Raw genomic sequence first — 55926 nt, forward strand, 5'->3', positions numbered from 1 at the left:
GCACGGTTTTGCGGTTGCGCGCAGGGACGCGCGGGATCTGGCCAAGCACGGTATAGCCGGTAAACTCCTCAACCTCGTCGGCGGTGCGGAAGGTTTGACGCAAAGCCTCGCGGCGCACGACTTGCATGGCCGAAATCAGGCCCATCAAGAGCGCAGAAAAGACAACGATCAGCACGCCGCGGGGGCGGGCAGGGCCCGGGGGCACCTCTGCCGGGGACAGGATGGTGCTGTCGGCCTGCTGGATGCCTTGCTGAACGCTGGTTTCCTTGAGCCGCGACAGGAAATATTCGTAGATAAGGCTGGAGGCGGTGGCCTCCCTTTGAAGCTGCTCAAGTGTGACCAGATCAAGGGACTGGCGGCTGATTTTCTCGGCCAGATCAACCTCTAGCTGGCGCAGGGTTTCAAGCTGCGCGCGGTCGCGGACATTGCTGCGGCCGGACCGTTTGATGCCGGTTTCGCGGGCGAAGATACGCTCGCGCACTTCCTTGAGTTGCTGGGACAGAAGCTCAAGCGTTTCGGGATTGATCAACTCCATCTCGGCGGCGAAGGTCTTGGCATCGGTCTCGGCCGTTTCCAGTTCGATCTTCAGCTCGGCCACACGGTCGCTGAGCCAGGCTGTCGCCTGTTCAGTCGCGGTGAACTTCAGGTCAATCTGACGCCGAATATAGAGCTTTGACAAGGTGTTAGAGATCAGGGCCGCCTTTTCGGGCGTGCTGGCCTCTGTCGTGAGTTCAAAGACCATACTGTCGGGAATATTGCGCACGGTCAGCGCATCGGACAGCGTATCAAGCGTCGCGGTGCGGCTTTGGCGCACAGGCTCTGCCGGGGGGATGCCAAGCAGCGCCTTGGCCATGGCGAGCCCCTGATCCATCACACCGGGAGGGCGCAATGCAGGGTTAAACTCGATATCGCGATCAAGGTGTAATGTGTCGACCACATCAGCAAGCAAGGCGCGAGACGACAGCACCTCAACCTCGGTATTCACGGCGGTGTTGTCAGTGGGCAGGCCGGGCAGAACGCTGCCCAGATCACCAAGTTTGTCGACCTGCGGTTCCATGACCACCACGGCGGTGGCGCGATAAAGCGGCTGGGCCAGCGTCTGCAGCCAGATCAGCGCCAGAACCGCGCCGAGAAAGGCCGCGGTGCACAGGCGAAACTTGGCCCGCCACAACGCCCGGAGCAGGATGCCCAGATCAAGCACGTCATCCTCGGTCTGCCCGGGTTTGGCAGGCACGGCAAGGCCGGGTGGCAGCGCGGTCATGAAGCGTCCTTTCTTCAAATGCGTTTCATTTTTCTGACGCTACGCCCGAAGTGTGGAGGCTTCCTTAACCGCTATCGCGTTTCATGGGTTCAGCAGCTTGTGAGGGCGAAATGAAACATGAAAACTTTACCGATTGGCCGGATGCGCGCATTGGGCGCCGGCTGGCATTCCATCGCTATGTGACCCGTGGAAAACGGGTGCTGGACATCGCCGGCGTGCTGGCCTTGGCGCCGGTCGCGGTGCCGCTGGTGGCGGTGCTATGGGGGGCTGTGCGGCTGGATGGCGGGCCAGGGTTTTTCGGGCATGACCGGGTTGGGCGGGATGCGACGCAGTTTCGGTGTTGGAAGCTGCGCACGATGTGCATTGACGCGCCTGCGCGGTTGCGCGCGCATTTGAAAAGCGACCCTGCAGCGGCGCGCGAATGGGCGCAGAATTACAAGCTGAAGGATGACCCGCGGGTGACGCGGCTGGGGCGCGTTTTGCGCAAAACCTCGCTGGATGAGGTGCCGCAGCTTTGGAATGTGTTGCGCGGCGAGATGAGCCTTGTCGGCCCGCGCCCGGTGCCAGAGGCCGAGCTAGAGGAATATCGCGGGTTCGAATGGGCGTATCTGATGTGCCGCCCCGGAATTACCGGGATGTGGCAAGTTTCGGGCCGCAACGATGTAAGCTATCGAGAGCGGGTGAAAATGGATGTGGGCTACGTTCTGAACGCCCGGTTAAGCACCGATCTGGCCGTTCTTTGGAAGACCATCGGGGCGGTGTTGAAGCGGACGGGCTGCTAGACGCGTCCGCTTGTGTTGCGCGGGGGGGAGGTCAGTAGACCTTCCCGCTTTGCAGGGCTTTTTCGCCTAAGCCTTGAAGCGCAGCTTTGGGTGCAGCAATGCCGTGAGCCCCGGCAGGATGCCATGCCGATGGGCAAGTGCCGCTGCACAAACACCCGAAAAAACAAGTTGGCAGAGCGCGGTTGTCACGGCCAGCTCGTGGAGCGATTGGCTCGCGGCATAAAGCTGCGCAAGCGCTGTTGTCGGGATCGCGATCCAGATGAGCACGGCGCGGGGACGCTCCATATCGGTCATGGTCATCAGCATGCCGGTCGCGCCAAAAAGGGCAGGGGCGGCCTGGCCGAGGGTCAGCCAGATCAGCACGCTGGCCGCAGCTGCGAAGTGAGCGCCAAAAAGCGGAAGGGCAAGCGGGCCAAGCACGACAAGGCCGGTGGCGGCCCCCCCACCGATCAGGAAAAAACCCAAATTGGTGCGCGCGGCCAGACCGCCGAAGCCGATACGCTGGTGATAGGCGCGCGACAGGGCAGGTGCCAATGCGCTGCGCAGCGCATCGAAAAGCAGGGCGAGCAGCCCTGCCAGACGGCGCGCCACAAGATAAAGCGCGGCTTGCGTGGGGCTGGCCATGAGGGTCAGCACGATGACGTCAAGATGGCCGAGCAGCATCCAGCCCGCTTGGGCCGTGGTCAAAGCGCGCAAACTGGTGCGGTCCGGTCGGCAGGGCAGGGGAGGGGCGCTGAGCGGCCATGCGAGCGGCAAGCACAGCAACACACCTGCAGCATAAATACAGAGTGCGATAGCCAAGGTTAATGGCGCGAATTGTGCGTAAAGCGCGCAGCTAGCAAGTGGGAGCGCGGCGCGCAGCAGACCTTGGCTAAGCAGCGCGGGCACCAACGCGCCTTGGGCGCGGCGGGCAGACGCGAGCAGCCCGAGCAAGGCCAGCAGCAACGGTAGTGCGATGCTCAGGCACAGGGTGATCGGGCTTTGGGGGAGGGTCGCGATTTGGGTGGTTCCAAAGACCGCGCCCAGCAGAAGCGCCAAGGCAAAGCCGCGCAGGGCCAGAGCGGTGAAAGCGCGGGCCATCAGCGATGTCAGCGCGCCTGCCTGGGCGGTGGCCCAGAGGCGGGATCCTTCGCGGAGCAGGAGCTGCGCCCAGCCTGCCGTCAGCAGCCCCGCGAGCAGCCCGGACAGGGCCAGGATGGTCAGCATCGTGCCGAGTTGATCGGACGGCAAAAGGCGCGCGAGCAGCCAAGTATAGGCCAGCCAGGCCAGGGCACCCGCGCCCCGCAATGCGGTGGCGGTCAGGATCAGGCGGGACATGGGGCGTGCCTTTCGGACCGCGTCTGGCGCGGGGCCAGCGCTGCGGCCACCGCGATCCAGAGCCAGTTGGTGTAGATGCCGCGATATCCTGTGACCAGAAGCGCGGTGAGCAGACTGCCGATGCCGAGCGTGAGCAAGGCGGCTGTTGCGGGGCTGAGCCGGGCCGCGTGTCGCGTGCGACGGCTGAACATCGCCCGGACCATGACGGCCATTTGCAAGAGCGCGGGCCAGCCTTCCTCGAATATTCGGCCGATGATTTGGGAGTTTACGCCGGTCGGTAGGGTCCCGAAATTGAGCCCGAGCGCGCGGGCCATCTGGTGGGCGCGCAGGCGAACCTCGTGGTTCTCGCCGATGCCCACGCCGAACAGCTCCCCGCTCCAGAGGGGAGAGAGGCCACCGAGCATGGACGCGAGCCGCATCGCGGCAGAGCGGTCAGCGGCATTTGTGGCAAGCCTGTCAGCATAGAACACCGATACGAAGAACGTGAGCACGATTGCGATTACAGCGCTGCTGGCCATCACGATCAGCAAGCTGCGCAAGCTGAGCGTTTGGGTCGTCTGCAAAGCCACACCGACCAAGAGTGGGGCCAGCACGATCACGCTGGTCGAGCGGGTAAAAAGAAGGCACCCAGCGAAAAGAAAGAGGGCCGCCCAAAGCGCTGCGCGGCGGCGTGTTCCGGGATGCAAAAGCAAAGCGAGCAGGACACCGATGGTCATGGTGATATGGGTCGCAAAGGTCGAAACCTCGGGGAAAAGGGCGAAGCCACGCCCGTAATGAGGCGGCAGGCTGAAGGCGATATTGGTCCGAAAATCAAGCGCTTGAGCACCGATGACGATCTGCGCGAGAAACAGCAGGGCAGAGGCCGTGGCGGCCATCAGGAACCCGCGCAGGAACGCCTCGCGGGCAGTGATGTCTGCCAGCGCGATGGCGCTGAGGGCTGTGAAAGGCAGCGCGCAGGCGACTGTCCATAACGCGACAAGGGGCTGGCCGCCGACCATGCTCCACGAGGTGAGAACGCAGGCGGCGAGCCCAAGCGGGGCTGCCAGCCGAAGGCCGGTCATGCGGCGACAGTAAAGCGTTAGAAGCGGCCAACCTGCCAGTGCGATCAGGTCGAGCGGTTGGAGCGGCAGCGGCAGGCCCGGCACCGCAAAAGCAGGCGTCCAGAGGGCGCAGGCGGCGCAGAGCGCCCAGAGCGAGAGGGGGGAGGCGCGCATTCTAGAGAGACCTCAAAAAGGGGGTGAGGGCGCGGTTGGCCTGGGCATCGAAAGACAGCGCGCGCGAGAGGGCGTCGGAGTTTTGAAGATCGGCCGTGGCCTTGGGTTCGGCATCCATGAGCAAAGCCGCGGCACGGTCGGTGGCTTGGGCGATCGTGCGAAAGCGCAAGGTGCGGTCGGGGACCAGTTCGCGGACACCGCCGCCCTCATAGACAAGGGGCGTCAGGCCCGCCGTGATCATCTCGGCGACTGCGATGCCGAAATGCTCATGCCGGTAGAAATGTAAGCCGATGCGGGCCGTCGCGAGGGCCTCGCGCAGCTGCGCGTCGGAGGCGTTGGCCAGAAAGCGCAGGTAGGGCTTGTGCTGGTGCTGCCGGATCAGGCGACGGGCATATCGGCTGTCTGCGCGGCCCAGGATCGTGAGCGTCGCTGGGAGGTCGCGGGCGCGCAGAGCCTCGGTCACGGCGATGGCGTCCTCGATCCGTTTATTGGGAACGATCCGGCCGATGCTCAGCAAGGCGTGCGGGTCACGCTTGCGCCGCGCATTTGTATGGGCGTGGACCTTTGGATAGAGCGTATCGGGGTGCGCAATGCCGTGGGCGCGCGCGGCGATTCGGGCGGTCCAGCGTGAATTGGCGAGCGTGTGCGTCTGCGCGGGATTGTCTACGGGGCGCGCCAAAGCGCGACAGGTAAGCGCGTAGAGTTGGCGCGGCCAGAACGGGGCGCGCGCGCCCAGAAGGCGGAGCAGTTTGGGGTGGGCGCTGAACAGCGCTGGCGCATGCAGGATGCGCAAGGTCGGACGGCCTGTATCGGGGCCTTCGCCATAGCTGAGGATCACAGCGTCGAAGGCTTGTGCCAGACGCGGCAGAACGCGGCAGACAAGCGCGTATTTGAAAAGGCTCAAGCGGCGCAGAATTGTCAGCGTGCCAAGGCGGAGGAGTGTTGGCTGGTGATGCTGGTTACCGCTTTGCAGACCGTTGATATCCAGCACGCCCACGCGGTGACCCGCGGCGCGCAGACGCGCGATCAGGGCTTGTGCATACGCCTCAGCCCCGCCGCGAGCGGAGAGATCGGCATGGGCGACGAGGATGTTCATTGGAGCGCCTCGCGGAGGGCTGCAACCTCGGACGCGGGAACCTTGGGGAGGGACGCGCCAAACCAAAGGGGCTTGAGATGGTGCTTGACGCTGCGGGGCAAGGCCGCGCGGAGGGCGGTCTTTAGGCCGCAGCGATGCAAGGCGGCGTTAAGCGCGGGGAGGCGTGGCGCGGCGCTGGCATTGCGCGCGGTCTGGGTGAGATCGAAACCGGTTGGGTCGATGTCGAGCCAGCGTGCGATATGGGTCAGCGCCTTTTGCGGCGCGGCGATCATGTCTTCGAACCGCAGCAAACATATCCGGTTTTCGTGAAATGTTTGCTGGTAGCGGGCGACGGCCTCTGCCTGCCGGGACGGGCGCAGCAGATAGCGGCCGGCGAGAGGGAGGGTTTCTTCCTGCTCGGCCCGTAATTCAGACGCGAGAGAGGCACGAGTTCGGCCCGTTCGGCGGGCGAGATGGTAATGCGACAGCGCGCGTTGCAATGGGTCGCGGGTCAGTATGATCAGCTTGGCGTCAGGGCAGGCCGTGCGGATCAGCGCCGGGGCCTGAGGGCACGCGAGATAGCTGGTGGAGGCGTCGAGCCTGTAGCGCTGGGTCAGCGGTGCAAAGAGGGCCGCGTAATGGGCCGGCTCGCGAAAGACGGCGAATTGCATCGCGATCGGTTGGCCGCGCGCGATGAAACGGGCGGGATCGACATCGTTGAGATGACTTCGCGCGACATAGTCCGGGTCAAACTCATGGGCTGAAAAATGGTTCGGTTCTTTGATCTTGGGAAGGCCAATGTCGGCATGGCTGGCGAGCCATTGCGACAGCTGGGTTGAGCCCGCACGCGGAGCGGCGATAAGAAAGAGGTTTGGCTTCATGAGCGGCGCACCTGAGGGCTGCGTTTGAACATTGCACCCAGCACCCCAAGGCCGAAGCCGATATGAGACAGCATCGCAAGCCACGCGACACGCAAGGACGAGCGTCCGCAGCGGGCCGATAGAAGCAGGATCAGCAACAGGTAGCCGAGCGCGGGCAGGGCCGCTGCGGGGTGCAGGATCAGCGCGCTGGGGAGCGACAGGAGTAGCAACAGCGTGGCGATCACGGGCAGGTTCTGGCGCAGGCCGAAACTGCGATGGTGCTTGCGCGCGGTTTGCAGACGCCAGCGGCCGTTGCGCTGCATTTGCCGAAATAGCGCACGGGGGGAGCGGCGGGGGAAGTAGCGGATCGCTGCTTTCCGCTCCATCCAGATGCGGCCCCCAGCGGCGATCAGACGTTCGTCATATTCGACGTCCTCGTTGGCGATGAAAGCGGGGTCATAGCCGCCCAATGCCAGAAAACGGTCGAGCCGGAAGGCGGCGTGATGGCCGTGGCGGACCCAGCCAGAGCGGGCGCGCTTGCGGTGCAATGCACCGCCATGGCCCAGCCAGCCGCGCTGCAGATCAGCCGCTGCGCGCTGCCACGGGTCGCTGACCCGCCGGGTCGCGATCATCGGAACCGTGACGCTATCGGCTTCGCGCGCGATCATCGTATCGACAAGAGTTTCCACGAAATTGGCGGGATACAGTTCATGGGCGTCGACGCGGATCAGGATGTCATAGCCGCGCGCCTGCGCGTCCTGTGCAGCCATGTTGACGCCGCTGGCTTGGGTGACACCGGGGTTGTGGAGCAATCGCACCCGTGGCGTGATCCGCGCCATATCGGCCACGATCTGACAACTTCGGTCGGTGGAACCGCCATCGACCACCCAGATCTCGCGCGCCAGAGACTGCGTGAGCAGGCTTTCCAGCAAATCGGGCAGGTAGGCTTCTTCATTCAGACACGGAATGACAAGCAGCGTCGCATAGCGGTTCATGATGACCCCACATCGGTTAAACAGGCCGTGTAAGGCCCCCGTGGTCCAGCATGGCGCGGTGGGGTTTATGGGGCGTTAAGCGAACTGCCTCGCCAAGCCCATTAATAGTTTCAACTGTAGCTAAATCGTCTGAAATCCCAGGCATAACGATCCGCCACCAATGCGCGTGTTTGCGGGCTGTACCAACGGCTCCAATCGGTTTTGGCGCGGGCGTTTACATGGCCCAATTCAGGGCGCAGAGGCAGGTTCAGGTCGGCCAGAAGCGGTGGCAATTCTTCGGCCAGATGCTCCAACCGGAGGATATCGGTTGCGAGGCGCGCCCCTGTTGCATCAGTGGTCCAGGCCTGCGCGGACCAGGTGCCGTAGCGCCGCCAGCGCTGGTGGATGCGCCCACCCCCGCCTGGCCCGTCAGGTTGTGTCTCAACCAGCCAGCGGCTGAAATTCATCTGCCCTAGCCCCATGCGCCGCCGGAGCCGCCAGAGGCCATCGACATCGGCAATCATCCGGTAGAGCGAGACCAGCCGCGGATAGGGATTGCGCACGCAGGTGATCCGTCGATATGCCTCAAACGGCCAGCGCTTGTCGGCAAAGCTGATCTGCGCCTCAGCCGGGCTCATATGCGCATAAAACGGGTTCTGCGTCGTGCGATTGCGCCACGGACCGATGGGTTCTTCATTAAGCGGCGCAAGCAGCGCGCGCAGGGATTCAGAGCCTGTTTTCGGGTTGGAAAAGAAGATGAATCGGTGCGTGTGCGAGATAATCATGCCGCCAGATTAGGCAGCATGGGTTAAGCAAGGCTTACTGCTTGTTATAGCGAATTTGCCGCCCCTTGCCGCTGTCGCGGATGGTGACCAATTCGTCCCCATTCACCATGATCGCGATGCAGTTGGAGGGCAGGTCTTCGCCGCCCAGCTTGCGGTCATAGCAGACAACGCCACGCTTCCAGCGCCAGGTGCCGGTCAGATCCTCACCGCGGGCGGCGCCGGTCAGGGTGCCGTCGCGGTTCAGGGCAAACCAGGCTTTTGTCTGAGGCTCCACATAGCGATTATCGAGCACCTGCGCGCGCAGGTCTTTTTGTGATTTGATCTGGGTCCAGTCGGCCTGGGCGGGCAGGGCGGCCAACATGAGGGCCGCGGTCGCAAGGGCAATGCGCATCGGTAAAATCCTTCTTCGGTCAATACGGGTCAGCTTAACCGAGGGTGGGCGCACCGCCAAATCCGGTCAGAAGATGAAATGATCTTCGGTCAGATCGGCGACTTGCAGGATGGTCGTGTCATCCTCGATCCGGAAGCGGTCAGCGCCGTATTCGATCAGCACGCCATAGCCTTTTTGAGTGAACTCCAAACGGCTGGTGTCATAAAGGAACGGAAACGCGCTGAGGTCGAGCTGGTCTTCGGCAATGTCGAAATCGGTGACGGTGTCCATGCGGTTGTCGGGCGTGAAGACGAAGATATCTGCGCCAGCGCCGCCGGTCATGATGTCCACGCCAGCGCCGTCGATGAGGCGGTCATTGCCAGCGCCACCGCTGAGTGTGTCATCCCCGTCGCGGCCCACCAGTAGATCATCCAGCGCGCCACCGGTCAGGGTGTTGTCGAGATCGTTGCCATTCACCGACGCGCCGAGCGCGCCCAGATCAATGGTGAACTCGGTAATGCCGGTGTCGCTTCCGGCGGCGAACACCTGAATATCGTTGCCCTCCGCCCGGGCGGAAATGGTCGAGACGTTTTGCAAGGTCGTGTCGTTTTCATCGGCGATGCTGGTGAGGTGATGCAGACGCCCGTCGGAGGAAAGCTCGAACAGGGACAGCCCGTCATCGGCGCCACCGGCCAGCACGAAGGCGCGATCGTTCACGGTGACGGTTTCAATGGCGCTGATGCCGCCAAAGCGGGTGTCGAGGCTGTCGATCTGGGTGTCGGTCTCAAAGAGGCCGCCGAACGTATTTACCTTGAGCGCAGAGAGCGTGTTGGAGCCCGCGCCGCCAGCGAGCACGAAGAGGTTGCCATCCACCAGCACGGTGTCCAGCGTGGAGGGGGCATTGATCGCAAAGCCATCGGCGGCACCAAGGTTGTCGCGTTCCTTGATGTTGCCAAAACGGCCCATCCAGTAGGAGGAGATACCGTCGCCTGTGCCGTCTGCGGTGAAGAAATACGTCTTCCCGTCCAGATTGCCTTGGGCCATCGCGGTGATGTCTTCGAGGTAGTTATCGGCCGTATCAGCCGTGTGTTTCTTGAAGGCCAGCGACAGGTCATCGCGCACTTCAAAATGCCGGTAGCCCGACTGGTTGTGCTGGGCGGCGACAAGGAAGCTTTTGCCATCGACCTGCAGCAGGAGTGTGTGGTCGAAATTGCCGATATTGCTAGGGGAGGCGCCAAGGTATTTGGTGCCGTTGAAGCTGCCATCACTGTCGAGATAATGCACGGCCATGCGGTTGTCATAGCGCCCCGATGGAAACAGGGCGGCTTGCCCGTCAACTGTGCCAAGCGTGATTTGGGTCAGGCCAAGCGTGCCGTATGCGCCGCTGTAGTCGAGGCTGTCCACATGAGTCGTGGCCCCGGTGATGTTGAAGACATTCATGCCGCCAGTCGCCTCGGACGCGGAGTAGAGAAATGTGTTGCCGTTAATCTCGATCATATCGAGATCGCGCAGGCTTTGCAGATGCGGCAGCGCGGATGTGCTGCCGGTGCCAAGCGTCGTGATATGCGTAAACTGAGCCACCCCTGACCCCCCTCTTTCTACGCCCCCACGCAAGGACGAGAGTGAGGTGTTGGGGTTAACCTCTGGTTAGGGAATTGCGATGATTTTAGGGTGATTTGGGGGCAGAAGCGTGATCCTGTTCAGGCCGTTTCGGTATCGGGTGCAAACTCGAACAGGTCGCCCGGTTGGCAGTCAAGTGCGGCGCAAATGGCGTTCAGCGTGTTGAAGCGGACACCGCGCACCTTGCCGGATTTCAGCAAGGACAGGTTCTGTTCGGCGATCCCGATGTGTGCGGCCAGATCGCGGGATGTCATCTTGCGGCGGGCAAGCATCACATCAAGGCGGACGATGATGGCCATGTCAGACGACCTCTTGTGTGTCGCGCCACAGCTCTGCGCCCAAGGCAAAGGCCCGCGCCATGAAGCTGGCGAGCAGAGCGGCCAGCGCCATCAGAATATGCGATGTCCCGACCCCGAGCGAGATCGCCCGCTCGCCTTCGGGAAAGCCCCAGGTGACCACGAGCGACACAAGCATTTGCGAGATCAGGCCCCAGCCCAGCATCGCCCACAGCCAATAAGACAGCCGCCCGGCAACGCTCCCGGCTGGTTCAGGTGCGCCTTGGGCGAGGTTTTCGAACATGCGCCGTGCCATCATCAACAAGACGATCCAGACCCCAAGATGCACGGCTGCGATGCACACAAGGACCGCGATTTGCCACCCCGACAGGATGTTCACCTGAAACCCGCTGACAGTGGCAAGGGCCTCGCCCAGAGAGGCGGGCGTGATCAGCGCGCCGATCGCGAGGGCCAGTGCCGCGCCCCAAAGCAGCGCAACCGCGCCAGTCATGATCCGACCCATCCGCTGGGCCGAGTGGGTGAGATCGCTTACATCAACCATCATTTTTCCTTCGCGTGTGTTCGAGCTTCATAAGTTTAATGTTTTACGTTAATTCTTTCATGCGAATCATATCACAAGAAGAGAGCATGTGTATAGAACCTTAACCTTTCCCTTGAGTGTGGGCGTCATGGGCGCGCTGATACTGTCGGCCTGTGCTTCGCTCAATCCTGCTGGCATGATTGCTGCCAGCTCCCTTGATCCGGTGAACACGCCCCCGTCGCAAATTCAGGTCGCGGTGGGTGTTCCCGATACGGTGAGCCTTGCGGATGGCGACGCGGTATTTCGTATCGCATTTGGGTATGCGCAGGCGCGCGTGGTTGATGAAAGCGTGCCGTTGCAGCTGCGCCCGTCTGCGGACGGTCAGCCCGCGCCCAATGCCGGAGACGAGGTTATCTATCTTGCGCAATTCTCGGACGAGGACGCAGCACGGGTTGCCGCAGCACAAGCCAAGATCAGGGCGCTGAAAGAGCAAGGCAGCGACGGGACAGGATCGCTTTCCGTTTCGATCACTGGCGGGTGTCTGCTGGAACCTGAGCTTGAGACGCTGCCGTTGAGCACATGGCTGCGCACCAATCCCGATGGCGCATTTGTACAGCTGACCGAACGGGTCGACGTTTTCGAGGTGCTTAACGCCAGCGAGGCGACTGCATTGCGGTCGCAACTCGGACGGTGTGAGTAGTGCCGCTACTTATATTGCGCGCGCCGGTCCCCGAAATCGCGCACGCGCTTGCGCCAGGCCCGGTAACTTCCAGGCTTGAGCGTGTCGCGCATCAGGGCCTTGACTTGCTTTTCTCCCAGCCCGTATTCGCGTTCGATATCGGCAAAGCTGATGTGATCCGAGAGGGCCATCTCGATAATCTCGCTTTTATGGGCATCTGGAAGGGACACAAGGTTAGCTCCGGTAAAGATGGACGCTGGCGACGGCAATCTCGGCTTGCATTTCGCGCCCGATGGCAAGGATGCCGATGCGGCGCAGGCGGGCGGGATCAAACTGGGCGTCGGTCTTATGAGGGGTCACGTCCGCGAATGGCAGGCGCACGGTTTGCCACGTGTCCGGCGCGATGAAATCGGTGCGAAAGGACTGCCACGGACGGGAGAGTGCATCGGTGCGCAGGCGGAAATCATACGTCGCGTCGTTACCGCAAATCTCAAGCGCGAAGCCATCCCAGGTGCTGGCGTCATAGAGGCTGCCAACGGGGTTGAGATCGGTGGCAATCTGGACGAAGCCGCCGTTGTTATCCAGCGAAACCTCTCCGCGCAGGACGGTGGCTTGACGGCCTTGATAGCTCTCGACAGACAGCCCACCGGTCGAGACGCCGCCCATGACGGTGTCGGCGACATATTCCCAATCGGGGGTGAGGCGGTGCGTGTCCATCCTTTTGTATATAGCGGTGAAACGCGCGGGGCCTAGCCCGACATCAGCAAGGTGACGTGATAAAACACGGGGGCTGCGAAAATCACGCTGTCGAGCTGGTCCAGAAAGCCGCCCTGGCCGGGGATCAGGTGGGACCAATCCTTGACCCCCTTGTCGCGCTTGATGGCGGCAAAAACGAGGTTGCCGAACATGCCCGTGACGGATGCAAGTGCTGCCATTGCGGCGGCGGCCCCGATGCCGAAGGGCGTAATCCAGCTGAGGATCGCGCCAGTGGCGGCGGCACAGGCGATGCCCGTAACCATCCCTTCAAGCGTCTTGGGCGAAAGGGTGGGCGCGATCTGGCGACGGCCAAATCGGCGACCTGCGAAATACTCCATCAGGTCGCCGATCTGCACGACCATCACGAAGAAGACGATCAGCAGCACGGTCTGGCCGCTGTCGCCTTCGGGCTTGGTGTTGAGGAGGGCCGGGACGTGACTGATGCAGTAGACACAGATCATGAGCGCCCATTGCGTTTCCGCCACGCGGGCCAGGAAGCGGTTGTGATCGCCCCGGAGTGCGCTGACGATGGGCAGAAGCAGGAAGGCGTAGACAGGGATGAAGACGGTAAAAAGGCCTGTGAGATCGAAGCCGACAAAGACATATTGCAACGGCAGGATGACGAAAAAGGCGAGCGCCAGCGACAGGTGATCGGCCTGCCTTTTGTCGGTGAAGGTGAGGAATTCACGCAAGGCGGCGAAGCTGGCAAACGCGAAGAGCAGCATCAGCGCGATAGGACCAAGGAGCGCTGTGATCGTGAAGAGGATCACCATGATCCACCACGACATCAGGCGGGTCAGGAAGGTTTGCACAACCGGATTGCTGCGCCCCGGTGCGACGCGCCCGCGCAAGGCTTCGCCGACGACTGTCAGAGCGCTGAGCACCGCAACGACGCCGCCAAAAAGGTAGAGGATGTTGGTGGTGGTCTCCATCAGAGGTCCCTCTCCGGGGCGAGGGCGACCAGCGCGTCGGCGGCACGCTTGAGGAAGGCATCCTTGTCTTCGTCTTCGCCGACATGGATCGGCGCGCCGAAGGTGACTGTGCAGATCAGGGGGAGGGGGATCACCTCGCCCTTGGGCATGATCGTGGTGAGATTGGCGACCCATGTGGGCACCAGATCGACGTCAGGGTGGGACTGGCCCATGTTGTAAAGCCCCGCGCGGAAGGGCAGCAGGGGATCGTCGGTCATGTTGCGATTGCCCTCGGGGAAGATGATGAGGCTGGAGCCTTCATCAAGCGCTTCGCGAATAGCGGCCATCGGGTCATCGGTGCGCGCTTCGGGGCGACGGTCCACCAGAACGCAGTTGAAGACCTCGGGCCCCACGAAAGCGCGCAGCTTGTTCTTGAGCCAGTAATCGGCAGCGGCGACGGGGCGGGTTTTCGCGCGCATATGGTGCGGCAGCACCGTCCAGATCATCGGCATATCGGCGTTGGAGACATGGTTGGCGAAGTAAACGCGCTGCTTGTCGACAGGTTCAATCCCGCGCCATTCGGCGCGCACGGCGGTGATGAAACGGGCGATGAAGGCAAGCGCATGGCCGGTGAAGCGGGCGGCGATCCAGCGATAGAGGGGTGTCTGACGCGTCATGGTGGGACGTTGGCTGACGTTGGGGCAAAAGGGAAGGGGTTTGCCAGCCTTGCGAGGGAGTTAGGCCTCTCCCTCGACCGACACCAGCGCGCGTTGGAGGAGGTGCCCGTCATGCGGCCATCACACTCATCAATTTTTACAAACAGTGTCTCCGCCCGTTGGGGCGGACGACAGGACGGGCTGTTCGGGGTCAGTGATCGCTCCGAACGACCAATTAGGAGACCGCCGACACACCCTCGCCCAAAGATCACAGATGACCCAAGACCTGCAAAATGCGTGCCGTCGCGACCTTAACCTCCCGCGACGGCACGACGTGACCATCAAAGAGAAAGACATATCAATGAAGAAACTTGCGATCCTGGCCGTTCTCGGCCTTTGTGCGTGCGAAACGCCTGCGGAGATGTCCGCGCGCACACAACTCGACGCGGCCTGCTTGGAGGGAAACCTTGACGCGTGCAAGGCTGTCCAGGAGCGGGTCTCGGCAGAGAACCAATCGATGGCGACAACGCTTTCCGGACTTTGAGCACGAGGGCGGATCCGACAGGATCCCAGCTGATTGCATGAATATTTGGGCAGCTTTCACGCAAAGCCTCCGAGCTGCCCAAGCCCAAACGGCTCTCGCAGATGCGGATCACGCTCATGCGCAGGGGTGTCAATTGTGACCCGAGACCTGGCGCCCGGGATTGAACAACCGCTGCGCGCGGGGCACATCCGTTTCGAAGACAAAAAAGGTTGGATGGCTGCCGAATGACATTGGACATTTCCATCAGCATCGTCACGGCAGGCATCTGTCTGTTCTGCGCGCATCTTCTGCTGCTCAAGCGCACAGACACTGGGGTCTATCTGCCGCTGGCTTTGATGTTCCTGTTTCAGAGCGTCTCCATGGGCGTCACCGCGCTGGCAGAGACGTTTGATCCCGACAGTGTCGGCCTCCTGTTCCGGCTCAGCGTTCTTGTTGCGGCCCTCGACATCACCCTTCCGTTTCTTCTTTGGGTCTATGTGCGGGCGCTGACAACAGAAGGCCAACCGGACGCGATCCCGAAATTGCGGTATCACGTGATCCCGATTGTTCTGGTGACTCTGGCATTCTGGTCGCTGTTGTTTCTGCCGGACGGTTTTGCGGAGACGGAATTCGACGATGATGACCAGCGTATCGTGGGATTTGTCGCCATTGCGCTGGCGGCTCTGCTTGCGGATTTCGCCTTCAAGGCGATGATCGCAACTTACATTCTGCTGATCGCCCGCCGCCTGATGGCTTATCGGACCCGGCTCAAGGACGTGTTTGCCAGCACGGAGAACCGAGAGCTGACATGGATATGGGTGATCCTGATTTGTATGACGTTCTATCTTTTCGTGAACATTGCCTTCACCCTATCTGTCTTGTCGGGTCTTTTTGCAGAAAACGCCTATGCGACCTGGTTGCCGACACTGCACAGCATGGCTTTGTTGGGCTTGTTCTGGGCCCTTGGTATTTGGGGATTGCGACAGCGGCCAGGCTTGATCCGCCAGCCGGTGATCATGCCGCCCGAGCCAGATCAGCCGCAGCCGCGAAAATACGAGAAATCCGCGCTTGATGATGATCGCCTGCAACGCATCGCCCGCAAGGTCGAGGCCGCGATGGCGGAGGACCTTCTTTACCGAGATCCGAACCTGTCACTTTGGGATTTGGCAAAGCATATCGGCGTCACGTCTCATTACATTTCCCAAGCTCTGAACACGCATATGAGCAAGAGTTTCTTTGATCTTGTGAATGGCTGGCGGATCAAGGAGGCGATCGAACAGCTGAACACAACTGATGAGACGATCCTTGTGATTGCCTATGATGTCGGCTTCAACTCCCGCTCGGCGTTTTACAAAGCGTTCAAACGCGAGACTGGGAAAACCCCTTCCGATCTTAGAAAGTAGTGGTCGGCGATGCCCACAGCCTAAGCCCCGTAATACTCTCGATACCAGTCCACGAACCGCCTGACCCCTTCGCGGATATCCATTTCCGGCTTATATCCCGTCAGTTCTTCCAGCAGGGTTGTGTCGGCCCAGGTGGCTTGGACGTCGCCGGGTTGCATCTCCATGTAGATCTTCTCGGCGGGTTTGCCGACGGCGGCTTCGATCGCTTCGATGAAGTCCATCAGCTTCACCGGATCGGCGTTGCCGATGTTGACCGCGCGCCACGGGGCGACGGGGCTGAGGCTGTCGTATTCCGGGATCTCGTCGGCAGACGCAGGGCGTTCTGGGACGGCGTCGACCAGCAGGCGGATGCCGTTCACGAGGTCATCAATATAGGTGAAGTCGCGCATCATGTCGCCGTGGTTGAAGACCTTGATCGGGCGGCCTTCGAAGACGGCTGAGGTGAAGAGATACGGCGCCATGTCGGGGCGGCCCCACGGTCCGTAGACGGTGAAAAAGCGAAACATGGTGATCGGCAGGTCGTAGAGATGGGCGTAGGAATGGGCCATCGCCTCGTTCGCCTTCTTGGTGGCGGCGTAGAAGCTCATCTGGGTATCAACCTTGTGGGTCTCGCCATAGGGCATTTCGGTGTTCGCGCCGTAAACGGACGAGGTGGAGGCGAGCAGCATATGGCGGGGCGGGAAGGCGCGGGCGGCTTCAAGCAGTTCGAACGTGCCGACGAGGTTGGCCTCCACATAAGCGCGCGGGTTTTCGATGGAGTAGCGCACACCGGCTTGGGCGGCGAGATGCACGACAATCTCGGGGCGGTGCTTGTCGAAAAGCTCCATCAGCAGACCGAGGTCTTCGAGCTTGCCGTGAATGGGGGTGAAGCCCTCGGTTTGGTTCAGGTTCGCCTCGCGCCGCTCTTTCAGCTTGGGGTCGTAGTAATCGTTCAGACTGTCGAGCCCGATTACGTTCCAGCCTTCATCCAGAAGGCGGCGGGCGACTGACGATCCGATAAACCCGGCGGAGCCGGTGACAAGAGCGGTGGGCATGGGGCGTGTCCTTTGCTTTGGCCTTTGGATGCCGCCTGCCGCAAGAGCTGTCCAGATCGAATTGCGTGCAATGCTCGGTTTTGACACAGAAATCAGCTGTGGTGATGCGCGCATGAGCGTCGTGCACCGCGTGCCTAGTGCATTGACACCAGAGTAGCGCCCGCCACGCGCTCAAATCACTGTGACCCCGCAGGGACCTCTGCAAGAATCGTTGATTTGCGGTATCTTGGCTGCCAACATAGCTTCCAGAGCACTGGCTTGGGGAAGACAGGTTCGACGCCATCGGCGACACTCCGGTTTCTTTCCACGGCATATGTGCCGGGTTTTATATTTGAGTTTTCAGGCCTTCAGATTTTTTCTGATCACAGGGCCACATTTTTTTGCAGAGCGTTTCGTTTTTCATCGGAATGCGGTCAATTCATTTTCCAAAGGCTCGAAAGGGGTCTTGTCATCGTACGTTTTCTGGGAATTTCACTGCTCGCCTTGATCGTCGCCACCGGGGGTTTTGCCTTCGGGATGTATTCAACGATCAAGAAAAACGCCGTCTTCGAAGGGATCGTGTCATTTGTGCGGGATGCGCGTGACACGATACGCCCTGCCGCGGCCGACGAGATCGTCATGCTTGATTTCGCGGATCGGTCGCTTCTGGACACCAATCGGCTGCCCTTCCGCAAGAAAGAGATCCGGGTCTCGATAGAAGAAGGGCAACAGCAGCAGCTTGTGGCGGTCGTCAAGACAAGTGACACCGAAGCGCTGGTCGTGTCACAAAAAGGGTTGCTTTTCACGCTGTCGCCGCGTGCGTGCGACAGCACGGATTGTATGGTGCCGGCGGGGCGGTTGATGCGGGAGGACGGCTCGGCCTTGAACGATATCTATGACGTGCTGATGGTGCCGACGGCGCAGGGTCAGGCGTTCTACGTCTCGTTCGGGCAAGAGCGGCCATCGGACAATACCAAGGCATTCTATCTGGCGCGGGTGAGCTTGCAGGCCGATCGCGCGCCTGAGGCGCGTTACAGCGTCGATGATGTCGTCTTTGAAAGCACGTCCTTCACGTTGGATAACGGACATGCCCATGTTTCTGCAGGGGGTGGGCTGGCCTATGACCCTGATGGCAACCGTATTCTGATGACCATCGGTGATTTCGGGTTGAACGGGTATGCCAATCGCTTTGTCGGGGATCTGCCCCCGGCGCAGGACCCGCAAAGCGATCTGGGCAAAGTTCATGCGATCGATCTGGCGACCGGCGAGAGTACGGTTGTCAGTACGGGGCATCGCAACCCGCAAGGTTTGGTGCGCACGCAGGCTGGCGATCTGATCTCGACCGAGCATGGGCCGAAGGGCGGTGACGAGGTCAACATCATCCGCACCGGCAAAAACTATGGCTGGCCCTATGTGACGCTTGGCACGCTTTACGAGCGCTACGTTTTTCCGCAGGCACCGTTGGATGATGGCACGCCCCATGGCGGGTACGAAGCGCCGATGACGGCCTTTGTGCCCTCAATCGGGATCAGCGCGCTGACAGAGGCACAAGACCTGCATCCCGCTTGGGATGGTGACCTGCTGATCGGGTCGCTCAAAGCGCAGTCGCTGTTTCGGCTGCGCCCGCTGGGGGCGGGGCATTACATCGAGGAAATCCATATCGGTGATCGCATTCGCGATATCGAGATCGTCGACGGCGTGCTGTTGATGTCGTCGGATGCGGGCAAGCTGCTGATGCTTGAGCCGTTCGAGGATGTGCAAAGCGTAGGCACCGGGATCGGGTTGATCGCCAACAAGAACGCGCTGTCGCAATGTGCGCAGTGCCACAGTATCGGCAGTCCGCGATCTAACGAATTTGCGCCGCATCTGGTGAACGTCTATTCGCGGCAAGTGGCCTCCCTGACCGATTATGACGGCTATTCCGACGCGTTGAAGGCACGCCATGACGAGGTCTGGAACGAGGAAAGCCTGCGGGCGTTTCTGTCGGATCCGCAAGGCTATGCGCCGGGCAGCGGCATGCCGTCGGTCGCACTGTCAGATGCGGAGCTGGACGAGATTATCGAGCTGTTGCCGTTGGTACGCTGACAGTCGCGTGGACGGCTTAGCCGCGATGGGTCAGCAGGGATTGCCACGAATTGGTGGAGCCCAGCTGGCAATAGATTGCCCCAAGCGCCCCGGCCTTGCGCAGGGCTAGAAACCCCTCATCCGGCATGTCGTTCAACTTGGCCTCGTCAATGCCCATAAAGCCCGAAATGTTATGCGTCTCGCCACCGGGGAGCGTGATCTTGGAGGTCTGCTCGGTCATCAGGTCATGTTCGTTGATCAGCGCGACCATGGCTTTGGTCGTGTTGAACATCGTCTGGTATTCCTCGCAGAAGGTGATCGCGTTCCGTGTCAGCTCGGTCGGTTCGTCCTCCGCGAAAAGCGGGTTCGCGCCTTCGGTTTGTGTCGTGGTGACCGATGTGGCCTCGGTGTCGATGCATAGGGTCAGACGTTCGTCGCCTTCGTTCCCGGCCAGAACGAAGGGGTAGCGGCGCACATAGGCGGGGATGTAATGCCCTTCGGCCCAGCGGCCGTCCTCCCCGATAAAGACGTTCTCGCCGCTTTTGAGGCCGGTTAGCGCAAGGGGCATGTTGCCCGCCCCCGCAAAGACAATGGGATACGATCGCATCGCTTGCGGCATCTCGGCGGCCATCAGCGGGATCGCGTTCGCCTCTGCGGCGAAGCTGTAATCGTTGCTGGGGTTCAGGGCCAGATCGGCATGGGTGTCTTTCGAAAGCCCTTCGGGGCTTTTATAGAACATCGGGAGCGCGTCTGAGCTGTCTGCCTCGGTCATGCCTGTCTTTCTGATGCTTCGTTGCCTGTGATCTGCATCTGAGGGGCGGGGCCGCGCGGTGTCAAGCGCCGCAAGGGTTACTCGCGAAAGGCACGGGCGAAATAATCGGTCAGCGGCTTCGTCAGATAGGCAAGTGGCGTGCGGGCGCCTGTCTGGAAGAAGGTTAGCACAGGCATGCCGGGGCCGATGCGAAGGGCGCCAAGGCGGACAAGTTCGTGGGCGTCCGGGGTGATGCGCGCGGTGAAATAGGGCTGGCCGGTGGTTGGATCGACAAGGCTGTCGGCGGACAGATCGGTGACGCGGCCTTCGATGTGGGGCGTCTGACCCTGATCGAGCGCGGTGAAGTGAAGGGTCGCTAGCTGCCCGATGCGCACTTGATCCACCTGTTCCGGCGTGATCCGCGCGTCAACAAGCAGCGGTTGGTTTTCAGGCACCACATGCAGGATCGCAGAGGCCGGGGCGATAACCGCCCCTGTCGCGAAAACCTGACTGTCAAGGATGCGGCCAGCGACCGGGCTGCGCAACTGCATCCGCGACAGGCGATCGCGCAGGGCGATGCGGCGTTCGTCCAACTCGATCTGCTGGGCTTGCAGATCACGCAGGCGCGCGATGGCGTCTTCGCGGTGACTGCTGGCCAGGCCAAGTGCGTCCAGTTCCAGACTGGCGCGTTCTGCGCGGAACTGGGCAATGTCTGCGGTGAGGCGGCCAATCTCCCCGGACAGGCGCGCGCTTTCGCGGCGCAATGCGGAAAGCCGCCCGGCCTGCGCAAGACCGCGCGACAGAAGGCTGCTCTGATCTGCGATATCGGCGGAAACCAGTGTTTGCTGAACCTTAAGCGCGGCCAGTTGTGCCTTGGTGCCGTCGATCCGGTTGGCGATCTGGCGGCTTTGTTCATGCACTTGCGCGATTTGTTGAGACAGCGTCGTGCGGCGCGCTGTGAAAAGGCGCACCTGTCCTGCCATTTGATCATGGGCGGCCGCGTTCGCAGCGGCGTGGTGGATCAAAGTCGCCGGAAAGGCGATGCTGTTCGCGTTGTCCCGCTCGGCCATAAGGCGGGCCGTGCGGGCGCGGATTTCGAAAAGCTGTCCTTCGACGATGCTCAGTTCTGATCGTAGCGGGCCGTCATCCAAGCGCAGGACGACCTCCCCCGCGGCGACACGTGCCCCATCGCGCGCCAGAATGGCGGCGACGACACCGCCTTCGGGGTGTTGCACGATCTGGCGATGCCCTTCGACGACCACAGTGCCGGAGGCGATGACCGCGCCTGAAATTTGCGCACTGATTGACCACAAGCCGAGCCCGCCCACGAGAATGAATAGAGCGGCAAGTCCGATCAGGATCGAGCGTCGGGGGGACCAGCAAGGGGTCATGCGGTGGCGGTCCGGGCCAGTGTGGTTTGCACGTCGGAGGCGTTCTTCAGCATGGATTTCAGGATCTCGTCGCGGGGGCCAAGTGCTGTGATCTGACCGGCTTCGAGAACCATCAGGCGGTCGCATTCACTGATCGCCATGGGGCGATGGGTCATGATGAGCACGGCGCGCCCGTTGGCCTTGCAAGCCCGGATCGCGCTGTTCAAGGCATCGGATCCGTCGGCATCAAGCGCGGCATTGGGTTCATCCAAAATCAGCAGCACCGGGTCGCCATATAAGGCGCGGGCCAGCCCGATACGCTGGCGTTGGCCGCCTGACAGCGGCGTGTCGAGGCCGCGTAGCGGTGTGTCGTAGCCTTGTGGCAGACGGGTGATGAGATCATGCGCCTGAGCGGCTTGCGCTGCGCGGATCACGGCGCTTGCATCGGGGGCAGGGGCCATTCGGGCGATATTTTCGGCGATGGTTCCGCTGAAGAGCGTCACGTCTTGCTGCAGATACCCGATATGCCGTCCCAAAGCATCGGCCCCATATTGATCAAGCGCCGCGCCGCCCAGCCGGACTGCCCCGCTGGTGGGAGGCCAGATGCCGGTCAGCACATGTGCGAGGCTGGATTTGCCCGCGCCTGAGCGCCCGATAATGCCAAGCGCTTGCCCGGGTTCGAGCGTGAAGGTAAGCCCGCGCAGCGTCGGTGCTGCGCCGTCCGGGGGCCGCGCGACAAGGCGGTCCACTTCAAGGATCGCCTCCGGGACGGGCAGGGGTGTTCGGGCAGGCTCCAGCGGCACCTTGGCAAGCAAATGGGCGAGCCGTGTCCACGCGGCGCGCGCGCGCTGAAGGCTGGGCCAATGGGCCAAGGACTGTTCGACCGGCGCAAGGCCACGGCCCAGCAGGATCGACGCGGCGATCATTGCCCCGGCGGTCATCTGGTCTTGCAGAACAAGCCAAGCACCAAGCGCCAGCATTGCCGATTGCAGGAACAGGCGGAACGCCTTGGTGGCGGCCGTGAAGCTGCCGGTCCAGTCGGTCGCGACAATTGTTTCAGATAGAGCGTTGTGCTGCAGGACCTGCCAGCGCGCCGCCATGCTGTCCTGCATCGCTTGTGCGCGGAGGATGTCGCCGCCTTGCCGCGCTTCTTCGGCGAGGGCATACGCCTTGGTTCCGGTGTCCTGCGCTTGCTGCATCGCTGTGCGGGTCACGCGCTGGTTCAGCATGCTGAGCAGGATCAGTGTCGCCGCCCCGGCCAGGCCAAGCCATCCCAGCATCGGATGAAACACAAAGATCATCGCCAGAAAAAGCGGCGTCCATGGCACATCGAGAAAGGCGAGCATTGCAGGCGAGGACAAGAGCGACTGGATCGCATCCAGATCGCGCAACCCGGAGGTCGGCTGCGCGCGCGCCGCGCTAGAGGTCTGGGCGTCGAAAACGCGTCTGTCGAGCCGGGTTTGAAATTGCGCCCCAAACTGGGCCAAGATGCGCCCGCGGGCGTAATCCAGCACGCCCATCAGCGTGTAGAGCAGGGCGACGAGCATGAAGAGCGCCACCAACGTCTCTTCCGAGCGGGAGGCGAGCACGCGGTCATAGACCTGCAACATGAAAAGCGGTCCGGTCAGCATCAACAGGTTCACGAAGACGCCGAAGAGGATGCTGTAGGCAATGATACCACGCCCCCTATCGCGGGCTTGTCGCAGCTCTTCAAAGCCAGATTGAACTGTGTTTGTCGTCACGATCCCGCGTCCCGCACCGAAAGCCGCCACCGATGGGCGAAGGCTTGCCGGTTCTGCATCCTGCGCTGGCACTGTTGGGCAAAACCCTTAAATATCCCTTTATGACACAGAATTTCCCGCCTCTCGAAAAGCCGCGCATGATGGATCGTATGGTCCTGCCGGGTCATACCGTTCTTGGCCTTCAGCGCCTGAGCGAGGAATTATCGCTGGTCCATGTCGAAGACAGGGATGTGATTTTTCTGAAAGTGGCTTATCCGGGCAATGTGCAGTTCAACCGGATCACGCCCGAGACCGCACAGGCGTTATGCGTCGGGCTGGGCACTTGGCTGGACGACCGCGCGGCAGATGCGATGCAGACCGCAAGCGCCTGAGACGCGCATGGCGCGGCTCTAGTCAGAATGAGTTGCGCAAAAACTGCTCCAATAATTTGATTTCATGCCGATAATCGCTCAGCATCGTGATTATCGTAAAAATTGTATTCTTAACATGATTTTGCATGTCATCACGAATTTCACCGCGCGGGCGGGGGCCGAAAAGATGCTGGGGCGGCTGCTATCGGCATCGGACGGCGAAGAAGCGGTCGTCGTGTCGCTGATGGCGATTTCCGAGCATAACAAGGCGCGCGTGCATGCTGCGAATGTGCGGTTTATCGCGCTGGGGGCGCATTCTCTGGTGCAGCTTGTGCTTGCGATTTACACGCTTTCAAGACTGATCTGCCGCGAACGACCGCGGGTCGTTTTGTGCTGGATGTATCATGCGATGGCGATCGGCACGCTGGCGCATCTTTTGGCCGGGCGCAGCGGTGCGCTTTACTGGACGATCCGGCAATCGCTGGACGATGTATCATCGCTCTCGCGCAGCACGCGCGCCGCGATTGCGTTTTGTAAACGACTGTCACGACTGCCCCGTGGCATCATCTACAATTCAGCGCGGGCGCGGACCTTGCACGAAGAGGCGGGGTTTGCCGGTGGGCGCGCGACCGTGATCCCCAACGGCTTCGATTTGCCGGAAACGGTCGAGGTCGCGCCCCGGTCGCCGCGGGTCTTTGGCATCGTGGGGCGGCTGCATCCTCAAAAAGACCATGCCACATTCTTTCAGGCGGCGGGCCTTGCCGCGCAGGACTGTCCCGATCTGCGGATCATCGCCGCGGGCCATGGGCTGGAAGCGTCAAACTCCGCCGTGACCGAGATGATCGCGCCGGCCGGGTTGCGGGCTGATCAGGTCACGCTTCTGGGCGAGGTCGAGGATATGGCGCAGGTCTATCGCAGCCTTGATGTGCTGGTGCTGTCGTCGCGCACTGAGGGCTTTCCCAACGTTGTTGCCGAGGCGATGAGCCATGCGCGACCCGTCATCACCACCGATGTGGGCGATGCGGCGCATATTGTCGGGGACACCGGCCTCACGGTGCCGCAACAAGACGTGAATGCGATGGCGTCGGCCATCGTCGCGCTTTGCAAAACGGACGCGACAGGGTATGTTTCGCTGTGCAAGCGCGCTCGTGCGCGTATTGAAGATAATTTTTTGATCAAGACCATCGCCGAGGATTTTCTGGCGAGTTTGACGTCGTAACGACGCCCTATTTTTAGGATGAAACATGCATTTGACGGCACAAAACTTCTTTTCGCAAACCGCACCGGTTCCCGATCCGGCGACTGAAAGCGCATTTATCTCGGGGCTGAAGATGCGCAATGGCACGTTCAAGCAGACAAGCCCGTCGCGCTTTGCCTCGCTGGAAGACCCGCTGGCGCAGGCGTTGGCCCCTACGGTTCAGACCGTGGACGAGGTGCTCGATATCGGGATTTCGATTGGGCATACGACGGTTGAGCTGGCCGATTTCCTCAAGCGGATCGGCGGCAAGGCGCGGATCACAGGGACCGACCTGTTTATCGATGCGCATCTGATTGAGCTGGGCGATAAGCTGCAGGTTCTGACCGACGCGCGGGGCTGGCCGCTGCAATATAGCCTGTTTGGCAGGCCGTTCCGGCCTTGGTCGTCGCGTCTGGATTATGTCACTTTGGCCGCCGTCCCGCGCGCGCTGGCGCATAAAGCATTGCGTCCCACGCTAGAGCGCAAAATCGCCCGCGCTGAGACGCGGCGGGTGCAACTCGTGGGCCAGTCTTTGCAAGAGCATGGCATTGCGAGCGTCGAGAATGACGTCTTCACGCGAACCCCTGCCTTCGAGGGGCGGTTCGATTTCATTCGCGCCGCGAACATCCTCAACAACGGATATTTTGCGCCTGAGCAACTGCGCCGGGCCATTGGCAACATCAAGGCATATTCGACTGGTGTCGGATCTCACCTTTTGGTGGTGCGCACGATTGGCGATCACAACAATGGAACGCTGTTCCAGCTGAATAACGCGATGCGCTACGATGTGGTGACGCGGTTCGGGCAAGGCTCCGAGATCGAGGCGCTGGTGCTGGGCCATTGCGACGCCACGCCGGAGCAGTGAGATGCGCGCGCTATGGGGGCTTTTGCTCTGTGTGGGGTTTGCGCTTTCGACGCCTGTCTCAGCGCAGCCATCGCTGAGCGCCAAATTGCCGGACGGCAGCCAACGCGCGTTTCCGTCTGCCGAAGGATTTGGGGCCGCCGCCAAAGGGGGGCGCGGTGGGAAGGTCCTGTTTGTCAGCAATCTGAATGAAGCTGGTCCCGGTTCACTGCGCGCGTGCATTAAGGCCACGATGCCGCGCACCTGCGTTTTTGAGGTCAGCGGCACAATCACGTTGAACACCGCCGCTTTGGTGGTGACGCATCCCTTTCTGACGATTGCCGGTGAAACTGCGCCGGGTGGCGGGATCGCGATCCGCAACGGGCCTTTGCAGCCGCGCCCTGCGTTAGAGATCAAAACCCATGACGTGATTTTGCGCCACCTGCGCCTGCGGCCTGGTCCTCATGGGATGCCGTCATGCTGTTCCGGCGCGCTTGGTTTTTATACCTCCGAGGCGCGCGATATCATCGCTGACCATATCTCGGCCAGCTGGGGGTCGGACGAAACAATCGACTCCGAACATGCAACCAACCTCACAGTGCAATGGAGCTTTGTGACGGAGCCGTTGCTGAACGGTGGCCCCGGCAAGCGCAACCGGGCGCGCAACATGTTGATGACCCATGGCGGCGATATCAGCGTGCATCACACCCTTTTCGCGCTTGGCAAGTTCCGCAATCCGCAGTTTCAGACCGCGATCCCGGGCAGTGTTGTCGATATCGTCAACAACGTGATGTATTCGCCGATCTGGCAATATGTCGTCACGCTGTCGGACAAGCACGGGCCGATGCAGGCCAATATTGTCGGCAATTACAAGATGGCCGGGACACGCGCGATTTATGATCGGCTGATCTATCCGGCGGAGGATGGCTCGGCCGGGTTTGCAATCTTTGCCGATGACAATCTGGACGAAACATACATGCCGGACGCGGGGGATCAGAGCGAGGCTGTGACACCTGCGTTGCGCCGGTATCTTGTGGGCACGCGGTTTGACGCTCCGCTGGTGCAGACCAGCTCGCCGAAGGTCGCTTTGCGGGAGGTTCTGGCCTGCGCCGGAGCGACGCGACCCGCGCGCGATGCGGTCGACCAGCGCATCGTGTCATTGGTGGAGCGGCGTGAAGGTGGATTGGTGAAAAGGCACCCCGAAACGGTGGGCGGCTGGCCTGATCTGGTCTCAACGCCGATGCCACCCGATGCGGATCGCGACGGGATGGCCGATGCGTGGGAGCTATCAGTGGGTCTTGCACCCGCTGATCCCGAGGATGGCCGCGCGGATGCGGATGGGGACGGCTGGACCAATTTTGAGGAGTATCTGCACGAATTGGCAGGGGACGGGGCCGGGATGGTCAAGCTGGACGGCAGCGCACCGCTTACCGGCAGCTGTGGCCCTTAGGCGGCTTGTCTTGCGCGTCTTGTCCGGGAGGCCAGCGTGCTGTCGATCACTTGGTCCCACTGATCAAGGATACTCGACAGAGTAAAGCGTGTCGCAGCGCTGGCTTTTGCGCTCGTGGCCAGCCTTTCGCGCAGGGCGCGTTCTTGCAGCACGCGCAGCATTGCAGACCCAAGCGCTTGTGGATCATCGGTCGGGACAAGCAGCCCGTTCTCACCATCGGCGATCAACTCTGGCGGGCCCCAATCGCACCGCGTCGAGATCGCGGCCATCCCTGCGGCCATCGCTTCGGCCAAAACGTTCGGAAACCCCTCGTATCTGGAAGACAGGACAAAGCTGTCACCTTGGTCAATCCAGTCTCCGGGGGAGGTGCTGAGGCCGGGCAGGTGGACCACCGCGTTAAGGTTCAGCCCTGTGATCTGGCTTTGCAGATCATCGCGCAGCGGGCCCTCGCCATAGATGGTCAGCGTCGCGTCAGGACGGGTTTGATGGACATAGGCGAAGGCGTCGATCAGCGTGTCGAAGCCTTTTTGGTCGGCTAGGCGTCCGACGGCGACAAAGCGCGAGGCGGCATCGCCAACTGGCGCGCGGGCGCGGGTCAAAGTGCAGGGGTTGCCTATGACATGTGCACCCTCTGCCGCGCGCGGGAGCAGGGTCGCTTTGGCCGCTTCGGTTTGCATGACGATGGCTTGCGCGCGCGGCAAGGTTGCGCGTGTCAGGTAAGGCCAAAGCGGATGCGCGGGCTGGGCTTGCGGGTTATTGCGCTCGGACACGATGACGGGCCAAGGCTTGTTGAGAGACGCCAGAAGGGTCAGCACGTTCACCTTTGTCAGAAACGAAACGACAAGATCGGGGCGCAGGTCTGCAAGTGTGCGGCGTAGCCATTGCAGACGTCCTAAAAGACTGGTTTTGCCTGCCTCGTTTTCACAGGTGCGCACGCGGATCGGGTCGGCATAGGGAAAGAAACTTTGGACCGGGTGGCCATTCAACGCCAGAACGCTGACCGTATCGCCCGCATCCGCACGGTGTCGGGCAATCAGGTTGATGACCTTCTCGGCTCCGCCTGCGCCCAGCCCCGACAGCAGAAACACGATATGCCGGGGGCGCGCGATCATGCGCTGGCGCGGGCGATGATAGAGGTCACGCACTCGGCCAGTGCGGTGGCGTCAGCTTCGCTGATCGTAGGGTCCGTGAGAAAGGCCATGCTGGTTTCGCCCAGATCGCGGGCGATGGGCAGAGGTGCGTCAACAGCGCCTTCAAAGAGCTTTTCGCGGTAGATCTCGGAGCAGCTTCCCGAAAAGGTGGGGAAGCCTGCTTCGGTTATTTCGGCAAGGATCCGGTCGCGGTCCCATCCGGGAGCCAGTCGTTCCGGCCGCACGAAGGTATAGAACCGATACCACGCATGGGTGAAGCCGGGAGCAGGCAGGGGGGTGCGCAGGGCGGGCAGGGGCGTAAAAGCGTCGGCAAAAATCCCAGCGATCCGCGTGCGGTGCGCTGTCCACTCCGGCAGGCGTTTAAGCTGCACCCGCCCGATCGCGGCGGCCATGCCGGACATGCGCAGATTGGTGCCCGGATGCTCGTGCAGCCAACGAAAGCCGGGGGCGTGCTCTGTCTCAAAGACGGTGGCGTAATCCTTGCCGTGGTCCTTATAGCTCCACGCTTTGCGCCAGAGCGTGTCGTCATTGGTGACCAGCAGACCGCCTTCTCCACCCGTGGTCATGATCTTGTCCTGACAGAAGGAGAACGAGGCCATCGTGCCAAAGCTGCCGACGGGACGGTCGTCGATCATCGCACCATGGGCTTGGGCGCAATCCTCGATCACCCAAAGGCCGTGATCATTGGCCAGCGCCATGATCCCGTCCATGTCGCAAGGCCAGCCACCCAGATGCACGGCGATGATGCCGCGTGTGCGTGGCGTGATCTGCTTGGCGATGGTGGCGGGCGTGATGTTCTGCGTGTCGGGATCGACATCTGCAAAGACGGCGCGGCCCCCGAAAAGGGGTACACAGGATGCTGACACCACAAAGCTACGGGGAGTGACGATGACTTCGTCGCCGGGTTGCAATCCCAGAACCTGAAGGGCCGCGTTGAGGGTGACCGACCCGTTTGCCATCGCCAGTGCATGTTTCACACCAAGGGCTGCTGCGTATTCCTCTTCGAACGCGCGCACGTCAGGACCGGTCCAAGCGTTGACCTTGCCGGAGTGCAGAACGGCGCTGACCGCGTCGATCTGTTCGCTGTCGTAATGGGGCCAGCTGGGCTTTGTCGGAGGTTGCGTATGGGACATTTGCTTGCTCTCACGCCAGATGGCGGATCAGCACAAAGCCTTCCGCCGCTTGGGCATGGACCGTCGCACCGCGCAATGTAGCCAGCGCGCGCAGGCTTTCGACAGAGCGTTCATGGGGTGCTTGGCGTGCCTGACTTTCGAACATGGCGAACGCATCGAGCTTGCGCTGGAGCGTGTCGGAGATGTCGCAAAAGACCTGTGGCAGAAACGCAGGCGACAGATAAGGCGCGTTCCAGTTCGTCTCTGACAACGTCTCATAGGCCAGAACTGTGCGCGGGAATGCCGCTTGATGCGGGCGCGCGCCGACCATGCCGGACAGGAAGATCAGTTGATGATCGAGATGGATGTCGCCCACATGCGGTAGCAACAGCGTTCCGGGCGCGATATCGCGGATCAACGCGCCGAGGCTGGCGTTCAGGTCCTTATGCGGGACGGAGTCCAGATCGGCGGCCGGATGATCCATCCAATGGGTTTCGTAGACGCCGATATGGGCATGGGCGCGCTTGGCCTCGGCCCGCGTGGTCGCAGCGGAGCTTTCAGAGAAGGCGGGCGGTTTGCCTGCGGTAACGACGCAGACATGCACCTCACGCCCGGCATCGGCCAGCTTCGCCATGGTCCCACCTGCGCCAAGGATCTCGTCATCGGGGTGGGGGGCCAGAACAAGGATCGGGCCATCGGAGTTGAAGACGCCGCTCATGCCGGAACCCCCAGCTTGCTGTGCAGTTTAGGCGGCTCGCTGGCCCCGCTCCAGCCCAGCACATCAAGGCAGCGCGCATCGCCGCACATCACGGTAAAGCGGTCGGCCTCGCGGGCCTGCACCTGACCGGGCAGGCCGATATAGCGGTTGCCCTCGGTCAGCTGTGCTTGGGTGATGACAAGGCGCTGCGCGTTGGTTTCGGTGAAAGCGCCCGGATACGGATCGCCCACCGCGCGCACCAGACGTTCGATCCGGTCAGCGGGTTGGGTCCAGTCGATGCGGCCATCCTCGGCGGTGCGGCGCGCGCAGATCGTCGCCTTGCTGTGGTCTTGCGGGGTGCGCGGGGCCTCGCCCGCGGTAAACCGGGCCATCAGAGGGGGCAACATGCGGGCCAGTGCCTCCATCTGTTTGGCGTAAAGGCTTGCAGCGGTTTCGCTGGCGGGATCAATGGCGAAGGTTTCTTGCGCTGCGATATCGCCAGTGTCAGCCCCGTCGGCCAGCCAGAAAATTGACGCGCCAGAGCGGTCTTCGCCTTGCAGGATCGTCCAAGGGATCACCGCGCGCCCGCGCAGTTTGGGCAAGGCGGAGGGGTGAAACCCCAGCGAGGCCTTTGACGCGATGCTGCGAAATTCGACGTTGCACAGCTGCGACCAGCCGATCACCAGCATCAGATCGGGGGCGAGCGCCTTGAGCGCGGCAATCGTTTCGGGCGCGTTGCTTTTTGCGGTGGCATGCACCGGGATGCCGTGTTCTGCCGCCAGCGGGTTCAGATCGACGAAATCGGAATGGCGATGCGCCAAATCAAGCGGGAGCGTCACCAGCAGATCGGGCGTATGCCCAAGGGGTGCAAGGGTTTCGATGGTGACGCGGGTGCTTTCGACCGCGCCGACGAGAGCGATCTTCATGGCGTCACCTCAAGGCTGAGGGAGGGTTTGTTCCGGTCAATCCAAGCGCGCGCGCGGTCGATGCGGTCTGAACGTAGACGTTCGCCTGCGACGATCACGGCAATGGTTTGCATGAGGATGTAGAGATCAAGCCACACGCTGCGGTTCCCGACATACCAAAGATCGAGGGCGATCTTTTCGTCCAGCGTCAGGTGCGTGTTGCCACTGATCTGTGCCCAACCGGTCATGCCGGGGCGCACGCGTCCGCGCCAGACACCGCGCCGTCCGAGGCTTTCAATCGTATCCGGGGTCAGGGGGCGAGGACCGACAAGGGCCATCTTAGCCGACAGGACCGCGAAAAGCTGGGGCAGTTCGTCAAGACGCAGACGGCGCAGGGTTTTGGTGACGGGGGTCTGGCGCTCTGCATCGGGCAGCAAGGTGCCGGACGCATCGCGAGTGTCGTTCATCGTGCGGAACTTGAGGATCGAGAAGACCTCGCCGTTGCGGCCCGAGCGCCGTTGCCGGAACATCAGCGGACGGCCCAGCGTGGCCCAAATGATGAGGGCAGTGATGCACATCGGCAGCCATAATATGGCGATGCCGAAGCAGATGATTATCAGCTCAAATACACGCTGCATAAATCGTCCTTCCAAATGACTAGACTTGTAACCTTATGAGATCGCTATGAAATAAGTGGCTTTGCGCGCTGGACCGGGCCGCTTGGAAATCAAGCGGCATGAGAGGCGGTCAGCTCTGGCGGGCTTTGCTCCGGTTGAGGCTGCCCAAAATGCGGGCGCGGGTGGATTGTGACGCTGGCGCGTCGGTGTCGTAATAATGCTCATACTGATGGTAATAGAGGTGATCGTAGGTGCCCAACTGGTGCTGTTTCTTGGCATCGACGCGGTTCAGAACCGACCCGATGATCGGACCGCCCGCCAAGGACAGGACCTTGCGCAGATCGCCAAGCATGGATTGGGTGATCATCTCCCAGCCCGCGACGATCAGATAGCCGTCGATATGACGGCCCAGATGCGAGATGTCGCTGACCAGCAGGATCGGCGGCGTGTCGATCACCACCAGATCGTACTTCTCGCGCAGAGTGCCCATGAGTGCGCGCAGGCGTTCCTCTTTCAGAACGGTCGCTTCTTCAGAGCGTTCGGCGGGCCACAAGAACAGATCGACGCCGTCAAAAACCGGGCTCTGCACGAGAACGCGGTTCAGGCGGGTTTCCCCGGCGAACCAGTCTTTCAGCGACGGCACACTTTCAAGCCGCGGGTCATGATCGACGACATATTCAGCGATGCTTTGTTTGCGCGAATCCAGATCGACAAGCGCCACTTTCACATTCATCTGGGCGGCGGCCATGGCCAGACAAGTCGACAGGCTGGTCTTGCCTTCGTTTGGGGTGGTCGAGGTCAGCGCGATCGCGTGGCCAGAGAGGCCGCCAAGTGCGGAATCGAGGTTGAAGAACAACCGCCGCACCGCGTCGCTGAAGGGCGATTGCGGGTGTGCGCTGAAAAATTCGAATGGCGGTATGTCCTGCACCAGCTTGCGGCTGAGCGTCGGGATCGGGATCACGCCCAGGTTCGACACTTCAAGCTCTTGTTCGATCTGCTGTGTCGTCTTGATCCGCGTGTCAAAAAGCGCTGCGACGATCAGGCCAAAAATGGCCAGCAAGCCGCCACCGATCGCGCTGAGCGCGCCGCCGGTCTTGGGGCTCATTGACGACGGGTTGAGTGGCGGTTCGGCGACGGAGGCGACAAAGGCCGCGGGGCGCAGTGTCCGGGTGCGGGTATCAAGCTGGGCGATTTCGCTGACGATCTGGTCATAGATCACGCCGTTCGTCTCAAGCTCGCGTTCCAGCTCGTCCCGGCGGAACTCGGCAATGCTGCGGGTCACCTGCGCCTGCTTGAGTTGCTCGATGCGCGCTTCCAATTCGGCGGTCGAGGTGTCTGCGCCCTCAAGCGGCAACTCGAGCCGGGCGTTCAGTCGTTCAATCTCGGCCTGAAGGCGGGGGCCGACGGCGGTATCATCCAGCCGCATGTCGCGCACATGGCGTGCCAGTTCGGACTTGGCCTCGGACAGGCGCTGGCCGATCACTTGCTCGCGGGTCTCAAGCACCTCGACCGAGGCTTCGATTTCCGCCAGACGGCTTTCGCGGCGGTCATCGAGATAGGCTTGCGCCAGCGTGTTCGAGATTTGTGCGGCCAAGGCCGGATCCGGCGCGACGGTCGAAACCTGAAGGGCCAGTGAATTGGCGCGCCGTTCGACCCGTGTGTTATTCGCAATAACCGATATTGCATTGTCGCGGGCCTGGAACGTGTCGCCCGCGGCGAGGGCCGCCCCTGCGAAACGCGCATCGCGGTCCAGCTCGAGGCGCTCAACAACAGAGCCCAGCACCTGGCGCGATTTCAGAATATCAAGCTGGGTTTCAACTGTCGTTTCGGTCAGTTCAAGCCCGCCCGGCACGCTTGCCATCTCTACTGTGGCGCTTTCGGGGCGCAACACGATTGTGCTGTGCGCGGTGTAGTCCTTGCCGCCGTTTGCTGTCAGCATATAGCCCAGCCCGAAGAAGGCTGCTGTCACCAGCACGACAACCCAGTAATATCGTCGCAGAATTCCCAAAGGGTTCATCATGGCACCGATTTCGGGCCCGGACCGAGACAGAATCGTAGCGGCAGGGCGATTCGGGCGGCGGTTAAATCCGGTTTTTTCGGTATTCACGTCGTTTCCGTCCATTGGCAAACGACTGTCTAGCTCAGGATAAACCCTGATATGAGGGCCGTGAAATAAAGGGCGGCGCTAAAAAACGTCAAAAACAAAAATAAGAGCTAAACGGTCTAATAACTTGATTGGCTTCTGTTAACTAAGCTAACCTGCAAATGCTTTTAAGCCAAGGATTTCCCGCCCGGGATCCGACGCGTTTTTGAAATTGATATGAATTGTTAATCGCTTTTTGAGCGTTGCACGATGGTGGCATTACTCTGAAAGGAGGGACCATGTCGGCGCCGGACATCAGCTCGCATGCCTTCCCCGGTGCATATTCCGCACCAACCGGTCTTGCGAAAATCGAACTCCGATTGGCGGTGCTTGCCGTCTTTCTTGCGCCGATGAATGCGTTTCGGCTCGATGACGTCTACCTGACCCTCGGCGATCTGGTGGTCGGCCTTTGCTTTTTGCTGTTGCTCGCGCGCCCGCAGCTTTTGGGAGAGCGGCTGCGCATGCTGCCGCGCTTTTACGGTCTTGGGTTGTTTTGCCTGATTTTCGGGCTGCTTTTGGCATCCATCGTGAATGGCGATCCGGTGCGCGGGCTGGTCGGGCAGGTTCAGTATCTGTTCGCCTACGGGGTGCTGCCGCTTATCTTTCTGCGCGCCTCACCCGAGGATGCGTTGCTGATCGCAAAGGCGTTTCTGGCCGCGATCCTTGTTCTGTGCCTGCACGGCATCTGGCTGACCACGCTGGAGGGGCCGGTGGACATGCGCTTTCTGTCCGGGTCGGGCCGTTTGCGCGGCTTGGTCGAGCGTGAAAACGCGTTTGCCGCGCTGATTGCGATGACCGTGCCGCTGGTCATCTGGATGATACGTCGCGCGGTGCTGCGGTTCTGGATCGGGTTGCTGTTTCTTGGTCTCATGCTTTACACAATCATGCTGACCGGCTCGAACACGGGCCTTTTCTCGTTCGTGTTCGCGGTCGTTTTGATGCAGCTGGCCAGCCCCAAGCCCTTGCGCGACGGTCTTCTTCTGGCGGCATTCGGGGGCGTCGCCGTCTTCCTCTTTATCGCGTTCGGAGAGGCCTTCCTGCCCGATATCTTCGTCAAGCGCGTCTATGGCGCGTTGTCGTCGGGGGACATGTCACAGGCGGGCACGTTGATGGACCGTCTCTACCTGAATTTCGAGGCGTTGCAGATCGCTCATACCAACCTGCTGATCGGGCAGGGGATGGATCAATACCGGCTCAACAGTGTCTACGAGGCGCCGGTGCACAACGCCTATCTTCTGCTGTTGAACGAGGGCGGGCTGATCACGATCATCGGGCTGATGATGATGTTCGTCGCCATCGCCACTATCGGGCTGACGCTTGTCGTGCGCCGCGACACCCGCGTGACGGGCTCTTACCTTCTTGTGACGTTCACTATTTTCGTGCTGGTCATTTCGGCCACGCCGCATGTCTATGGGCGGTTCTGGATCCTGCCTTGGCTGGTGGCTTTGGGCCTCGCCTTGGCCGAACGGCGCGCGACCACTTTTTCCTTTTCCCACAAATCCTTTCGCATTGATTGAATAGAGACACTCCCATGTTCAGATATTTTCCGTCCTTATTATTGTTGCGGCTCTTGTTGGTGGCCGCGCTTGGCCTGCTACCTGGTCTGGCCGCAGCGCAATCTGATTACCGCGTGAACGCGGATGATGTGCTCAAGATCCGGGTCGGGCAATGGAACGTGTCGACGGGCACGTTCGACGAATGGGGGGGGATCAGCGGCGACTATACGGTCAGCGCCGACGGGGCGATCTCGTTTCCGATTTCTGGTGCGGTCCGGGCCGAAGGGCTGACCACATCAGAGATCGCGCAAGAGCTGTCGCTGAGCTTGCGGGCGGGCATCGGGCTGACCGAAACCCCCGCCGTCGCGGTTGAGATCGCAGCCTTCAACCCGATCATCATTGCAGGTGATGTCTACCGCCCCGGCCAGATCGAATATCGCCCTGGCCTGACCGTGCAACAGGCGGTCGCGCTGGCGGGTGGCTACGGCACCTCCAGCGGCGCGCGGCTGTCCAGCGAGGCGCGGCTGCTTGAGGCGTTCGGCCAGCGGCGTCGGCTGATCCTGAACCAGCGTCGGCTGCTTCTGCGCATCTCGCGGATCGAGGCGAGCCTGTCGGGCGAAGAAGAGTTCGACCCGCCCGCCGAACTGGCCGCGTTGCTGGGTGACACCGGATTGATCCGCACCGAGACCGAGATTTTCGAGGTGGAGCGCAGTGCCGTCGGCGCGCGCGTCGCTTCTGTGGAAGACCTTATTGCGTTGCTTGAATCGGTCATTGCCGAGCTTGAGAATCAGATGGATCTGGTTGCCGAAGAGCTTGTGCGCGCCGAAGAGCAGTTCGCGAATATGCAGCAACTGGCAGAGCGGGGACTGGCCCGCGCCAATCTTGAGAACGCGGCGGCCGCGGCCGTTACCCAGCTTCGCCTGCGCGAGATTGACCTGACAGTCGAGATGCTGGATGCGCGATCCTCGCTGAACGAGGCGCGCCGCGAGGTCGAGGAGATTTACAACAGCAAGCGTCTGGAGCTGCTGGATGAGCTGCGCATCGCACGGGATCGCGTGGCCGATCTGGGGGTCGCCATCGACACCAGCACTGACCTCTACATCACCGCAGCCGGGGCTGCTGAGGTGGCGGGGGCGGCGGATGAACAGCAACCCTATCTGCTACGCATTGTACCAAAGCACACCAGTGCAAATGATCCGGTTGCAGCCACTGAGCAGACTGTTTTGTCGCCCGGCGACACGCTTGTGGTGCGCGCGCCGGTACTCTCCACCGGTCCGATCCTGAGCGAGTGAGCGCCATGATGTTGCAAAGCGTCCAGCGCCCGCCTGTCGTGCTTTTTCCATATGTCGGCGGGGATGATATCGGCGGCAGTCACATCTCGTCTTTCAAGCTGATCAAAGCGTTGAAAGACCGCGGAACGGCCCAACCGGTTGTCGGCGTGCACCGTATGGAGGGTGACTTTCTGCCATTCATGGCCGATTTTGATGTCACGCCGGTCGATCTGTCAGGCATGCCGATCCTAAGCGCTTCTGGCGATAGTGGCACGCGCACGAAGATAGGGGCGCTGCGCTGGTTATCGCGCTCGGTCCCGCGAATGCGCGAGTTTCTTCGAAAGCATCAGATCGACGTGGTGCATACCAATGACGGGCGGATGCATGCGTCTTGGGCCATGCCGACGGCCTTGAGCAAGGCGCGGATGCTGTGGCATCACCGCAGCGATCCGCAGGCGCGGGGGGTCAATCTGTTGGCGCCGGTTTTTGCGGATCACCTGGTGACTGTCTCGCGCTTTGCAGCCCCCGCAAAACCGATCCGCCCGATTGATCATAAATGGACGGTGGTGCACTCCCCCTTCGATCCGGTGCTGCTCCCTGATCGCGATGCGGCCAAGCGTGATTTGCTGGCGACACTCGGCGCACCCGAAGGCACCCATGTTTTAGGCTATTTTGGCGGGCTGATTCCGCGCAAGCGCCCGGTGCATTTCGTGGATGCGGTCGCTGATTTCATCGACGCCCATCCTGAGATGCCAACGGTTGGTGTTCTGTTCGGTACTGTGCCGTCGCGTGGCCCCGCGCTGGATGATGCCGCCCGCGCCCGCGCTGTGGAGCGGGGCATCGCGGATCGCATCCACCTGATGGGATTTCGCAGCCCGGTTGAGCCGTTCATGGCGGGCACGGATATCCTTTTGGTCTCGGCCCATGATGAGCCGTTCGGGCGCACATTGATCGAGGCGATGCATCTGGGAACGATTGTCATTGCCACCGATCATGGCGGCAATCCCGAGGCGATCCGTCACGGGAAGACGGGGTTTCTGGTCGATCCAGACGATCCAAGCGCGTTCATCGACCCGATCCATAAGGTGCTGACCGATGCGTCGCTGCGCGCGGAACTGCGGGCGCATGCGAAGGACCATGCGATGACGCATCTGACGCTCGACACCCATGTCGATCAGATCGAGGCGGTCTATGCGAAACTTTTGGCAAAGGCCCCTGTCACATGAACTCTCAAGACATTGATTTCGTCATCATCGGTGCTGCGAAATGCGCCACGACCTGGCTTCAGCGGCAGCTGCAATCGGACCCGGACGTCTATATGCCGGACCCTGAGCTGCATTTCTTCGCGCGCGAGTTTGACCGGGGTCTGGACTGGTATCTGTCGCAGTTTACGCCACCTAATCCGGGTCTGCTGATCGGAGAGAAATCAAATTCATATCTCGATGTGCCGGAAGCGGCTGCACGGCTTCATGCGCATCTGCCGCAGGTGCGGTTGATCGCACAACTGCGCAACCCGGTTGATCGGGCCTATTCCGATTACTGCATGCTCTACCGGCGCGGGGATGTCAGCGGCGATATCGGGCAGTATCTGGATCCCGACAAGGCGTCTGACAGCCGGTTCCTGATCGGCGGCGATTATGCGGCCCAGCTTGCGCGTTATGTCAGGCTCTTCGGCTGGGAGCGTCTTCTTGTGCTTGATTTCGAAGGGGTCGCGCGCGATCCCGAAACCCAGATCGCCAGGACCCGTGCGCATCTGGGTCTGGCGACAGATCATGTGCAGATCGCCGAGACGGGCAAGGTCAAGGACAAGTCGGACGTGCGGGTGCCGCCGCACTGGCGCAAGCGGCTGGGTCGGCTCAAGCCCGCCGTCGCCCCGTTTCGCGGCACGCGCGGGTTTGCGGCCCTGCGCGGTCTGGTGGCGAAACCGTCCAGCTATCCCGCCTTGCCGTCCGAGCTGCGCGCGAAGCTGCAAAGCCATTATGCGCCAAGCGTTCGCGCGCTTGAGGACCTTACCGGCCAGTCATTTGCGGGCTGGATCGACCATCGCTAGGATCTGACCCGCCTTGCCGGTATGCGGTTTGAACGTGATCCGCTGATTGGCCAGAACCACGTCCGGCGTTTTCAGCGCTTTTTCCTTGCGCGCTTGAGCTTGATCGCATGGCAGATCATCGCGATAGCCGGGGACCAACTGGCTGAGAAGTTGCAGGATCGCGTTTGCATCGCCGTGATTGGCCTTGTCTGAAAGCTGCAGGATCGCGGTGCGTAGCTCGTTCAGCGGCACACCGGTGGGGCGGGCGGCTTGCACACCGTCCATGCCGCAGGCCATCGGCGTCTCGTTGATGTCGAACAGTTCCTCGAACAGCTTCTCCCCCGGGCGGATGCCGACGATATCAATGTCGATATCGATACCTTTTTTCAGCCCGGCCAGCCGGATCATACGCTCGGCCAGATCGATGATGCGGATCGGCTCGCCCATATCGAGCACGAAGATCTGACCCACATCCGAGTTGTCGGCCAACCCGTTGGCAGAGGCCAGAAGTGTCAGCTCGACCGCCTCGCGGATCGTCATGAAGAACCGCTCCATCCGCGGGTCGGTGATCGTCAGCGGACCGCCTTGGGCGATCTGGCGTTGAAAGAGCGGGATCAAAGAGCCGGATGAGCCCAGAACATTGCCAAAGCGCACGGTCATGAAGCGGGTTCTGACCCCTTCGCGGCAGGCGCGGCGATCCAGCGCCTGACAATAGAACTCGGCAACGCGTTTGGTCGCGCCCATCACATTCGTGGTGTTCACCGCCTTGTCGGTCGAGACCTGAACAAAGGCGAGCGCATTATAATCATAGGCCGCATCGGCGATGTTGCGCGTGCCGACCACATTGGTCAGCGTGCCTTCGCATGGGTTCAGCTCGACCATGGGGACATGCTTGAGAGCGGCTGCATGAAACACCAACTCAGGCCCATGCCGTCCGAAGATTTCGCGCACCCGGCCACGGTCGCGGATGTTGCTGAGATAGATCGTGCGCGGCACATCCGGAAAATGTTGCTGCAGGTCCATATCAATGGCGTAGAGATTGTATTCGCTGCTTTCCATCAGGATGATTTCCAGCGGTTCCAGCGATGCGATCTGGCGTACCAATTCGCTGCCGATTGATCCGCCAGCCCCTGTCACCAGCACCTTGCGACCTGTCACCATGCGGCGCAGACGAGATTCGTCGATCACCTTTTGCGGGCGGTCCAGCAGGTTGGTCAGGTTGATGTCAGCCCCTGGCTCAAGACCTGTCGCGCTGTCAGACATTCCTTTAAGCTCGCATAGGCCGGGCAGGCGGGACATGCCAATGCCGTTTATCTCGGCCCAGCGGTGCAGCACGCCGACCGCGTTTAGATCGTAATGCGTCGTCGGCTCGGTCAGGATGATCTGGCGCGGCATGCGGTCTTCGGCGACCATCCGGTCCAGCGCATCCTCGACCTCAAGGATTGAGCCCAAAATCGGCACGTTGTGAAAGAACAGTCCACGGGTTTCGCCCGCGTCGTCCAGAATGCCCATGGGGCGGTAAACCGGATCGGGGTCGCGCTGATTGGCGCGCAAGAACAGATCACATGAGGTGCCTGTGCCGACCATCAGCACATCGACGGCCTTGAGTTCACGCGGAGCGCCCCGGAAGCGCAGATCGGCGCGTCGGGCATAGATGCGCACTGCGCCATGCATTGGAACCGCCAGCAGGAACTGGATGATGAATGCTGTGCGCGGCACGCCGTCCAGGGATCGCAGAATGCTCCAACTGAGCACGACAACGCCAACCATGAGCGCCGAGGCCCACGCGATATGCACTGCGTCGCGCAGCGAGGTGGTCATGACGTGCTGCCGGTATAGGCCAAACACCGGGTAGACCACGGCCCCCGCCAGCACGGATAGCGGCACCAGAAGCTGCAAAGGCGCGAAGCGGCTTAGATCGTTATAGATGCCCAGACGCAGCACATAGGCCAGACTGATCGCCAGCGCGCAGACGATCAGATCAAGGACGAAAACGCGCCGGTTCGCGCGAAGGCCCCGCAATCGCCGCCGCGCTTTTTGTATAAGCCAGCCTTTGATGTCGATCTCTGCGGCCTCTGTAATTGCAGAGCGCAGGGACGAAACAGACTTTGACTCCAAATTTACCATTCTCAAAGAACCTCAAATAAACAGGCCGGAGAGGGCACGGCGAAAATTGCCGTAGGATCGGGTCAGCGCAGCACGCAATTGATGTGCCTCACCACATGTCAACTAATCCGCCTGGAGCGGTTGTGTCTTAGAATTAACCCCGACCTCCTCGCCAAAAACCGGCGTTGGAAAGCCCCTTAAATGTGCGGGAAGGTGCGCGGCGTTGGAATGAGCCAAACACACTACGATCGGCGATTTTCACCGCAAAACGCACTAGTGTGGGTCGACTATCGCGTCTGTAGAACGGCAAAATATGTTTCTAAAACAAATACCTATCCCGACTTTGATCTTTCGGAAAACGGATTGTTTCCAAATCAGGGATATTCAGATTGCGTGAAAAAATGGCGTCCAGCGTGAATTGTGACTGCCGTCAGCCGACCGCTTAAATATGCGCCGGTATCCAGCGCAATCCGCCCCTCTTCTGCATAGGGTTTAGGCACGATGGTATGCCCGTGCACAACCCAATGCCCATCCTTGCGCGGGTTAGAGCGAAATTTCGGGTGGCCCCAGATCAAAGTGTCCGCGGATTGCTCGGTGAGAGGTGCCTCCGGATCGGCTGCGGCATGCACGACGGCGACATTTCCGCTGAGCCAGAACCCCGCGAGATCGCGCAGCCAGGCGATTCGCGTCGCCCCCATCTTTGCATGTAGCGCGCTGGCGATCTGGTTGGGCTCGTCTTCGGCGTCGATCCCGTAGCTGGCCAGCGTCGCACCGCCACCATGTTGCAGCCAACGCCGCCCGGCCGGGCTTTCCGGCGCCTCCAGAAAATCGAGGCACATTTGTTCGTGGTTGCCTTTGAGACAAACGACAGGCCGCGTCGCCGAAAGCTGATCTAGATAGGACAGCACCTGCGCACTTTCAGGGCCGCGGTCTATATAATCGCCGACAAAGATCAGTGGCTCTGATGGATCAAGCATGCCGACCAGCCGATCCAGAAGCTCTGCGCAGCCATGCACGTCTCCGATCACGGAAAACGGCGCATCCGGGGCAAGAGGCGCAGAGAAGGGAGCCGCATCAGCGGTCTTTCCAAACAGGCGGGAGAGGGCACCAAACATGGCAGTAATTGCGCCAGTGCCGTCGCACAGATGCAAGCGAAAACACACATTTCGGGGGGTTTCGCAGGGCGGAGTGCAATGATATAACATACGTCTCTCGACAGGAGCGCCCATGTCTGCCATCGGATTTCACCCCCACAACCACGACAGTTGCATCCAGACCGGTGTTTCGGCCGCTGCTGAGACATGTGCAGCGGAAGGCTTGCAGCTGACGGATGTGCGCCGCCGCGTGTTGGAGATTTTGCTGGAAAAGCACCGCGCCTTGGGCGCTTACGATATTCTTGAAATGCTGCGCGCCGAAGGCATGGGGTCGCAGCCACCCGTCGCGTACCGCGCGCTGGCTTTTCTGACAAAGCACGGGTTTGCCCATAAGATCGAGCGGCTCAACAAGTTCGTAGCCTGCTCGGATATTGGGGGCAATCACACACCGGCTTTTCTGATCTGCACCGGCTGCGATCAGGTGGCAGAGGCCCATTTGGAAGCCTCCGCCGGTCGGCTGTCTAAGGCGGCGGATGCAGTGGGGTTCACCATTGAGCGCGCGGTTCTGGAGGCAGAGGGGCTGTGCCAGTCCTGCCGTGAGGCGGCGGCCTGATGAGCTTGATCTCGTTGGAGCATCTGAGCGTCCGCTTGGGCGGCAACACGGTCTTGCAGGACGTTAACTTCACGATGGAACCGGGCGAGATCGTGACGATTGTCGGCCCGAACGGATCGGGTAAATCGACCATGTTGCGTAGCATCATTGGCGCGCTGACCCCCGATCATGGTCGGGTCAAACTACAGGACGGGCTGCGGATTGGGTATGTGCCGCAAAGCCTTGCGATTGATTCCACGCTGCCAATGCCGGTGCATCGCTTCATGGCGCTGCCGATCCGTGTGCCGCGCGCAAAAATCGTAGACGCGCTTGAGGCGGCGGGCGTCGCGGGGTTGGCGGATCGTGCGATGACGGACCTGTCGGGTGGGCAGTTTCAGCGGGTGCTCTTGGCGCGCGCGCTGCTGGGCGATCCGCATTTGCTGATTTTAGACGAGGCAACGCAGGGCTTGGACCAGCCCGGATCGGCAGCGTTCTACCGCCAGATCGAGGATGTCCGCGCGCGGCTTGGCTGCGGGATCCTGATGGTCAGCCACGAGCTGCATGTGGTGATGAGCGCTTCGGACCGGGTGATCTGCCTGAACGGTCATGTGTGTTGCGAAGGCCGGCCAGAGATCGTGGCAGAGGCGCCAGCTTATCGGGCGCTCTTCGGGTCTGGCACCCAAGGCGCGCTGGCGCTCTATCGGCACGAGCATACGCATACCCACGATGACGATCACGATCATGACCATGTGCATGACCACAAACATGACCGTGAGCATAGCCACTGATGCTGGACGATTTCCTGACCCGGGCCGCCCTTGCGGGGGTGGGCGTGGCGATTGCGACGGCCCCGCTGGGCTGTTTCGTCGTCTGGCGGCGCATGGCGTATTTTGGCGATGCGACGGCCCATGCGGCGATCCTTGGGGTGGCGCTGTCTTTGACGCTGTCGACCTCCATCTTCGGAGGCGTTCTGGTCGTGGCCTTGCTAATGGCGTTGGCCGTCTCAAGCCTGTCAGGTAAAGGCTATGCGGTGGACACGTTGCTGGGGGTGCTGGCGCATTCCGCGCTGGCGTTCGGCCTTGTGGCCGTGTCGTTCCTGCAAGGAGTGCGCATCGACTTGATGGCCTATCTGTTCGGTGACGTGTTGGCCGTCACCCGCACCGATCTGGCGGTGATCTGGGGCGGCGCCGGGTTGGTTCTGGCGCTGACTGCATGGCGCTGGTCGGCGCTGCTGACGGCGACGCTGAACCCCGATCTGGCCTATGCCAGCAACATCGACCCCAAGCGGGAACAGTTGATCCTGACGGTGGCTTTGGCGCTGGTTGTGGCGGTTGCGATCAAGGTCGTGGGCGCATTGCTGATCGGGGCTTTGCTGGTGATCCCGGCCGCCACCGCGCGCCCCTTTGCACGCACGCCCGAAGCGATGGCGGTGATGGCCGCGGCTTTGGGCGCGGGCGCGGCTTTGGGAGGGTTATGGGCGGCATTTCATTTCGATACACCAACCGGGCCGACGATGGTCTGTGTGGCGGCGGTGCTGTTCGCCGCCTCGAACGCTGTTGCGCTACTGCGCCGCGCGGTCTGAGCCGATATCGGCGCGCGCGACAGAGACGGTTTTCACCACCGCATAGCAGGTCGCGCCCTCGGTCAATTCCAGCGCTTGGGCAGAGCGGCGGGTGACGCGGGCGAGCACTTGATCGTCGCCCGATGCCATTTGCACCAATACGCCCGGACCGTCGCCTTTCAACAGCGATGTTATGGTTCCGGGCAGAATGTTGAGCGCGGACAGTCCTTCGGGCCGGGTGCGCGAGAGGATAACGTCCTGGGCTTGAATGCGCACGCGCAGGGTCGCGCCGATCTGCGCCTCGACCCGTGGCAGAAAGAGCCGCCCGGCAGAGGTTTCAAGCTCGCTCAGCCCATCGTCATGATGGTGCAGAACGCGGGCCTGAATGACGGCGCCTGCATCGCGTACACCCAGTTGCGACACGGCTGTTGGGTCAGACAAAACGTCAGTCGCGGGGCCGGTGCGCACGACTTTGCCGTCCTCCAGAACGATGACGGTGGTGGCGAGACGTGCGACCTCGGCCACGGAATGACTGACATAGAGGATCGGGATTTCCGCCTCGCTCCGCAGGCGTTCCAGATAGGGCAGAATCTCGGCCTTGCGGGGGGCATCGAGGGCGGCGAGCGGTTCATCCAAAAGCAGCACATCGGGGCGGGCCAACAAGGCGCGGCCCATGGCGACGCGCTGGATTTCGCCGCCCGAAAGCGCCAGCGGGGCGCGGTCCAGCAGATGGTCAATGCCCAGCAGATCAGTGATCCGCGCGGTATCTTTGGCCGAGGGCGCGCCGCCCCACCAACGACCATATGCGAGGTTCTTGGCGACGCTCATATGCGGGAAGAGGCGGGCGTCCTGAAAGACATAGCCGACCCTGCGTTGGGGTGTTGGGACGTACAGTTTTTGCGCGGTTTCCAGCAAAGTGCGCCCGTTCACCGTGACTGTGCCTGCGTCAGGTTTCAGCAGGCCCGCCACGGCATTCACCACCGTCGTCTTTCCGGACCCGGATTTACCGAAAAGCGCGGTCACGCCTTCTGGCGCGTCAAACGCCGCGTCCAGCGTGAAGCCGGGGAAGGCGTGGCGGAGGCTGACCGACAGGCTCATGCGCGGCCCGCCTTGTGGCCGACGCGCCGCGCGAGCCATTCGGAGACCAGAAGCGCGCCCATGGCGAGGATCACGGACAGGATGACAAGGCGGATCACGGCGCCCTCGCCGCCGGGCACTTGCAAGGCAGCGTAGATCGCGGAAGGCAGCGTTTGCGTCTCGCCGGGGATGTTGGAGACGAAGGTGATGGTTGCGCCAAACTCGCCCATGGCTTTTGCAAAAGCGAGGATTGCGCCAGCGATAATGCCGGGCAGTGTGAGCGGCAGGGTGATGGTCAGAAACACCATAACGCGGGATGCGCCCAGCGTGGCGGCGGCGTCTTCGATGCGCGGGTCCACGGCCTCAATCGCAAGGCGGATGGCGCGGACCATCAGGGGGAAGGCCATTATAGCAGCGGCAAGGGCGGCTCCCGTCCAGCGGAAGGCGAGGACGAGGCCGAAGGTTTCCTCCAGCCACGCGCCGACGGGGGCGCGGCGTCCGAAGGTTAGCAGTAGCAAATAGCCTGTGACGACGGGCGGCAGGATCAGCGGCAGATGCACGATGCCGTTAAGGAGCTGCTTGCCGGGGAAGTTGCCGCGCGCCAGAACGAGGGCGGTCAGGATGCCAAAGGGCAGGCTGAGCGCGGTGGCCCAGAGCGACACTTTGAGCGATAGCGTCACGACTTCCCATTCAAGCGGGGTCATGGAAGGACCTCGAAGCCGTGGCGTTCGAAGATCGCGCGCGATGCGGTGAGATGGTCCAGAAAGGCGTGTGTGACGGGGCGGTCGGTCAGGGCGGCGACGGGGTAGCGGATCGGCGGATGGCTCTCCGGGTCGAACGTCGCGACAGTTGTAACGCGCGGATCTGCTTGGGCGTCGGTTGCGTAAACGATACCCAAGTGTGCTTCGCCCAAGGCTACCAGCGCGAGGGCTGCACGGACGTTGTCGGTTTGCGCGACTTTCGGGGCGAGGGTGGTCCAGAGGCCGAGATGTTCAAGGGCGGCTTTGCCGTATTGCCCCGCAGGCACAGCCTCAAACAGCGCCATGGCGAGGGGCCCGTCAACAAGGCGCGCGGTCAGCGCATCGGCGGTCAGGGGGACGGGGTCGGAGGGTGCGGGTGCGATCAGGACAAGGCGGTTTCCCAGCAGTTCGCGGCGGGTGCCCGGAACGGTCTCGCCCTTGACAGCATCCATCCAGTCGGGGTTGGCCGACAGGAAAATGTCAGCCGGTGCACCGGATAGGATTTGCCGTGCCAGCGCCGCGCTGCCGGCGACGGAAAGCGTGACCTCGTGGCCCGTCTCGGTCTCGAACTCAGCGGCTATTTCACCCAGAACGGAGGTCAGACTGGAGGCGGCGAAGACGGTCACGCGCTCGGCCCATGCGGCAGAAGCGCAGAGCCAGAGAAGGGCCATCGAGAAGAGGGTGGAGCGCATGGGAGCCAGACCGTTAGGTTCGACGGGAAATATCGCTTTTCATGCAGACCCGCGCAAGGTTTATCTGCGGGCGAGCAATGCCGAGAGCGCGCGGATGTCCGGCTCTGCCGCCGTCTCCACCCGTGCCATCATCGCGCGGTAAAGGGTCAAAACCTCGCGGCCTGTCTCGCTTAGATGCGCGCCGCCGCCTTCGGGACCGCCGCGCGCGCTGATGACCAAGGGCGCGCGATAGGCGCTATTCATCTCATCCACGAGGGTCCAGGCGCGTTTGTAGCTCATCTTCATGGCGCGCCCTGCCGCCGAGATGGACCCGGTCTCATCAATCAGCTCCAGCAGATCGGCCTTGCCCGGCCCCAGCATCGTGGGGCCGAAATGCACGCGCAGGCGCAAGCGGGGAGAGGGTGTGTTGCTCATCGCTCTACCGTCCGGCGGGCCGCGGCGATTTGCAAGCCTCAGTTCTCGTCGCCTGTGACCGGGGCGAGGGAAGTGTCGGGTTCCGGCTCTGCTGAGGGCGGGGTGATCTGGTCATCCTGCGCGGAGGTCGGGGGTGCGGCAGGCGGATCGGGACGGATCGCAGATAGCGCTTCGGTCAGCCCGTCGAGTGAGAACGGGACCTGAAAATCGCCGCGCCCGGGCACTGTGACCGTCACGGTTGCCTGCGTGCTGTCGCGAAACATGCGGCCCAGATTTTCACCCACGGTGCCTTCGACAAGACAGCCTTGCTGCGTGCAGCGCGAGATCGGGATTGTCGTCGTGAACTCGGCCCCCATCGCAAAGCGCGCGCCAGCGGAAAGATCAACGCCAAGGGGGAACGCCATCTGAATCTCTAGCTGTGTGGGCGTCGTATAGGCAAAGGTGGTAACCAGCGCGACGGCGGTGCCGTTGTTCATCGTCACGCGCTGAAAGGCCTGACAATCGTTCGCCGCGCGCTGTGTCTGGAAACATTGCACCAGCCAATCGCCGATCGGTGTTTCCGAGATCGGCTCGGGGAAGCTCATCTCTTGCGCAGCGGCCCATTGCGGAGCGGCTATCAGAACGCATGCCGCGAAGAGGGGACTAGCCCTGCGCATCGGTATCGGTCTCGGATTGCGGGCGGTACACAACGCCTCTGTTGCGGTAGGATTCGATATGATGTCGACCGTCGCTGCGGTTCTTGAAATCCCAGATCCCGCGCGCAGCGCCATCGACGATCAGCGAATAGACGGCAAGTTCCATCGCTTGCCGCACGGCAATGCCCACCGGTTCGTTCACCGAGGTGCCTGCGTCGATCTCAAGCAACTCATCGACGCCGACGAAGCGGAAGACGCCCGTATCGACCAGCGTGGAATAGACCGTCTTTTCTGTCGTGACCGAACTGAGCACTTCGCCTGAGCTGACCGAAACTGTCCTAAGTGCCACCGTCACGATGTCCTGCCGGTATTTGGTGGACATGCCGATGCCCAGATAGCGCGCGCCGATGCCGCCGGTTTTGACGTTGCTGTCGTAGTTGACGATGCCGCCTTCCAGAATAATGCCCGCAAAGCGCAGCGGTGGCAGAACGGACCGGGTCGTTCCGCGATAGGTCTGGTTGGACTGGTCGATCAATTGGCGCTCGGTCAGCAGATTTTGCAGACCCGCGCGTTCCACCACGTTAAACCACCGCCCGCCCGACACGTCCTTGAGCACGTCAATCAGGATCGCTTCGCCGCCTTGGGTCACGGCTTTGGAAAAGCTGGAGAAGTTGTCTTCGGGCTTTTGTTGCCCGGTCTGGTCATCATAGGCGTAGACCGCGATGTCAATCTGCTTGCGCGGCGGTGGCAACAGCGCAAGCGAGCCGCCAATGCGTGTCGTCTGCGTTTCGGTCGGTTGATCGAACCCGTTGACGATATTGATCCCGTCGGGATCGCAGCCGGACACGACCATGGCCGCGCAGACCGCAAGATATGCTGGTTTGAGTCTCATCAATTCTGTCCCTTCTGGTCCCAACTTCTTTCTTCCGAGAAGATCGGGAAGCGGCCCCCACCGCAGTTTGTTTCGGTCCTTATGGGTTGGTGGCAGCTAAGGGTGTGGTTGTCGGTGCGGGCTGAGTGGCCCCACCGAGGTCGATGGAAATGTCGGGAAAGTCGATGTTGGGCACACCGCCGCCGCCCCCACCACTGCCTTGGTCCGGCAAGTGCTGGTTCTGGATTTGGGCGGTTCCGAGAAGGTAGTCGAAATTGTTGGGATTGCCCCCGAAGGCGGGGTTGATCGGCCTGTAGATCAGGTCTCCGGCAAAAGCCGTCCCTGCGAAAAGGCTGGAGATAAGAACAATATGGGTCAAACGAAACATGTGCGAACCTCTTTGCGATCAATCAACGCGAATGACAGTGCCCCGCGGGGCGTTCTTGATGACGATGCCACCATTGGTGTTGCGGCCGCCCTGTCCGAAAAGGACAGTCGTGCCGGTTGAATTCTGCAGCCCAATCCGCGCGTGGTGGTTCGAGCCGACCTGCGCTGTGGCGGCGGTATTGTCGCTGCCGCCCACGATGGCCACGATCGAGCTGTTGTCGTCGCCAACCTGAACCTGCGCGATTTTCGAACGCGGGCTGTCGATAATGGCCGCAATCGAGCTGTTGCGATCCCCGACCTGCAGCGCCCCGGCGAATGCGTTTGCACTGCCTGTGACACTGGTCCGGGCGCTGTTGTTCTGACCGTTTTGCAAAATCAGCGTCGAGGAGCCGGGCGAGTGTGTTTGCTGCCGCTCCATCATCATCGGAGCGACGGCGCCTTGGGTCGTCGCAATGGTCTGCTCAAGTGTGACATTATCGACACGAAAATCGATGGATTGGGCGGTCGCACCACCCGGAGCGGCCAAAATCGTGACCGCCAGAATGCTTAAACAGGGTCGGAACAATGTCCGCATCTTAAATATCCTTGCCGTTCGGAGTGCTTGCCCTGCATTGGGTGCGCTCCTGCTGCGCTTCAATCGTCAACTGCGCCGTCAAAACTGTCTCAGCCGTCATCCGATGAACGGATCTGGCCAATAAAACAGGCGTATTCGCCTCTTTAATGACGACGGGCCCGGCTTGCATCGAGGTTGAAGAATTGGACCCCGATATTGTTGTGGCCCCTAAAACATAGGACCCTTCCGCCGGACTGTCGGAACTTACAACGGCCTCCAAAGTAACATATTCGCCTTCTGTCGCGAACCGTATCTCACAACTCAACGCAGAGACCTGTGCAGCGACGCAACACAGACCAAGGGCAAAAAGAAGGGGTTTGACCGTCATCAGGGCCTCGATTTTTCAGAAAAGGGCCAAAGGCGCGCGGGTCGCCTTTGGCCGGTTTTCAGGCCCCAAAGCCGTGTGGCCCCGAGGCAAAAGGCAAGGCCAGACTACCGGCTGTTCTGGTAGTTGATCGCCTCGTTGCCGTTGCCGGTCTGCAGAATGGCCGACCGGTTGTCATTGCCAAGCTGCAAGCTGGCCGCCGCGTTGTTTGACGAGCCCAGAGAGCCGATGGCCGATCCGGAAATGGCCGCCCCTGCGGGCAGGCCACCGCTTTTGGTGGTGCCATTGATTGCGGTCAGCGATTCAAAAATACCGCCACCTTGCGAGATGAACGACGCGTTGCCGTTGCCTTCTTGCAGGGTTGCCGCAGTGTTGTTGTCGCCATCCTGGAACGTCACGGTCGAGTTGTTGTTGCCGATCTGGGCATGCGCCAGAAGGTTGTCGACACCACCGACCTGAAGGCCGAAGGACGTGTTGCCGTCACCAAGGATCGCGCTCACACCGCCATTATCAATACCCTGCTGGATATGGGCTGCGTCGTTGTCGTCACCGACTTGGCTGATGGCAGCTTCGTTCTGCTCACCGTCCTGGCTGATCAGCGCGTCATTGTCGTCGCCGATCTGCAGGGTGGCGGATTCGTTGAACGTGCCTTCCTGCATGTTGATGGCCATGTTGCCATTGCCGACCTGAAATTGTGCGTTGCTGTTGAACGCGCCGCCACTGGTCACACCCGAACCGCCGGCATTATTAAAGCCCATCTCGTTGCCGAAAGTGCGCACGATCACGCCATTTCCGACCTCGGCTTCCGACGTGCGGTTGAAGAGCCCGCCAAAGCTGGTCGAGCCATTCGTCACGCTTGCACTTGCCGACTCGTCGGCGATTGCGACCTGCGCGCTGTCATCGGTGTCGATCGCGGTCGATCCGCTTCCTGCCGTCGCCGTTTGGGCGAAAGCTGTTCCTGCCGTGGCGAAAAATGCCACTGTTGTGCCAAGAAGAACTTTTTTCATAACGTACTCCATCCATCCTTTATCATGTGTCTGCGCTCTATTGCGCTTGGACAGGGGGGAGCCTGCTGGAAAGAAAGGTGCTTAAATACTGGGAGGACACACTAGATCGGCGTGAAATCTGGCGCCAAAAGCACTAGTGCCGGTTCACTATTCAGCGTCTTTCCGCCACCAAATCTGTTGCATGAGGCATAAAATTGCCAATGATAGCAGAGAGATAGAACAACCCGCCTGGAGGGTCCCGCTTATGCCCACGTTTCCGACCCGTTTTTCGCAAGGGGCCGCAATTTTAGGCGCTCTTCTTGGTTTGAGCGTGTTTCTGTCACCGCTGCCAGCCTTGGCAGACGGGCCGGTATCGGTTCCGCAGCTCAACACCGCAGGCGCGAGCGTTTTTGTCCCGCAGATCACACAGCGCCCGGCGCGTGTGCAGCGCAGCGTCCCGCAGCGGACCGCACAGATCCGCCGTACTGCACAACAACCGGCAAGTTCGACGGCGGTTTCGCAGACCCGTATCGTGGATTTTGGAGAGAGCACGGAAGCGCTCGGATTTCGCCTTCCGAGCGTTCGACAGGGTGTGCGAATCATCGCTCGGTAGATGATTCTCATCGGCTTGATTTTGTCCGGGTCGGCCGCCAAGGCCAGAAAAACGCGGAAAAAAATCGTTAATAATGGGTTAAACCTATCCTTTTAGACAGGTTCGATTTTTTCGAATTGAGGTAATCTAGACGCATTATGAGCCTGACCGTTTCGACGCCAAATATCGGAGCGGATTTTTATACAAACTTTTTTAAAGAGTTCTTTGGTTTCTGTCTGATCCTTCCCGTTTTTTTTTGGAGAAGGGACGTATGGGGAAAATGCATATGACTACTTCGCCTATTAGTATTGGGGAGGCGTCCAAGATCGACGTTATTCTCTCCACAACAAACACTTTTGAAGAAATCGGCCTGAAATCGGTCGTCACCCAGTTGGGTTGGAGAAACGTGACGCAGTCCGACAGGGTGCCGCGTGAAGACACGATTGCGATTGTCAGTGTGACGTCTCAGCAAATGACCAACTCGGCGCTAGCGGCAATTCTGTCGCGCTTTGCACCGGCGCGGGTTGTGTTGCTGGTTCCCTCGATGGCCAACTTCTTTCTGTTTCTGAAATGTCCGAAGTCGGTTGTGTCGATCCTGCAGCGGGATGCCGATATGGATCATTTGCGCACGACATTGGACTTCATCGGGATGGGGCACACGCTGCTTCCTTGGGGTAATTCCGATTGTCAGCCGTGTGTGTCGCAATCCGAACCACCGGATTCGGTGCAGGAAGAATGGCATCTGACCGATCGCGAGGTCGAGATCTCGCGCGAGATCGCCGTGGGGCGGTCTAACAAAGAGATCGCGCGCGAGCTTGGGATCGCGGCCAACACGGTCGATGTCCATGTCAGTGCGATTCGGCGCAAACTGGGCGTGCATAACCGCACCCAGATCGCTGTGAAGATCGTTGAAAAGATGGGGCAGACGCCCCCGTCGCAACTGCTGGCTTAGGCCAGCCGCCTTATCGCAATCATGACCGCCGCCTGCGTTCTGCGCGGGCGGCGGTCGTATTATTTTAAGGCGTTGCGCTCAGGGTTCAGGCAAGTCGGCCGCAGCCTTAGCTGATTGTGCGCAAATAGAAGGCGTTCAGGAAAAACCTGCTCATATATTATGCAAGCGTCGGGACTCGCTCCCCTCGAACGCGGCGCGCCCTTACGCGGTGCGGACCCACATCCGTAAAACAGCACTGTCTTAATCGACACTTGAGTGCCGCGCGACGAAGCCATCCTGGCAGATACTCTTCGTCGCGCAGCTGCAACGATACGCTGCCGGTCTCACTTAAGCGCATTCTTCGCAGCCGCAAGGCCGGAGCGCGCGGACCCGGACAGCACAACCTGGGAACACTTTTGATGACTACATTCAAAACATGCGCGGCTTTGACGACGGCGGCCTTGATGGCAACCACGACGGCTGCTCTTGCGCAGGATTGCCCTGTCAAAGTCGGCGTTCTGCATTCGCTCTCTGGCACGATGGCCATTTCCGAGACGACGCTGAAAGACACGATGGAACTGCTGATTGAACAGCAAAACGAAAAAGGTGGCGTTCTGGGCTGCGAGATCGAGGCAGTCGTTGTTGATCCGGCTTCTGACTGGCCCTTGTTCGCGGAAAAAGCGCGCGAGCTGCTGACCGTGTCTGAAGTTGACGTGATCTTCGGCTCATGGACCTCGGTGTCGCGCAAATCCGCGCTGCCGGTTCTGGAAGAACTCAACGGCCTGATGTTCTACCCTGTGCAATACGAGGGTGAGGAAAGCTCGAAAAACGTGTTCTACACGGGTGCGGCCCCGAACCAGCAGGCGATCCCGGCGACGGACTATTTCCTTGAAGAACTGGGCGTCGAGAAATTCGCGCTGCTCGGCACCGACTATGTCTATCCGCGCACCACGAACAACATTCTGGAAAGTTACCTGATCGACAAGGGCATCGCGGAGGAGGATATCTTCGTGAACTATACGCCTTTCGGTCACTCTGACTGGGCGACGATTGTGGCTGACGTTGTGGCCCTTGGTGCCGACGGCAAGCAGGTCGGCGTGATTTCGACCATCAACGGCGACGCCAATATTGGCTTCTATAAAGAACTCGCTGCCGCTGGCGTTTCTGCCGACGATATCCCCGTTGTGGCCTTCTCCGTCGGTGAGGAAGAGCTGTCCGGTCTGGATACCTCCAACCTTGTCGGCCACCTCGCCGCATGGAACTACTTCCAGTCTGCTGAATCCGAGGCCAACGATGCCTGGGTCGCCGCCTGGAAAGAGCGTATGGGCGAAGACCGCGTGACCAACGACCCGATGGAGGCGCATTATATCGGCTTCAACATGTGGGTGAACGCGGTGACTGAGGCTGGCACGACCGACGTAGATGCCGTCCGCGAAGCGATGTATGGTCAGGAGTTTCCGAACCTGACCGGCGGCACGGCTGTCATGCTGCCCAACCACCACCTCGCCAAGCCGGTTCTGATCGGTGAGATCACCGCTGACGGTCAGTTTGACATCATTAGCCAGACCGAAGAGGTGCCGGGTGATGCGTGGACAGACTTCCTGCCCGAAAGCGCGGTTTTGAAGTCAGATTGGCAGACCCTCGGCTGCGGCATGTATAATGTCGAGACCGAGACCTGCGTGCAGCTGACGTCGAACTACTAAGGGTTCTCCCTCGTGGGGGCGGGGTTCGCCTCGCCTCCGCACTTTCTCCGATAAGGCACCCCATTTATGCGCTTTCTGGCTCTTTTCTTCGCGGCTGCGATCTCTCTCAGCGTGTCTGGCGCACAGGCACAACCCGCTGATCTGAAAGCGGTTCTTGAGGTTCACGCCGATCAGATCGAACGCCCGAAACGGCTGGAAGTGGGCGCGGTGGTTGATGATCTGATCGCCCTTGGCACGCCCGAGGTGACGGAATTTCTACAGCGCTGGCAGAACCGCGAACTTCACATGCGCGAGGCGGATGGTCAGTTCTTTTACATCGGTGAAGGCGAGCCGATCCCGCTGATCGATGTGATGAGTGGGGAGGTCGTGGGGACCGCCGAAAAGTCCGAGATCAAACAACTGCGCCCCAATGCCGGGGTGCGTCGTGTGCTTGGATCTGCTCTCGTGCAGTTCCAATTGTCTGATCCAAATATTCTGCGGCGGGTCGCGGCCGTGGACTCCATCGCGCGCCGCCCGCAAGCGGACCAGTTGGCGCCTTTGCTGGCCTCAATCCCCGATGAACCCGATGCCGCTTTGAAAGAGCGCAAGGAACGGTTGGCAGGCCTGCTGACGGCGCGGTTCGGGGACACGACCGAAGCCCGTGTCGCCGCCATTGAAGCGCTGTCGGGAGAGCTATCGTTGGACGTGCAAGCGGTCATGAACCAGATCTTGGCGACCCGCGATCAAGTCGCTGTCGCCTTGCCCGAAGACGAGAATATTGCCGAGGTCTATGACGTCGGCACCGATTTGACCGAGGCAGAGGCTTACGCCCAGCTTGTCAGCGCCGAATTAGCCTCACCACTGATCCCGAACGACGCCATCCGCAACGCACTTGCCGCGAATATCGAAGGGGGTTTCGTGGGTGGCGTGCCGGTGGCGCTGCTCAACACCGACGCCGCCCGCGAGGAGGCTTATGCAACGCTGGCCGAGGCCGGGACCGTCCCGCCTTTGGTTACAGATGCTGACATCAGCTCTGCCGTGCAATCCCATGTTTTTTATGAGGTTTACACCGAGCCAGACATCGCCGTGACCGACGCTGCCAATGACGCGCTCGACGAAATCACGACGCGTGTCGGCGTCAATCAGGCGTTGGATTTGACGCTGGACGGGCTGTCTCTGGCCTCGATCTACTTCCTTGCCGCCATCGGTTTGGCCATCACCTTCGGGGTGATGGGCGTCATCAACATGGCACACGGTGAGTTCATCATGATGGGCGCCTACACGGGCTACGTCGTGCAGCTGTTCATCCCCGATTACACGCTTTCGATCCTTGTGGCCCTGCCTTTGGCCTTCGCCGTCACCTTCGGCGCAGGCGTCGCGATGGAGCGGCTGGTCATCCGCTGGCTCTATCACCGTCCTTTGGAAACGCTTCTGGCGACGTTCGGCATTTCCATCGCGTTGCAACAGCTTGCGAAGAACATTTTCGGCACCCAAGCGCGCCCTCTGACGTCGCCCGGTTGGCTGGACGGCGCGTGGGTGATGAACGACGTGGTGTCCATCAGCTACATCCGCATCGCGATCTTCATTCTGGCGCTGATCTTCCTTGGGCTTTTGCTCTTCATCCTTAATAAGACACGTCTTGGCCTAGAGGTCCGCGCCGTTACCCAAAACCCCGGCATGGCCGCGTCGATGGGCATTAACCCGGATCGCATCAACATGCTGACCTTCGGTCTTGGTTCCGGCATCGCGGGCATCGCAGGGGTCGCCATCGGGCTTTATGCCAAGGTCACCTCTGAGATGGGCGCGGATTATATCGTGCAGAGTTTCATGACCGTGGTCGTGGGCGGCGTCGGCAATGTTTGGGGTACGCTTGCAGGGGCGTCGCTGATCGGCTTTTTGCAAAAAGGGATCGAGTGGTTCAATCCGGCCAACACGCTGGCTGCGCAGACCTACATGATCCTTTTCATCATTCTTTTCATACAGTTCCGGCCAAAGGGCATCGTTGCCCTCAAAGGCCGTGCGGCGGGGGATTGAGGCGATGGAACGCTCTTTCATCATGCGCAACCCGTCGGTTCTGTGGTTCCTTCTGGCGCTTGCGCTCTTCACTTTGGGCGTCACGATCCTGTCGGAGGCATTCGGGGTCGGCACCCTCTCAACCTCTTTCATCAAGACGCTGGGCAAGACGCTTTGCCTATGTCTGATCGCTGTCGCGATGGACGTCGTCTGGGGCTATTGCGGGATACTGTCGCTGGGCCATTTCGCGTTCTTCGGGCTAGGCGGTTACGCCATCGGCATGTGGCTGATGTATGCGCGCACCGAGGAAATCGTGGTTAATTCGCTGAACGAAGCGGCCATCCCGCCGACCCAGCAAGAGATCATCGACGGCA

Annotated in this window: 57 protein-coding genes (2 of these 57 running past the window's edge); 20 read left to right on the forward strand and 37 right to left on the reverse strand. The window is 61.1% G+C overall.

Annotation, left to right across the window (positions count from 1 at the left end):
- Positions 1-1261 carry the 5' portion of a polysaccharide biosynthesis tyrosine autokinase gene (locus KUW67_RS14835; protein ID WP_224826112.1) on the reverse strand. Its footprint begins 677 nt before the window's first position, so the window shows 1261 of its 1938 coding nt (coding positions 1-1261); it begins with the start codon at positions 1259-1261; the stop codon falls past the left edge of the window.
- 110 nt (positions 1262-1371) lie between these two features.
- Here KUW67_RS14835 and KUW67_RS14840 point away from each other — a divergent pair, with 110 nt between their 5' ends.
- On the forward strand, positions 1372-2043 hold the full coding sequence (locus tag KUW67_RS14840; RefSeq protein WP_224826113.1) for a sugar transferase: 672 nt from the start codon (positions 1372-1374) through the stop codon (positions 2041-2043).
- Between the two features lie 66 nt (positions 2044-2109).
- Here KUW67_RS14840 and KUW67_RS14845 read toward each other — a convergent pair whose 3' ends face one another.
- From KUW67_RS14845 to KUW67_RS14890, 10 genes are all read right to left on the reverse strand, one after another.
- Positions 2110-3360: a lipopolysaccharide biosynthesis protein gene (locus KUW67_RS14845; protein WP_224826114.1), complete on the reverse strand. Its 1251-nt coding sequence runs from the start codon at positions 3358-3360 to the stop codon at positions 2110-2112.
- Positions 3348-4574, reverse strand: coding sequence for a hypothetical protein (locus KUW67_RS14850; RefSeq protein WP_224826115.1), 1227 nt, complete (start codon positions 4572-4574; stop codon positions 3348-3350). The genes KUW67_RS14845 and KUW67_RS14850 overlap by 13 nt, the downstream gene beginning before the upstream one ends.
- A gap of 1 nt (position 4575) precedes the next feature.
- Positions 4576-5670: a glycosyltransferase family 4 protein gene (locus KUW67_RS14855; protein ID WP_224826116.1), complete on the reverse strand. Its 1095-nt coding sequence runs from the start codon at positions 5668-5670 to the stop codon at positions 4576-4578.
- Positions 5667-6530 (reverse strand): sulfotransferase, encoded by an 864-nt coding sequence (locus KUW67_RS14860; protein ID WP_224826117.1) that lies wholly within the window; start codon positions 6528-6530, stop codon positions 5667-5669. Before KUW67_RS14860 ends, KUW67_RS14855 begins: the two co-directional genes overlap by 4 nt.
- Positions 6527-7504, reverse strand: a complete 978-nt coding sequence (locus KUW67_RS14865) for a glycosyltransferase family 2 protein (RefSeq protein ID WP_224826118.1) — start codon at positions 7502-7504, stop codon at positions 6527-6529. The genes KUW67_RS14860 and KUW67_RS14865 overlap by 4 nt, the downstream gene beginning before the upstream one ends.
- Before the next feature lie 110 nt (positions 7505-7614).
- A complete protein-coding gene (locus KUW67_RS14870) occupies positions 7615-8268 on the reverse strand; it encodes a sulfotransferase family 2 domain-containing protein (RefSeq protein ID WP_224826119.1) in 654 nt (217 codons plus the stop codon).
- A 34-nt stretch (positions 8269-8302) separates the two neighbouring features.
- Positions 8303-8659 (reverse strand): hypothetical protein, encoded by a 357-nt coding sequence (locus KUW67_RS14875; RefSeq protein WP_224826120.1) that lies wholly within the window; start codon positions 8657-8659, stop codon positions 8303-8305.
- Positions 8660-8725: 66 nt separating this feature from the next.
- Positions 8726-10219 carry a hypothetical protein gene (locus tag KUW67_RS18525; protein ID WP_224826121.1) on the reverse strand — a complete coding sequence of 498 codons (1494 nt, stop codon included), beginning with the start codon at positions 10217-10219 and terminating at the stop codon, positions 8726-8728.
- Positions 10220-10338: 119 nt separating this feature from the next.
- The gene (locus tag KUW67_RS14885) at positions 10339-10557 is read right to left on the reverse strand and encodes a helix-turn-helix transcriptional regulator (RefSeq protein ID WP_224826122.1); all 219 of its coding nucleotides are present in this window, start codon (positions 10555-10557) and stop codon (positions 10339-10341) included.
- A 1-nt stretch (position 10558) separates the two neighbouring features.
- Positions 10559-11095, reverse strand: a complete 537-nt coding sequence (locus KUW67_RS14890; RefSeq protein ID WP_224826123.1) for a hypothetical protein — start codon at positions 11093-11095, stop codon at positions 10559-10561.
- 127 nt (positions 11096-11222) lie between these two features.
- On the opposite strand from KUW67_RS14890, the gene KUW67_RS14895 reads away from it, so the two are divergent.
- Positions 11223-11774, forward strand: coding sequence for a hypothetical protein (locus tag KUW67_RS14895; protein ID WP_224826124.1), 552 nt, complete (start codon positions 11223-11225; stop codon positions 11772-11774).
- A gap of 5 nt (positions 11775-11779) precedes the next feature.
- On the opposite strand, the gene KUW67_RS14900 is transcribed toward KUW67_RS14895, so the two are convergent.
- Genes KUW67_RS14900 through KUW67_RS14915 form a run of 4 tightly spaced genes read right to left on the reverse strand, consistent with a single transcriptional unit; the run spans position 11780 to position 14097 of the window.
- A complete protein-coding gene (locus tag KUW67_RS14900; RefSeq protein ID WP_224826211.1) occupies positions 11780-11944 on the reverse strand; it encodes a DUF2805 domain-containing protein in 165 nt (54 codons plus the stop codon).
- Positions 11945-11987: 43 nt separating this feature from the next.
- A complete protein-coding gene (locus KUW67_RS14905; protein WP_224826125.1) occupies positions 11988-12470 on the reverse strand; it encodes a CIA30 family protein in 483 nt (160 codons plus the stop codon).
- Positions 12471-12502: 32 nt separating this feature from the next.
- A complete protein-coding gene (locus tag KUW67_RS14910; RefSeq protein WP_224826212.1) occupies positions 12503-13444 on the reverse strand; it encodes a phosphatidate cytidylyltransferase in 942 nt (313 codons plus the stop codon).
- Complete coding sequence (locus KUW67_RS14915) at positions 13441-14097, reverse strand: 1-acyl-sn-glycerol-3-phosphate acyltransferase (protein WP_224826126.1); 657 nt, start codon at positions 14095-14097, stop codon at positions 13441-13443. Before KUW67_RS14915 ends, KUW67_RS14910 begins: the two co-directional genes overlap by 4 nt.
- A gap of 253 nt (positions 14098-14350) precedes the next feature.
- Here KUW67_RS14915 and KUW67_RS14920 point away from each other — a divergent pair, with 253 nt between their 5' ends.
- Together KUW67_RS14920 and KUW67_RS14925 are read left to right on the forward strand one after the other, a co-directional pair.
- A complete protein-coding gene (locus tag KUW67_RS14920; RefSeq protein ID WP_224826127.1) occupies positions 14351-14620 on the forward strand; it encodes a hypothetical protein in 270 nt (89 codons plus the stop codon).
- 224 nt (positions 14621-14844) lie between these two features.
- Positions 14845-16002, forward strand: coding sequence for an AraC family transcriptional regulator (locus tag KUW67_RS14925; RefSeq protein WP_224826128.1), 1158 nt, complete (start codon positions 14845-14847; stop codon positions 16000-16002).
- A gap of 20 nt (positions 16003-16022) precedes the next feature.
- On the opposite strand, the gene KUW67_RS14930 is transcribed toward KUW67_RS14925, so the two are convergent.
- A complete protein-coding gene (locus tag KUW67_RS14930) occupies positions 16023-17036 on the reverse strand; it encodes an NAD-dependent epimerase/dehydratase family protein (RefSeq protein ID WP_224826129.1) in 1014 nt (337 codons plus the stop codon).
- 516 nt (positions 17037-17552) lie between these two features.
- Between KUW67_RS14930 and KUW67_RS14935 the strand changes: the two genes are divergently transcribed.
- Positions 17553-19100, forward strand: coding sequence for a PQQ-dependent sugar dehydrogenase (locus tag KUW67_RS14935; RefSeq protein ID WP_224826130.1), 1548 nt, complete (start codon positions 17553-17555; stop codon positions 19098-19100).
- A 16-nt stretch (positions 19101-19116) separates the two neighbouring features.
- On the opposite strand, the gene KUW67_RS14940 is transcribed toward KUW67_RS14935, so the two are convergent.
- The 3 genes from KUW67_RS14940 to KUW67_RS14950 form a co-directional block, all read right to left on the reverse strand.
- A complete protein-coding gene (locus KUW67_RS14940; protein ID WP_224826131.1) occupies positions 19117-19851 on the reverse strand; it encodes a SapC family protein in 735 nt (244 codons plus the stop codon).
- Between the two features lie 77 nt (positions 19852-19928).
- Positions 19929-21221: an HlyD family type I secretion periplasmic adaptor subunit gene (locus tag KUW67_RS14945; protein WP_224826132.1), complete on the reverse strand. Its 1293-nt coding sequence runs from the start codon at positions 21219-21221 to the stop codon at positions 19929-19931.
- Positions 21218-22942, reverse strand: a complete 1725-nt coding sequence (locus KUW67_RS14950) for a type I secretion system permease/ATPase (RefSeq protein WP_224826133.1) — start codon at positions 22940-22942, stop codon at positions 21218-21220. The genes KUW67_RS14945 and KUW67_RS14950 overlap by 4 nt, the downstream gene beginning before the upstream one ends.
- 101 nt (positions 22943-23043) lie before the next feature.
- Between KUW67_RS14950 and KUW67_RS14955 the strand changes: the two genes are divergently transcribed.
- The 4 genes from KUW67_RS14955 to KUW67_RS14970 all read left to right on the forward strand — a co-directional run bounded on the left by KUW67_RS14955 (position 23044) and on the right by KUW67_RS14970 (position 26820).
- Positions 23044-23313: a hypothetical protein gene (locus KUW67_RS14955; RefSeq protein ID WP_224826134.1), complete on the forward strand. Its 270-nt coding sequence runs from the start codon at positions 23044-23046 to the stop codon at positions 23311-23313.
- 115 nt (positions 23314-23428) lie between these two features.
- Positions 23429-24511 carry a glycosyltransferase gene (locus KUW67_RS14960; RefSeq protein WP_224826135.1) on the forward strand — a complete coding sequence of 361 codons (1083 nt, stop codon included), beginning with the start codon at positions 23429-23431 and terminating at the stop codon, positions 24509-24511.
- A 25-nt stretch (positions 24512-24536) separates the two neighbouring features.
- Positions 24537-25394: a class I SAM-dependent methyltransferase gene (locus KUW67_RS14965; protein WP_224826136.1), complete on the forward strand. Its 858-nt coding sequence runs from the start codon at positions 24537-24539 to the stop codon at positions 25392-25394.
- 1 nt (position 25395) lies between these two features.
- Entirely contained in the window at positions 25396-26820 is a 1425-nt protein-coding gene (locus KUW67_RS14970) for a hypothetical protein (protein ID WP_224826137.1), read from the forward strand.
- Here the strand turns inward: KUW67_RS14970 and KUW67_RS14975 are convergent.
- From KUW67_RS14975 to KUW67_RS18530, 6 genes are all read right to left on the reverse strand, one after another.
- Positions 26817-27965, reverse strand: coding sequence for a glycosyltransferase (locus tag KUW67_RS14975; RefSeq protein ID WP_224826138.1), 1149 nt, complete (start codon positions 27963-27965; stop codon positions 26817-26819). The genes KUW67_RS14970 and KUW67_RS14975 overlap by 4 nt on opposite strands.
- Positions 27929-29104, reverse strand: a complete 1176-nt coding sequence (locus tag KUW67_RS14980; protein WP_224826139.1) for a DegT/DnrJ/EryC1/StrS aminotransferase family protein — start codon at positions 29102-29104, stop codon at positions 27929-27931. The genes KUW67_RS14975 and KUW67_RS14980 overlap by 37 nt, the downstream gene beginning before the upstream one ends.
- Positions 29105-29114: 10 nt before the next feature.
- On the reverse strand, positions 29115-29801 hold the full coding sequence (locus tag KUW67_RS14985) for a PIG-L deacetylase family protein (protein ID WP_224826140.1): 687 nt from the start codon (positions 29799-29801) through the stop codon (positions 29115-29117).
- Complete coding sequence (locus KUW67_RS14990; protein WP_224826141.1) at positions 29798-30706, reverse strand: methionyl-tRNA formyltransferase; 909 nt, start codon at positions 30704-30706, stop codon at positions 29798-29800. The genes KUW67_RS14985 and KUW67_RS14990 overlap by 4 nt, the downstream gene beginning before the upstream one ends.
- A complete protein-coding gene (locus KUW67_RS14995) occupies positions 30703-31323 on the reverse strand; it encodes a sugar transferase (protein ID WP_224826142.1) in 621 nt (206 codons plus the stop codon). Before KUW67_RS14995 ends, KUW67_RS14990 begins: the two co-directional genes overlap by 4 nt.
- Before the next feature lie 109 nt (positions 31324-31432).
- Positions 31433-33409 carry a polysaccharide biosynthesis tyrosine autokinase gene (locus KUW67_RS18530; RefSeq protein WP_224826143.1) on the reverse strand — a complete coding sequence of 659 codons (1977 nt, stop codon included), beginning with the start codon at positions 33407-33409 and terminating at the stop codon, positions 31433-31435.
- Between the two features lie 275 nt (positions 33410-33684).
- On the opposite strand from KUW67_RS18530, the gene KUW67_RS15005 reads away from it, so the two are divergent.
- Genes KUW67_RS15005 through KUW67_RS15020 form a run of 4 tightly spaced genes read left to right on the forward strand, consistent with a single transcriptional unit; the run spans position 33685 to position 38262 of the window.
- Positions 33685-34962, forward strand: a complete 1278-nt coding sequence (locus KUW67_RS15005) for an O-antigen ligase (RefSeq protein ID WP_224826144.1) — start codon at positions 33685-33687, stop codon at positions 34960-34962.
- Between the two features lie 14 nt (positions 34963-34976).
- The gene (locus KUW67_RS15010; protein ID WP_224826145.1) at positions 34977-36233 is read left to right on the forward strand and encodes a polysaccharide biosynthesis/export family protein; all 1257 of its coding nucleotides are present in this window, start codon (positions 34977-34979) and stop codon (positions 36231-36233) included.
- A 5-nt stretch (positions 36234-36238) separates the two neighbouring features.
- Entirely contained in the window at positions 36239-37438 is a 1200-nt protein-coding gene (locus tag KUW67_RS15015) for a glycosyltransferase family 4 protein (protein WP_224826146.1), read from the forward strand.
- A complete protein-coding gene (locus KUW67_RS15020; RefSeq protein ID WP_224826147.1) occupies positions 37435-38262 on the forward strand; it encodes a sulfotransferase in 828 nt (275 codons plus the stop codon). Before KUW67_RS15015 ends, KUW67_RS15020 begins: the two co-directional genes overlap by 4 nt.
- Here the strand turns inward: KUW67_RS15020 and KUW67_RS15025 are convergent.
- Both KUW67_RS15025 and KUW67_RS15030 read right to left on the reverse strand, forming a co-directional pair.
- Positions 38233-40368, reverse strand: a complete 2136-nt coding sequence (locus KUW67_RS15025) for a nucleoside-diphosphate sugar epimerase/dehydratase (protein WP_224826148.1) — start codon at positions 40366-40368, stop codon at positions 38233-38235. The two genes, KUW67_RS15020 and KUW67_RS15025, sit on opposite strands and share 30 nt — an antisense overlap.
- Positions 40369-40721: 353 nt before the next feature.
- Positions 40722-41462, reverse strand: coding sequence for a metallophosphoesterase family protein (locus KUW67_RS15030; protein WP_224826149.1), 741 nt, complete (start codon positions 41460-41462; stop codon positions 40722-40724).
- 112 nt (positions 41463-41574) lie between these two features.
- On the opposite strand from KUW67_RS15030, the gene KUW67_RS15035 reads away from it, so the two are divergent.
- The 3 genes from KUW67_RS15035 to KUW67_RS15045 are packed head-to-tail and all read left to right on the forward strand — an operon-like array spanning position 41575 to position 43615.
- Positions 41575-42054 (forward strand): Fur family transcriptional regulator, encoded by a 480-nt coding sequence (locus tag KUW67_RS15035; protein WP_224826150.1) that lies wholly within the window; start codon positions 41575-41577, stop codon positions 42052-42054.
- Positions 42054-42821: a metal ABC transporter ATP-binding protein gene (locus KUW67_RS15040; protein WP_224826151.1), complete on the forward strand. Its 768-nt coding sequence runs from the start codon at positions 42054-42056 to the stop codon at positions 42819-42821. Before KUW67_RS15035 ends, KUW67_RS15040 begins: the two co-directional genes overlap by 1 nt.
- Positions 42821-43615 carry a metal ABC transporter permease gene (locus tag KUW67_RS15045; protein WP_224826152.1) on the forward strand — a complete coding sequence of 265 codons (795 nt, stop codon included), beginning with the start codon at positions 42821-42823 and terminating at the stop codon, positions 43613-43615. The genes KUW67_RS15040 and KUW67_RS15045 overlap by 1 nt, the downstream gene beginning before the upstream one ends.
- Here KUW67_RS15045 and modC read toward each other — a convergent pair.
- From modC to KUW67_RS15095, 10 genes are all read right to left on the reverse strand, one after another.
- Entirely contained in the window at positions 43595-44692 is a 1098-nt protein-coding gene (modC, locus tag KUW67_RS15050) for a molybdenum ABC transporter ATP-binding protein (RefSeq protein ID WP_224826153.1), read from the reverse strand. The two genes, KUW67_RS15045 and modC, sit on opposite strands and share 21 nt — an antisense overlap.
- A complete protein-coding gene (modB, locus tag KUW67_RS15055) occupies positions 44689-45375 on the reverse strand; it encodes a molybdate ABC transporter permease subunit (protein ID WP_224826154.1) in 687 nt (228 codons plus the stop codon). The genes modC and modB overlap by 4 nt, the downstream gene beginning before the upstream one ends.
- Complete coding sequence (gene modA, locus KUW67_RS15060; RefSeq protein ID WP_224826155.1) at positions 45372-46103, reverse strand: molybdate ABC transporter substrate-binding protein; 732 nt, start codon at positions 46101-46103, stop codon at positions 45372-45374. The genes modB and modA overlap by 4 nt, the downstream gene beginning before the upstream one ends.
- A gap of 60 nt (positions 46104-46163) precedes the next feature.
- Entirely contained in the window at positions 46164-46517 is a 354-nt protein-coding gene (locus tag KUW67_RS15065) for a winged helix-turn-helix domain-containing protein (RefSeq protein WP_224826156.1), read from the reverse strand.
- Between the two features lie 38 nt (positions 46518-46555).
- On the reverse strand, positions 46556-47101 hold the full coding sequence (locus tag KUW67_RS15070) for an invasion associated locus B family protein (protein WP_224826157.1): 546 nt from the start codon (positions 47099-47101) through the stop codon (positions 46556-46558).
- A 58-nt stretch (positions 47102-47159) separates the two neighbouring features.
- Positions 47160-48044 (reverse strand): CsgG/HfaB family protein, encoded by an 885-nt coding sequence (locus KUW67_RS15075; RefSeq protein WP_224826158.1) that lies wholly within the window; start codon positions 48042-48044, stop codon positions 47160-47162.
- Positions 48045-48123: 79 nt separating this feature from the next.
- The gene (locus KUW67_RS15080; protein ID WP_224826159.1) at positions 48124-48411 is read right to left on the reverse strand and encodes a curli assembly protein CsgF; all 288 of its coding nucleotides are present in this window, start codon (positions 48409-48411) and stop codon (positions 48124-48126) included.
- An 18-nt stretch (positions 48412-48429) separates the two neighbouring features.
- Positions 48430-48984, reverse strand: a complete 555-nt coding sequence (locus tag KUW67_RS15085) for a hypothetical protein (protein ID WP_224826160.1) — start codon at positions 48982-48984, stop codon at positions 48430-48432.
- A 1-nt stretch (position 48985) separates the two neighbouring features.
- Positions 48986-49351: a curli-like amyloid fiber formation chaperone CsgH gene (gene csgH, locus KUW67_RS15090; RefSeq protein ID WP_224826161.1), complete on the reverse strand. Its 366-nt coding sequence runs from the start codon at positions 49349-49351 to the stop codon at positions 48986-48988.
- A gap of 104 nt (positions 49352-49455) precedes the next feature.
- Entirely contained in the window at positions 49456-50355 is a 900-nt protein-coding gene (locus KUW67_RS15095) for a hypothetical protein (RefSeq protein ID WP_224826162.1), read from the reverse strand.
- Positions 50356-51212: 857 nt separating this feature from the next.
- Here KUW67_RS15095 and KUW67_RS15100 point away from each other — a divergent pair.
- From KUW67_RS15100 to urtC, 4 genes are all read left to right on the forward strand, one after another.
- Positions 51213-51878, forward strand: coding sequence for a response regulator transcription factor (locus tag KUW67_RS15100; protein ID WP_224826163.1), 666 nt, complete (start codon positions 51213-51215; stop codon positions 51876-51878).
- A gap of 398 nt (positions 51879-52276) precedes the next feature.
- Positions 52277-53560 carry an urea ABC transporter substrate-binding protein gene (urtA, locus tag KUW67_RS15105; RefSeq protein WP_224826164.1) on the forward strand — a complete coding sequence of 428 codons (1284 nt, stop codon included), beginning with the start codon at positions 52277-52279 and terminating at the stop codon, positions 53558-53560.
- A 66-nt stretch (positions 53561-53626) separates the two neighbouring features.
- Positions 53627-55573: an urea ABC transporter permease subunit UrtB gene (urtB, locus tag KUW67_RS15110; protein ID WP_224826165.1), complete on the forward strand. Its 1947-nt coding sequence runs from the start codon at positions 53627-53629 to the stop codon at positions 55571-55573.
- Between the two features lie 4 nt (positions 55574-55577).
- On the forward strand, positions 55578-55926 hold the 5' end (the start) of the coding sequence (gene urtC / locus KUW67_RS15115; protein WP_224826166.1) for an urea ABC transporter permease subunit UrtC. It continues 818 nt past the right edge of the window; the window shows 349 of its 1167 coding nt (coding positions 1-349); it begins with the start codon at positions 55578-55580; the stop codon falls past the right edge of the window.

Source organism: Cognatishimia sp. MH4019 (assembly GCF_020177595.1).
GTDB lineage: Bacteria > Pseudomonadota > Alphaproteobacteria > Rhodobacterales > Rhodobacteraceae > JAHTBL01.

Excerpts from the sequence above, each read along its gene's own strand:
- KUW67_RS14840 (WP_224826113.1), top strand. The coding sequence starts at position 1,372 with ATGAAACATGAAAACTTTACCGATTGGCCGGATGCGCGCATTGGGCGC.
- KUW67_RS14845 (WP_224826114.1), bottom strand. The coding sequence starts at position 3,360 with ATGTCCCGCCTGATCCTGACCGCCACCGCATTGCGGGGCGCGGGTGCC.
- KUW67_RS14850 (WP_224826115.1), bottom strand. The coding sequence starts at position 4,574 with ATGCGCGCCTCCCCCCTCTCGCTCTGGGCGCTCTGCGCCGCCTGCGCC.
- KUW67_RS14855 (WP_224826116.1), bottom strand. The coding sequence starts at position 5,670 with ATGAACATCCTCGTCGCCCATGCCGATCTCTCCGCTCGCGGCGGGGCT.
- KUW67_RS14860 (WP_224826117.1), bottom strand. The coding sequence starts at position 6,530 with ATGAAGCCAAACCTCTTTCTTATCGCCGCTCCGCGTGCGGGCTCAACC.
- KUW67_RS14865 (WP_224826118.1), bottom strand. The coding sequence starts at position 7,504 with ATGAACCGCTATGCGACGCTGCTTGTCATTCCGTGTCTGAATGAAGAA.
- KUW67_RS14870 (WP_224826119.1), bottom strand. The coding sequence starts at position 8,268 with ATGATTATCTCGCACACGCACCGATTCATCTTCTTTTCCAACCCGAAA.
- KUW67_RS14875 (WP_224826120.1), bottom strand. The coding sequence starts at position 8,659 with ATGCGCATTGCCCTTGCGACCGCGGCCCTCATGTTGGCCGCCCTGCCC.
- KUW67_RS14885 (WP_224826122.1), bottom strand. The coding sequence starts at position 10,557 with ATGGCCATCATCGTCCGCCTTGATGTGATGCTTGCCCGCCGCAAGATG.
- KUW67_RS14890 (WP_224826123.1), bottom strand. The coding sequence starts at position 11,095 with ATGGTTGATGTAAGCGATCTCACCCACTCGGCCCAGCGGATGGGTCGG.
- KUW67_RS14895 (WP_224826124.1), top strand. The coding sequence starts at position 11,223 with ATGGGCGCGCTGATACTGTCGGCCTGTGCTTCGCTCAATCCTGCTGGC.
- KUW67_RS14900 (WP_224826211.1), bottom strand. The coding sequence starts at position 11,944 with ATGGCCCTCTCGGATCACATCAGCTTTGCCGATATCGAACGCGAATAC.
- KUW67_RS14905 (WP_224826125.1), bottom strand. The coding sequence starts at position 12,470 with ATGGACACGCACCGCCTCACCCCCGATTGGGAATATGTCGCCGACACC.
- KUW67_RS14915 (WP_224826126.1), bottom strand. The coding sequence starts at position 14,097 with ATGACGCGTCAGACACCCCTCTATCGCTGGATCGCCGCCCGCTTCACC.
- KUW67_RS14920 (WP_224826127.1), top strand. The coding sequence starts at position 14,351 with ATGACCCAAGACCTGCAAAATGCGTGCCGTCGCGACCTTAACCTCCCG.
- KUW67_RS14925 (WP_224826128.1), top strand. The coding sequence starts at position 14,845 with ATGACATTGGACATTTCCATCAGCATCGTCACGGCAGGCATCTGTCTG.
- KUW67_RS14930 (WP_224826129.1), bottom strand. The coding sequence starts at position 17,036 with ATGCCCACCGCTCTTGTCACCGGCTCCGCCGGGTTTATCGGATCGTCA.
- KUW67_RS14935 (WP_224826130.1), top strand. The coding sequence starts at position 17,553 with ATGTATTCAACGATCAAGAAAAACGCCGTCTTCGAAGGGATCGTGTCA.
- KUW67_RS14940 (WP_224826131.1), bottom strand. The coding sequence starts at position 19,851 with ATGACCGAGGCAGACAGCTCAGACGCGCTCCCGATGTTCTATAAAAGC.
- KUW67_RS14945 (WP_224826132.1), bottom strand. The coding sequence starts at position 21,221 with ATGACCCCTTGCTGGTCCCCCCGACGCTCGATCCTGATCGGACTTGCC.
- KUW67_RS14955 (WP_224826134.1), top strand. The coding sequence starts at position 23,044 with ATGACACAGAATTTCCCGCCTCTCGAAAAGCCGCGCATGATGGATCGT.
- KUW67_RS14960 (WP_224826135.1), top strand. The coding sequence starts at position 23,429 with ATGATTTTGCATGTCATCACGAATTTCACCGCGCGGGCGGGGGCCGAA.
- KUW67_RS14965 (WP_224826136.1), top strand. The coding sequence starts at position 24,537 with ATGCATTTGACGGCACAAAACTTCTTTTCGCAAACCGCACCGGTTCCC.
- KUW67_RS14970 (WP_224826137.1), top strand. The coding sequence starts at position 25,396 with ATGCGCGCGCTATGGGGGCTTTTGCTCTGTGTGGGGTTTGCGCTTTCG.
- KUW67_RS14980 (WP_224826139.1), bottom strand. The coding sequence starts at position 29,104 with ATGTCCCATACGCAACCTCCGACAAAGCCCAGCTGGCCCCATTACGAC.
- KUW67_RS14985 (WP_224826140.1), bottom strand. The coding sequence starts at position 29,801 with ATGAGCGGCGTCTTCAACTCCGATGGCCCGATCCTTGTTCTGGCCCCC.
- KUW67_RS14990 (WP_224826141.1), bottom strand. The coding sequence starts at position 30,706 with ATGAAGATCGCTCTCGTCGGCGCGGTCGAAAGCACCCGCGTCACCATC.
- KUW67_RS14995 (WP_224826142.1), bottom strand. The coding sequence starts at position 31,323 with ATGCAGCGTGTATTTGAGCTGATAATCATCTGCTTCGGCATCGCCATA.
- KUW67_RS15005 (WP_224826144.1), top strand. The coding sequence starts at position 33,685 with ATGTCGGCGCCGGACATCAGCTCGCATGCCTTCCCCGGTGCATATTCC.
- KUW67_RS15010 (WP_224826145.1), top strand. The coding sequence starts at position 34,977 with ATGTTCAGATATTTTCCGTCCTTATTATTGTTGCGGCTCTTGTTGGTG.
- KUW67_RS15015 (WP_224826146.1), top strand. The coding sequence starts at position 36,239 with ATGATGTTGCAAAGCGTCCAGCGCCCGCCTGTCGTGCTTTTTCCATAT.
- KUW67_RS15020 (WP_224826147.1), top strand. The coding sequence starts at position 37,435 with ATGAACTCTCAAGACATTGATTTCGTCATCATCGGTGCTGCGAAATGC.
- KUW67_RS15025 (WP_224826148.1), bottom strand. The coding sequence starts at position 40,368 with ATGGTAAATTTGGAGTCAAAGTCTGTTTCGTCCCTGCGCTCTGCAATT.
- KUW67_RS15030 (WP_224826149.1), bottom strand. The coding sequence starts at position 41,462 with ATGTTTGGTGCCCTCTCCCGCCTGTTTGGAAAGACCGCTGATGCGGCT.
- KUW67_RS15035 (WP_224826150.1), top strand. The coding sequence starts at position 41,575 with ATGTCTGCCATCGGATTTCACCCCCACAACCACGACAGTTGCATCCAG.
- KUW67_RS15040 (WP_224826151.1), top strand. The coding sequence starts at position 42,054 with ATGAGCTTGATCTCGTTGGAGCATCTGAGCGTCCGCTTGGGCGGCAAC.
- KUW67_RS15045 (WP_224826152.1), top strand. The coding sequence starts at position 42,821 with ATGCTGGACGATTTCCTGACCCGGGCCGCCCTTGCGGGGGTGGGCGTG.
- modC (WP_224826153.1), bottom strand. The coding sequence starts at position 44,692 with ATGAGCCTGTCGGTCAGCCTCCGCCACGCCTTCCCCGGCTTCACGCTG.
- modB (WP_224826154.1), bottom strand. The coding sequence starts at position 45,375 with ATGACCCCGCTTGAATGGGAAGTCGTGACGCTATCGCTCAAAGTGTCG.
- modA (WP_224826155.1), bottom strand. The coding sequence starts at position 46,103 with ATGCGCTCCACCCTCTTCTCGATGGCCCTTCTCTGGCTCTGCGCTTCT.
- KUW67_RS15065 (WP_224826156.1), bottom strand. The coding sequence starts at position 46,517 with ATGAGCAACACACCCTCTCCCCGCTTGCGCCTGCGCGTGCATTTCGGC.
- KUW67_RS15070 (WP_224826157.1), bottom strand. The coding sequence starts at position 47,101 with ATGAGCTTCCCCGAGCCGATCTCGGAAACACCGATCGGCGATTGGCTG.
- KUW67_RS15075 (WP_224826158.1), bottom strand. The coding sequence starts at position 48,044 with ATGAGACTCAAACCAGCATATCTTGCGGTCTGCGCGGCCATGGTCGTG.
- KUW67_RS15080 (WP_224826159.1), bottom strand. The coding sequence starts at position 48,411 with ATGTTTCGTTTGACCCATATTGTTCTTATCTCCAGCCTTTTCGCAGGG.
- KUW67_RS15085 (WP_224826160.1), bottom strand. The coding sequence starts at position 48,984 with ATGCGGACATTGTTCCGACCCTGTTTAAGCATTCTGGCGGTCACGATT.
- csgH (WP_224826161.1), bottom strand. The coding sequence starts at position 49,351 with ATGACGGTCAAACCCCTTCTTTTTGCCCTTGGTCTGTGTTGCGTCGCT.
- KUW67_RS15095 (WP_224826162.1), bottom strand. The coding sequence starts at position 50,355 with ATGAAAAAAGTTCTTCTTGGCACAACAGTGGCATTTTTCGCCACGGCA.
- KUW67_RS15100 (WP_224826163.1), top strand. The coding sequence starts at position 51,213 with ATGACTACTTCGCCTATTAGTATTGGGGAGGCGTCCAAGATCGACGTT.
- urtA (WP_224826164.1), top strand. The coding sequence starts at position 52,277 with ATGACTACATTCAAAACATGCGCGGCTTTGACGACGGCGGCCTTGATG.
- urtB (WP_224826165.1), top strand. The coding sequence starts at position 53,627 with ATGCGCTTTCTGGCTCTTTTCTTCGCGGCTGCGATCTCTCTCAGCGTG.